The organism is Daejeonella lutea (genome assembly GCF_900168015.1).
GTDB lineage: Bacteria > Bacteroidota > Bacteroidia > Sphingobacteriales > Sphingobacteriaceae > Daejeonella > Daejeonella lutea.
Genome location: NZ_FUYR01000005.1, coordinates 1 through 57,671 on the forward strand (window position 1 = coordinate 1; position 57,671 = coordinate 57,671).

The 57,671-nt window shown below is 42.3% G+C and carries 52 protein-coding genes and 1 tRNA gene (1 of these 53 running past the window's edge); 25 read left to right on the forward strand and 28 right to left on the reverse strand.

Translation table 11 applies throughout. From position 1 onward, the window contains the following. Nucleotides 1-217 precede the first annotated feature (217 nt). Together B5X60_RS16005 and B5X60_RS16010 are read left to right on the forward strand one after the other, a co-directional pair. A complete protein-coding gene (locus tag B5X60_RS16005) occupies nt 218-580 on the forward strand; it encodes a BlaI/MecI/CopY family transcriptional regulator (protein WP_079703745.1) in 363 nt (120 codons plus the stop codon). Nucleotides 581-584: 4 nt separating this feature from the next. Next, a complete protein-coding gene (locus B5X60_RS16010; protein ID WP_079703746.1) occupies nt 585-2,006 on the forward strand; it encodes a M56 family metallopeptidase in 1,422 nt (473 codons plus the stop codon). A gap of 122 nt (nt 2,007-2,128) precedes the next feature. On the opposite strand, the gene B5X60_RS16015 is transcribed toward B5X60_RS16010, so the two are convergent. The 14 genes from B5X60_RS16015 to B5X60_RS16085 form a co-directional block, all read right to left on the reverse strand. Beyond that, nucleotides 2,129-4,786 carry a TonB-dependent receptor gene (locus tag B5X60_RS16015; RefSeq protein WP_079703747.1) on the reverse strand — a complete coding sequence of 886 codons (2,658 nt, stop codon included), beginning with the start codon at nt 4,784-4,786 and terminating at the stop codon, nt 2,129-2,131. Next, nucleotides 4,783-5,736, reverse strand: a complete 954-nt coding sequence (locus B5X60_RS16020) for a GLPGLI family protein (protein ID WP_079703748.1) — start codon at nt 5,734-5,736, stop codon at nt 4,783-4,785. The genes B5X60_RS16015 and B5X60_RS16020 overlap by 4 nt, the downstream gene beginning before the upstream one ends. 451 nt (nt 5,737-6,187) lie before the next feature. Further along, on the reverse strand, nt 6,188-7,021 hold the full coding sequence (locus tag B5X60_RS16025) for an endonuclease/exonuclease/phosphatase family protein (RefSeq protein ID WP_079703749.1): 834 nt from the start codon (nt 7,019-7,021) through the stop codon (nt 6,188-6,190). A 24-nt stretch (nt 7,022-7,045) separates the two neighbouring features. Beyond that, nucleotides 7,046-8,815 carry a RagB/SusD family nutrient uptake outer membrane protein gene (locus B5X60_RS16030; protein WP_079703750.1) on the reverse strand — a complete coding sequence of 590 codons (1,770 nt, stop codon included), beginning with the start codon at nt 8,813-8,815 and terminating at the stop codon, nt 7,046-7,048. 21 nt (nt 8,816-8,836) lie between these two features. Beyond that, nucleotides 8,837-12,112, reverse strand: coding sequence for a SusC/RagA family TonB-linked outer membrane protein (locus B5X60_RS16035; RefSeq protein ID WP_079703751.1), 3,276 nt, complete (start codon nt 12,110-12,112; stop codon nt 8,837-8,839). A gap of 448 nt (nt 12,113-12,560) precedes the next feature. Then, nucleotides 12,561-13,430 carry a helix-turn-helix domain-containing protein gene (locus tag B5X60_RS16040; protein WP_139377513.1) on the reverse strand — a complete coding sequence of 290 codons (870 nt, stop codon included), beginning with the start codon at nt 13,428-13,430 and terminating at the stop codon, nt 12,561-12,563. 330 nt (nt 13,431-13,760) lie between these two features. After that, nucleotides 13,761-13,840: transfer RNA gene (locus B5X60_RS16045), tRNA-Leu, on the reverse strand. A gap of 822 nt (nt 13,841-14,662) precedes the next feature. Further along, nucleotides 14,663-15,211 carry a Fe-S protein assembly co-chaperone HscB gene (gene hscB, locus B5X60_RS16055; RefSeq protein ID WP_079703754.1) on the reverse strand — a complete coding sequence of 183 codons (549 nt, stop codon included), beginning with the start codon at nt 15,209-15,211 and terminating at the stop codon, nt 14,663-14,665. A gap of 242 nt (nt 15,212-15,453) precedes the next feature. Continuing rightward, entirely contained in the window at nt 15,454-16,782 is a 1,329-nt protein-coding gene (gene rseP, locus B5X60_RS16060) for an RIP metalloprotease RseP (protein ID WP_079703755.1), read from the reverse strand. A gap of 29 nt (nt 16,783-16,811) precedes the next feature. After that, complete coding sequence (locus B5X60_RS16065) at nt 16,812-17,990, reverse strand: 1-deoxy-D-xylulose-5-phosphate reductoisomerase (RefSeq protein ID WP_407641470.1); 1,179 nt, start codon at nt 17,988-17,990, stop codon at nt 16,812-16,814. After that, nucleotides 17,990-19,498, reverse strand: a complete 1,509-nt coding sequence (locus B5X60_RS16070) for a GH3 auxin-responsive promoter family protein (RefSeq protein ID WP_079703756.1) — start codon at nt 19,496-19,498, stop codon at nt 17,990-17,992. The genes B5X60_RS16065 and B5X60_RS16070 overlap by 1 nt, the downstream gene beginning before the upstream one ends. Then, nucleotides 19,488-20,228 (reverse strand): glycerophosphoryl diester phosphodiesterase membrane domain-containing protein, encoded by a 741-nt coding sequence (locus B5X60_RS16075; protein WP_079703757.1) that lies wholly within the window; start codon nt 20,226-20,228, stop codon nt 19,488-19,490. Before B5X60_RS16075 ends, B5X60_RS16070 begins: the two co-directional genes overlap by 11 nt. A gap of 3 nt (nt 20,229-20,231) precedes the next feature. Then, entirely contained in the window at nt 20,232-21,197 is a 966-nt protein-coding gene (locus B5X60_RS16080) for a glycosyltransferase (protein ID WP_079703758.1), read from the reverse strand. Between the two features lie 33 nt (nt 21,198-21,230). Beyond that, a complete protein-coding gene (locus B5X60_RS16085) occupies nt 21,231-22,181 on the reverse strand; it encodes a glycosyltransferase family 2 protein (RefSeq protein WP_079703759.1) in 951 nt (316 codons plus the stop codon). Nucleotides 22,182-22,621: 440 nt separating this feature from the next. Here B5X60_RS16085 and B5X60_RS16090 point away from each other — a divergent pair, with 440 nt between their 5' ends. Together B5X60_RS16090 and B5X60_RS16095 are read left to right on the forward strand one after the other, a co-directional pair. Continuing rightward, nucleotides 22,622-24,235, forward strand: a complete 1,614-nt coding sequence (locus B5X60_RS16090; protein ID WP_079703760.1) for a S41 family peptidase — start codon at nt 22,622-22,624, stop codon at nt 24,233-24,235. 42 nt (nt 24,236-24,277) lie between these two features. Next, nucleotides 24,278-24,688, forward strand: a complete 411-nt coding sequence (locus tag B5X60_RS16095; RefSeq protein WP_079703761.1) for a response regulator — start codon at nt 24,278-24,280, stop codon at nt 24,686-24,688. Between the two features lie 47 nt (nt 24,689-24,735). On the opposite strand, the gene B5X60_RS16100 is transcribed toward B5X60_RS16095, so the two are convergent. The 5 genes from B5X60_RS16100 to B5X60_RS16120 all read right to left on the reverse strand — a co-directional run bounded on the left by B5X60_RS16100 (nt 24,736) and on the right by B5X60_RS16120 (nt 29,663). Further along, nucleotides 24,736-24,966, reverse strand: a complete 231-nt coding sequence (locus B5X60_RS16100) for an ATP-binding protein (protein WP_079703762.1) — start codon at nt 24,964-24,966, stop codon at nt 24,736-24,738. Between the two features lie 96 nt (nt 24,967-25,062). Continuing rightward, entirely contained in the window at nt 25,063-25,635 is a 573-nt protein-coding gene (locus tag B5X60_RS16105; RefSeq protein WP_079703763.1) for a DUF4199 domain-containing protein, read from the reverse strand. A 30-nt stretch (nt 25,636-25,665) separates the two neighbouring features. Continuing rightward, complete coding sequence (locus B5X60_RS16110; protein WP_079703764.1) at nt 25,666-26,337, reverse strand: hypothetical protein; 672 nt, start codon at nt 26,335-26,337, stop codon at nt 25,666-25,668. Between the two features lie 9 nt (nt 26,338-26,346). Continuing rightward, nucleotides 26,347-27,612 carry a dihydroorotase gene (locus B5X60_RS16115; RefSeq protein ID WP_079703765.1) on the reverse strand — a complete coding sequence of 422 codons (1,266 nt, stop codon included), beginning with the start codon at nt 27,610-27,612 and terminating at the stop codon, nt 26,347-26,349. After that, nucleotides 27,609-29,663, reverse strand: a complete 2,055-nt coding sequence (locus B5X60_RS16120) for a vWA domain-containing protein (protein ID WP_079703766.1) — start codon at nt 29,661-29,663, stop codon at nt 27,609-27,611. Before B5X60_RS16120 ends, B5X60_RS16115 begins: the two co-directional genes overlap by 4 nt. Before the next feature lie 189 nt (nt 29,664-29,852). Here B5X60_RS16120 and B5X60_RS16125 point away from each other — a divergent pair, with 189 nt between their 5' ends. The 10 genes from B5X60_RS16125 (at nt 29,853) to B5X60_RS16170 (ending at nt 38,943) form a co-directional block, all read left to right on the forward strand. Then, nucleotides 29,853-30,203 (forward strand): four helix bundle protein, encoded by a 351-nt coding sequence (locus B5X60_RS16125; protein WP_079703767.1) that lies wholly within the window; start codon nt 29,853-29,855, stop codon nt 30,201-30,203. Nucleotides 30,204-30,451: 248 nt separating this feature from the next. After that, nucleotides 30,452-31,303 (forward strand): ATP phosphoribosyltransferase, encoded by an 852-nt coding sequence (gene hisG, locus B5X60_RS16130; protein ID WP_079703768.1) that lies wholly within the window; start codon nt 30,452-30,454, stop codon nt 31,301-31,303. Nucleotides 31,304-31,320: 17 nt separating this feature from the next. Continuing rightward, the gene (gene hisD, locus B5X60_RS16135; protein WP_079703769.1) at nt 31,321-32,610 is read left to right on the forward strand and encodes a histidinol dehydrogenase; all 1,290 of its coding nucleotides are present in this window, start codon (nt 31,321-31,323) and stop codon (nt 32,608-32,610) included. Between the two features lie 315 nt (nt 32,611-32,925). Then, the gene (gene hisC / locus B5X60_RS16140; protein WP_079703770.1) at nt 32,926-33,981 is read left to right on the forward strand and encodes a histidinol-phosphate transaminase; all 1,056 of its coding nucleotides are present in this window, start codon (nt 32,926-32,928) and stop codon (nt 33,979-33,981) included. Further along, a complete protein-coding gene (gene hisB, locus B5X60_RS16145) occupies nt 33,978-35,069 on the forward strand; it encodes a bifunctional histidinol-phosphatase/imidazoleglycerol-phosphate dehydratase HisB (protein ID WP_079703771.1) in 1,092 nt (363 codons plus the stop codon). The genes hisC and hisB overlap by 4 nt, the downstream gene beginning before the upstream one ends. After that, on the forward strand, nt 35,066-35,659 hold the full coding sequence (hisH, locus tag B5X60_RS16150) for an imidazole glycerol phosphate synthase subunit HisH (protein WP_079703772.1): 594 nt from the start codon (nt 35,066-35,068) through the stop codon (nt 35,657-35,659). Before hisB ends, hisH begins: the two co-directional genes overlap by 4 nt. 4 nt (nt 35,660-35,663) lie before the next feature. Next, the gene (gene hisA, locus B5X60_RS16155; RefSeq protein WP_079703773.1) at nt 35,664-36,413 is read left to right on the forward strand and encodes a 1-(5-phosphoribosyl)-5-[(5-phosphoribosylamino)methylideneamino]imidazole-4-carboxamide isomerase; all 750 of its coding nucleotides are present in this window, start codon (nt 35,664-35,666) and stop codon (nt 36,411-36,413) included. Nucleotides 36,414-36,424: 11 nt separating this feature from the next. Then, complete coding sequence (hisF, locus tag B5X60_RS16160) at nt 36,425-37,231, forward strand: imidazole glycerol phosphate synthase subunit HisF (RefSeq protein WP_317043762.1); 807 nt, start codon at nt 36,425-36,427, stop codon at nt 37,229-37,231. Nucleotides 37,232-37,319: 88 nt separating this feature from the next. Beyond that, nucleotides 37,320-37,922 carry a bifunctional phosphoribosyl-AMP cyclohydrolase/phosphoribosyl-ATP diphosphatase HisIE gene (gene hisIE / locus B5X60_RS16165; protein WP_079703774.1) on the forward strand — a complete coding sequence of 201 codons (603 nt, stop codon included), beginning with the start codon at nt 37,320-37,322 and terminating at the stop codon, nt 37,920-37,922. A 109-nt stretch (nt 37,923-38,031) separates the two neighbouring features. Beyond that, nucleotides 38,032-38,943, forward strand: coding sequence for a WD40 repeat domain-containing protein (locus tag B5X60_RS16170; protein WP_079703775.1), 912 nt, complete (start codon nt 38,032-38,034; stop codon nt 38,941-38,943). A gap of 104 nt (nt 38,944-39,047) precedes the next feature. Here the strand turns inward: B5X60_RS16170 and B5X60_RS16175 are convergent, their stop codons facing one another. Next, nucleotides 39,048-39,830, reverse strand: coding sequence for a C40 family peptidase (locus tag B5X60_RS16175; protein WP_079703776.1), 783 nt, complete (start codon nt 39,828-39,830; stop codon nt 39,048-39,050). A 163-nt stretch (nt 39,831-39,993) separates the two neighbouring features. Here B5X60_RS16175 and B5X60_RS16180 point away from each other — a divergent pair, with 163 nt between their 5' ends. After that, complete coding sequence (locus B5X60_RS16180; RefSeq protein ID WP_079703777.1) at nt 39,994-40,461, forward strand: universal stress protein; 468 nt, start codon at nt 39,994-39,996, stop codon at nt 40,459-40,461. A gap of 165 nt (nt 40,462-40,626) precedes the next feature. Here B5X60_RS16180 and B5X60_RS16185 read toward each other — a convergent pair whose 3' ends face one another. Continuing rightward, nucleotides 40,627-40,977 (reverse strand): 4Fe-4S dicluster domain-containing protein, encoded by a 351-nt coding sequence (locus B5X60_RS16185; protein ID WP_079703778.1) that lies wholly within the window; start codon nt 40,975-40,977, stop codon nt 40,627-40,629. Between the two features lie 99 nt (nt 40,978-41,076). Between B5X60_RS16185 and B5X60_RS16190 the strand changes: the two genes are divergently transcribed. The 5 genes from B5X60_RS16190 (at nt 41,077) to dnaJ (ending at nt 45,179) form a co-directional block, all read left to right on the forward strand. After that, the gene (locus B5X60_RS16190; RefSeq protein WP_170878481.1) at nt 41,077-42,102 is read left to right on the forward strand and encodes an acyl-CoA reductase; all 1,026 of its coding nucleotides are present in this window, start codon (nt 41,077-41,079) and stop codon (nt 42,100-42,102) included. A gap of 128 nt (nt 42,103-42,230) precedes the next feature. Then, nucleotides 42,231-42,434, forward strand: coding sequence for a fructose-6-phosphate aldolase (locus tag B5X60_RS16195; protein WP_079703779.1), 204 nt, complete (start codon nt 42,231-42,233; stop codon nt 42,432-42,434). Between the two features lie 2 nt (nt 42,435-42,436). Continuing rightward, nucleotides 42,437-43,117, forward strand: a complete 681-nt coding sequence (locus B5X60_RS16200) for a cell division ATP-binding protein FtsE (protein WP_079703780.1) — start codon at nt 42,437-42,439, stop codon at nt 43,115-43,117. Between the two features lie 242 nt (nt 43,118-43,359). Further along, complete coding sequence (locus B5X60_RS16205; RefSeq protein ID WP_245803549.1) at nt 43,360-43,947, forward strand: nucleotide exchange factor GrpE; 588 nt, start codon at nt 43,360-43,362, stop codon at nt 43,945-43,947. Between the two features lie 65 nt (nt 43,948-44,012). Continuing rightward, on the forward strand, nt 44,013-45,179 hold the full coding sequence (gene dnaJ / locus B5X60_RS16210) for a molecular chaperone DnaJ (RefSeq protein ID WP_079703781.1): 1,167 nt from the start codon (nt 44,013-44,015) through the stop codon (nt 45,177-45,179). An 81-nt stretch (nt 45,180-45,260) separates the two neighbouring features. Here the strand turns inward: dnaJ and B5X60_RS16215 are convergent, their stop codons facing one another. Then, nucleotides 45,261-47,696: a TonB-dependent receptor plug domain-containing protein gene (locus B5X60_RS16215; protein ID WP_079703782.1), complete on the reverse strand. Its 2,436-nt coding sequence runs from the start codon at nt 47,694-47,696 to the stop codon at nt 45,261-45,263. A 235-nt stretch (nt 47,697-47,931) separates the two neighbouring features. Between B5X60_RS16215 and B5X60_RS16220 the strand changes: the two genes are divergently transcribed. The 5 genes from B5X60_RS16220 to B5X60_RS16240 all read left to right on the forward strand — a co-directional run bounded on the left by B5X60_RS16220 (nt 47,932) and on the right by B5X60_RS16240 (nt 54,645). After that, nucleotides 47,932-50,019 carry a TonB-dependent receptor gene (locus B5X60_RS16220; RefSeq protein WP_079703783.1) on the forward strand — a complete coding sequence of 696 codons (2,088 nt, stop codon included), beginning with the start codon at nt 47,932-47,934 and terminating at the stop codon, nt 50,017-50,019. 191 nt (nt 50,020-50,210) lie between these two features. After that, nucleotides 50,211-51,326 (forward strand): AI-2E family transporter, encoded by a 1,116-nt coding sequence (locus B5X60_RS16225; RefSeq protein ID WP_079703784.1) that lies wholly within the window; start codon nt 50,211-50,213, stop codon nt 51,324-51,326. A 109-nt stretch (nt 51,327-51,435) separates the two neighbouring features. After that, nucleotides 51,436-52,332, forward strand: a complete 897-nt coding sequence (locus tag B5X60_RS16230) for an ABC transporter ATP-binding protein (RefSeq protein ID WP_079703785.1) — start codon at nt 51,436-51,438, stop codon at nt 52,330-52,332. Between the two features lie 4 nt (nt 52,333-52,336). Then, complete coding sequence (locus tag B5X60_RS16235; protein WP_079703786.1) at nt 52,337-53,638, forward strand: ABC transporter permease; 1,302 nt, start codon at nt 52,337-52,339, stop codon at nt 53,636-53,638. Nucleotides 53,639-53,691: 53 nt separating this feature from the next. After that, a complete protein-coding gene (locus B5X60_RS16240; protein WP_079703787.1) occupies nt 53,692-54,645 on the forward strand; it encodes a Ppx/GppA phosphatase family protein in 954 nt (317 codons plus the stop codon). Here the strand turns inward: B5X60_RS16240 and B5X60_RS16245 are convergent. The 6 genes from B5X60_RS16245 to B5X60_RS16270 form a co-directional block, all read right to left on the reverse strand. After that, complete coding sequence (locus tag B5X60_RS16245) at nt 54,603-55,322, reverse strand: hypothetical protein (RefSeq protein WP_079703788.1); 720 nt, start codon at nt 55,320-55,322, stop codon at nt 54,603-54,605. The genes B5X60_RS16240 and B5X60_RS16245 overlap by 43 nt on opposite strands. Before the next feature lie 79 nt (nt 55,323-55,401). Further along, nucleotides 55,402-55,974 (reverse strand): Maf family protein, encoded by a 573-nt coding sequence (locus B5X60_RS16250; protein ID WP_079703896.1) that lies wholly within the window; start codon nt 55,972-55,974, stop codon nt 55,402-55,404. 70 nt (nt 55,975-56,044) lie between these two features. Then, nucleotides 56,045-56,407 (reverse strand): hypothetical protein, encoded by a 363-nt coding sequence (locus B5X60_RS16255; protein WP_139377514.1) that lies wholly within the window; start codon nt 56,405-56,407, stop codon nt 56,045-56,047. A 62-nt stretch (nt 56,408-56,469) separates the two neighbouring features. Beyond that, nucleotides 56,470-57,000: a KdsC family phosphatase gene (locus tag B5X60_RS16260; RefSeq protein ID WP_079703790.1), complete on the reverse strand. Its 531-nt coding sequence runs from the start codon at nt 56,998-57,000 to the stop codon at nt 56,470-56,472. An 89-nt stretch (nt 57,001-57,089) separates the two neighbouring features. Next, nucleotides 57,090-57,335, reverse strand: coding sequence for a Fe-S cluster assembly protein IscX (gene iscX / locus B5X60_RS16265; RefSeq protein WP_079703791.1), 246 nt, complete (start codon nt 57,333-57,335; stop codon nt 57,090-57,092). Between the two features lie 20 nt (nt 57,336-57,355). Continuing rightward, nucleotides 57,356-57,671: the 3' portion of a 2Fe-2S iron-sulfur cluster-binding protein gene (locus B5X60_RS16270; protein ID WP_079703792.1), read on the reverse strand. It continues 17 nt past the right edge of the window; 316 of the gene's 333 nt are visible here — the last part of the coding sequence; its start codon lies off the right edge, out of view; its stop codon occupies nt 57,356-57,358.

Sequence of the window (57,671 nt, forward strand, 5' to 3'; positions counted from 1 at the left end):
ATGATCTAATTTCAGGAAAAGTGCCTTTTTAGAAAAACATGAATTATCAACCGATGTTAGTTGTGCAACGGTCACCTAAAGCAAAAAGTATGTGCACTGCCGGCATAAGGCGGAAAAGGACCAATTACTTTTAACATTTAATAACACTCTCCTACTTAAAACTTTTCGTATTTTTACGAAACCCTCGTAGATAATCCTGGGTGTATAATTGATATTAATGAAGAAGTTAACCTTACAGGAAGAAGAAGTGATGCTTGCGATCTGGCAGGCGGGAAAAGGCTTTATAAAAGATTTTGTTGATCAGATGCCGGATCCTAAACCGCCTTACACAACCGTAGCTTCAACAGTCAGGAAGCTGGAACAAAAAGGCTTTGTAAGCAGCGAAAAATTTGCAAACGCTTTACGCTACAGCCCTAAGGTAAAGGAAGTGGATTACAAGAAACGATTCCTCAGCGGCTTTGTAGACGACTATTTCAAAAGTTCGTATAAGGAGCTGGTCACATTTTTTGCGAAAGACAAAAAGATCAGCCCTGACGAATTGAAAGAGATCATTAATCTTATCGAAGAATCCGAAAAATAGTGCTATGCCAGCTCTCTTTATACTCCTGTTCAAAATAAATGTAGTACTTATTCTGTTCGCGGCAGCTTATTATTTCGTACTTAGAAAACTCACTTTCTACGGACTAAACCGGGCATTTTTGATATTCGGAATCTTATTTTCGTCTGCATATCCGTTCATTAATATAAACACCGTATCGAGTCGCTACGATAAAATTGCCTCGATCGCACCGGCCATTGGTCAGCAGGTGTCCGGATACATTCAACCCGGCAGTATATCTGTTTACTGGCAATCCGCAAATTTTGTTTTCTGGACTATTGTAGTGCTGATGGCCTTCCGATTGGCTATGCAGTTTTTCTCGCTGTATCGGATCCACAAAAATTCCAGTCCCGGGCATGCTTCAGATTATAGGATGAGAATCTTATCGGATGACCTGGGACCGTTCTCCTTTTGGCAAACGATCTACATTAACCCCAAACTTCACAGCAAAACTGACCTGGAAAATATCCTGAAACATGAAAAGGTGCATGTTGATGACTGGCACACTCTCGATATAATTCTGGCTGAGCTTTCCATTGTGTTTTACTGGTTTAATCCCGGGGTCTGGTTGATGAAGCGTGCGGTACGTGAAAATATCGAGTTTATAACTGATGCGAAGATTCTGAGAAAGGGTATTGACAAAAAAACATATCAATATAGCCTGCTTCACGCGGGCAATCTGGTGCCGGCTATGGCGATCGTAAATAATTTCAGTCTCTCGGATCTCAAAAAAAGGATCAAAATGATGAACGCCAGACGGTCGTCGCCCCTGGCTTTGTCGCGGTATCTTTTTTTACTGCCCATTTTATTATTAACCACCCTCGCTTTTACCATCAGTAAGAAAGCCGAAATAAAAAAGATCATTTTTTCAAAGCCAATGCTGGCTATTAGTAGCCCAGAGCGCCGGGAGTCACAACCAAACCCGAAAATGAGCATGAGAAGTGCTGAGCTAAAAAGGACGCCCTCTCTAGCGCCCGCTGTCGAAAAGGATACACTGAAACGCTTTCTAATTATCGAAGCCTATGATACCGACAGCGGTTCAGTCCACTCCGAATTTGATGAGCTCCCGATGCCAAAGCCTGGCGATCGCATAAAAATGATCACAGTTAGACGAACCGGCGAGGAAAGCCCAAGCACAATATTTTCAGACACCGACAGCTTGCGCATCCGTCCAAAGAATGTTTTTATCGTCCACCGGGAGAGCGGAGAAAACCCTCCAACTGGTATAATGAATTTTCGACATATAGCTGGGCCTGGACAATCGCCTGATACCGGCAGCAAACTTTCTGCAAAGTTCTTTCTGAATGGCGAAGAAATCTCACAGGAAGAATTCAGAAAGCTTGAATTAGCAGGTCCTGACGGTGCTGGTAGTGGTAAGAAATTGATGATTAGGGTGGAGAAACAGTAGTGTTAATAATTTGAGCCAAGAACCAAGAGCCAGGAATCAAGATCGGCCATATAAAACGTTTAAAAGTACCTGAATAAGCGCTTGTGTCTTGGTTCTTGGTTCCTAATTCTTGATACTTGATACTAAAAATTAAATCTCGCCCTCAACATCGCAATCCTTCCTGGAATCCTGTATGATCCGGTAGTAAATGAGTTAGCGGAAAGGATCAAAGCATCAAAGGTTTTTATATTAGCCAGATTAGTTACCCCAAACTCAAGATCAGTTTTCATTTTGACCAGCTTGTATCTTAAATTTAAGTCTGCGAAAAGATATTCCAGATCCGGCTGCGTCGATTGGTGCGTATATAGGTGTTCGCCGGAAACATTGACGTATACATTTTTAAGTGTAGTAAACGACAAGGTTGATTGCTGCCGTAACTGCTGATAATTGTTCTCCAGGCCATTGCTTACCTTCGCCTTATTATCGGTTACAGAATAATTCAGGTTATAGGATGCAGTCATGAACCGGGTTAATTTGGATTCTATACCGCCCTTATAGCTTAGGGTCCTTGAGCCGAAAGGCGTTAAAAGGCCGTTTTGAAGTTGGGCAAATGTGCTATAGTTAAAGCTCACCCCGGCATTGACCGTGCTGCTAAGCCCGAAAAGGTACTTGCTTGAACTTGCACTAAGTCCGTAGTTACGGATGTGATTTGACAACGGCAATGCTACGCTCTGCTGTATATTATCAGTGAGCGACATTGAGGAAATGGTGTTTAAAGCTGCATCGCTGTAGTTGCCGGTAATATTGAAGAACAACATTTGCATAGCCTTCCTGAAGTTAAAGCTTGCACCAACATTGTGTGTCCGTACTTCAGATAGGGGCGAGTTATTAGCAAAAAAAGAGCGGTAGTTTCTGAGGATTGTCCCCCGGTAGATATCATTGATCCCGCCAAGCTCGTTGCGGAACGAATAATTCATCGTAAGGTAGGTTTCGATACCGGTCAGGTACTTAACGTTGAGAGAGGGCGTCAGGAACAGGCGCCGCATAGATTTATCCAGCCTGGTTACGCCGTCCTGATACTTAATTAAATTATAGCCAAGCGGCAGACTCAGCCCCCCCTGAATTTTATCCTTTTTCAATTCATATGTACCCTCGGCATAAACCCTTGTCCTTGACCAGTTCAGATCATTAACAGCATTTGACGATAGCAATTCTGTTATCCCCGAGTTTTGGATTCGGTAAAGCTGCGAATTGATCTCCTGTTCCTGCAAACTAAACCCGGCTTTATAGGTCTGCGAAAATTGATTCTTCACGAAGGCCATCGAGGCGTAATTATTAGTAAAAAATGCTGGTTGCTTCAGCAATTGATCCAGGCCTGCATATGGCATGCCGCTATTGTTGATGTCCGCATTTAAGCCTGGCGTTATCGATAATATTTCAGGCTGGCTGATCTTATTAAGGAATGAATACAGGTTAAGGATATTCTCCGATTTTAATTTCTTCCGGTAGTTAAACTCGTTCGAAATGTCAAAGGTCTTTTGATTAAGAGATTGATTTGCACCTGTTCCGTTAAGGACAATGCGAGATGTGGCCTGAGAAGGCAGATAATCTGCCTTAAATGTATTGTTAAGATAGTGCAGGTCGGAATTTTCATTGAGGTTAAGCTGAGTTTGCAGTTTCTGCGGCTTAAGCAAATTATCCTGCAGTTCTGTATACCTCACCGTTTGTCCGGGAAGATATATTTCGGAAAGCTTGTCGTATTGCTGAACGCGCTCATCATATAAATAAGACACATTTGCCCGCATCTGCAGGTCTGTATTGAACTTATATAAGTTGTTTAGATTTACTAAGCCGGCAGTGTTTAAAAGTGAGCGGTTCTGAGGGAGACCAGGCACTCCGGCGGCGCCGGTCGAAAGTAAATTCGCAGGCTTGCTATTTTCCTGGCGGCGCATGAGATCAGCCATATTATGCCCCACCACATCCATACCTGGATCAACACCAATATTATTTCCTTTTATATTATTCACAAACTTGAGCTCCTTATTGAATAGCATCGCCGAAACATTCCCATCGAACTTATCCGGCGCCCCTGCTCCTGCCAAAGCGTCGCCCATCACTTTCATTTTCGCGTCGTCCTTGATAACGAGGTTTAGTGCCACATCTTCACTCATATTGTTCTTCCGCATCATTTTGATCGGCTGATCGTTCTGGATTACCTGAACCTTATCAACAGCGCCTTGAGGAATACTTTTTGTCGCAATGTTGTATTTGTCGTCAAGCAAATTATCGCCATCGACGTATAAGTTGGATATGGCCTTTCCGTTATAACTGATCTTCCCGCTTTCCGCGACTTCAACGCCAGGCATACGCTTAATTACATCTCCGATCGTCCGGTCCTGCTTATCCGCAAAATCGGAAGTTTTGTAACTCAAGGTATCACCATTGACCGTCAGAGCAGCACGGTTTTTCACCGTGACGGGTGCCAGATCAATAGCGTTATCCTGCAGAATTAGGTTATAGGGTTTGGTGGGATCGGTGACATTGACGCCAGCCTTTTTATATCCCAGGCTTGATGCCTCCACCCTCAGACCTTTAGCCTGATCTTTAAGACTGAACTTGTAGACCCCGGCTGCATTGGTCCTGGTAAAGCTCAGGATGTTACCCTCCGCATCCTTTAGATTAATGCTAACAGCTTCAATAGCTTTGCCCTGGGCGTCTGTTACTTTACCATTAATAGTTTGCTGCCCAAATGCAAAACATGCGAATAGGGAAAAGCATGTCAAAATAAGGAGCTGTTTCATTTCGCTTCAGGCAGTTCTATCGGATTGTTGATTACAATGGTCGGACGTGTTACGCCAGCTGCTCCCGTAGGTCCGGAGGGCGAGCCTTGCCGTATAGTTATGTTTGCACCGCTTATACCCCTTGCTGCCATTTGCGCCTTCATAAATCCCTGCGGGTCCTTATCGCGGGTTTCTTTTAACTTATCAAAATCCTTTTGTGTGGTTTTTATACCATCAGCCGGCAGCTTCACCTCCGCACCGGCGTAAAGATTATTATCCATTCCACCTATCATAACAGTTGCGCCAGAGGGTCCGGTAATATGTCCCCCTGCCGCGGAAGCTTCTGCACTAACTTGTGGCTTTTCTGTGCCAGCGAACAGAAACTGAACTTCCTTCTTGTCATCATAGGCTTCAATGATCAATCCCGGCAAACCGTTCAGCTTCCACGGACCGCTTTGAAAAGGCATATCCGGAGCATACCAGGCGATCCAATTTCTGCCTTTAAACCGCGCTGTGGCTTTTTGGGTTTGAATGCCGGAAATGGTCATGGTATCTTTGGATATCTTCCAGTCAATCACCGGGGCCTTTTCTTCAATCAGGTAATTGTTAAACAAATTCTCAACGGTGATAAATTTATTCTCCCTGGCAAAAAAATAATTGTCGGTCCGGGTGATCGGCCGGCTGGATGTCTGCTCGACCCTGATCTGAGTTGGCCCCCCGGCACTATTTTTTATTTGTTCCTGTATTTGCTTTAAGCGGTTTGCATTTTGGCTTATCTTGTCATTGCTGGTATATACAGAAGCATTTCTACCTGCAATGAGCAACATATTCTCCGTGCGCGGTTTATCACGATTTAATGTATCATGTATATGGTTAAAAGTGTAGAGCACCCGGATAAGCGCCTTGTCCGGTTCCTGTGAGTAAGCTGTAAAGCTAAATAAGATCGCACAGCAAAGTAAAAGTCGTTTCATATCAGTTTTTAATTAATTTTCTATTTAACTATCGTAAATCTACGAAAGTTTAGTAGCTCTGTGAGGAGTTTAACAAATTTTAACAGTTGGGGACGAAGGAGGAGGCAGGAAGTATGAGGTATGATGGATTTCCGTGAACTGAAGTCGGATGACAAGGCGAGATTGCTTCACTGCGTTCTCAATGACAAGAGCACTTTTTAAAAAAAGGCAGGGGTGGAAGGGCCGCGCCCTTCCACCCCTGCCCAATCCTCGCTATTAACGCCTGTCATTGCGAGGAGGTACGGCCAAGCAATCTGTTGACCGTTGGTCTGCAACAGCACATGTCATTGCCCTGAGGCACGAGGAAAGAATCGCCCATCATATATTGACGGCGTTATCTATCAAACAAGAAAAGGCCGACCGCTAACTGTCGACCTTTTGAATATTGATTGGTTTTAGTCTGCCAAGTCTCTCACAACGTCACCGTAGCAGCCACAGGAAAGTGATCTGAAGGAAACTTACCAAAGTAAGTATCAGTCAGGATACCCCACCTGTTTGCTTTAAAGTGCTTCGATATAAAGATATGGTCGATCACTCCCTTACCGCGCGGCACCCTGAATCCGTTAGAGGATGAGTTATTCTCATATGGATATTTTACGTCTTTATAAGAATCCCTTAATATCCCGGAATTTGCGATAGTCTGATACCATTCGCTTTCACGGCCACCGTTAAAATCTCCTGTTAACAAGACAGGGTCGTTGCCCGCGATTTCTTTGATCTTTTGGACCATTAACTTGCCGCTTTCCTTACGAGCGATTACTCCCTGATGATCAAAATGCACATTAAAGAGATAGAACTTCTTTTTGCTTTTGACCTCCTGAAGCTGCACCCATGAGGCAATGCGGTTACAGCAGGTAGCATCCCAACCCTTACCAGGTACATCCGGTGTTGCTGAAAGCCAGAAATCACCACTCTTCAGCAACTTGAACATCTCTTTCTTATAGTAAATAGAGGAATGTTCTCCACCGTCCTTTCCGTCATCACGCCCTTTACCGTAAACGGCATATTCAGGAAGTGCAGCACTAATGTCATTCAGCTGGTTCTTTAACGCCTCCTGCACTCCGAATACATCGAAGTCGTGGTAACGAATCAGATTCGCAACCACCGGTGCCCGGGCAACCCAAAGGTTGCCCGAATCACGTGGATTATCATACCTGACATTGAAAGTGCCAACTTTTAACGATTGGGAATTGGCCAAAGCGACAGTGAAAACGAAAATTGCTGTTAAAATTGATTTTATTTTCATATTTCTGATTTTAAAACCATCGAACTACCAGCCAGGATTTTGCCCCAGTTTAGGATTTTTCAACACATCCACTTGAGGAATTGGATAGAAATACTGTTTGTCATTCCATTTCCGGGATATTTCATTCATCCAGGTTAATTCACCGGATGTGCCGTTTTTCAGTCGTTGTGAATTTACCGCAGTACCTATTGTCGGAGATACATCCACAAAGGTTACACCGGCAATATTTGCTGGTTTTGTACCAGAATAAAATAGTACATCCATAACACCGTCTTCATTCAGGTCCATTGGTGTATTAAGAGCAGGAACGTAAAATCCATTCCATTCCATCTGCATGAGCGGACCACGTTTCCATCTTAAGAGATCAGGGAAACGGTGACCTTCTAGACTCAGTTCAATACCCCGTTCACGTCTTACTTCAAGAATGGTAGCATCAGATATACCCGGGAAATAATTAGTCATCAGATAGGGATCCGCTATTGTTGGTTTTGTTGTCAATCCCCCTGTAATACCTCCTCTGGCACGAAGAACACCAACAGTACTAGCCCATTCAGCATCTGTAAGTGTCCCAAGCTCGGCTTTCGCCTCGGCATAATTCAACAGAACTTCCGCAAAGCGAAACAAAGGAATTGAATTATTATTCAATGCACCAGCGTCATAATACATGTCATCCAAAGAGAATTTGATCGGGTGATAGCCGGTAAAGGTATAAGTGAATACCGGTGGCGCTGCAACCTGTACTCCTCCATTAACTCTCTTATAACTCCCCATTCGAATCGTCTGCTGTAACCTAAGATCTCTGTTCTTCACTTCGTCCTTGAACACCATTGTTGGATATGCAGGATTGTTTGTAAAAGGAGTACCATCCCGGTTGAGGTAAGTATTAACAAACGTGCGGATTAGACTTGCTTTGGCACCATAAGTACCACTTGTCCACCACCAATTGGCATCGTTCAAAACATTAAGCGTAATATCCGTAACAGCCGCCATCATAACCTCGTTAGCTACCGGTGCGGGGTTAGTAAATACCAGCCGGTAGGAAGCACCTGGCCCTCCTGTTGAATTGATCGTATAAGTTCCCTTATCCATCACAACTTTCGAAGCTGCTGCAGCATTGGTCAGCCATGCATTGGCCGTGCTCTGAAGATTCAGCTGAGTATGGTATTTCCTGAAAGTTCCTTCGAACAGACAGATCCTGGATTTCAGCGCAAAAGCGATGTCACGGGTAACAGTACTTCTCGAATTATCAGCTGTGGCTCTCAGATTTGCACACGCATAATCAATATCTGCCAGTACCGAATCCATTACAAGAGTGCGGGAATCCCGCCCGTTGTATAAAGCCGGATCATTTACGTCCAATGGCTTTCCAATCCATGGCACATCGCCAAAGCGCTTTACTTTCTCAAAATAAAAATAAGCGCGGAAAAATTTCGCCAGCCCCATATAATGTCTTCGGCTCTCAGCACTGACACCAGGACCCGTGTTATTTTCGATAAAGTAATTTATATTCCGGAGGTCACCCCAACTCCAGCCTGAGCTCAGGGATGGAGCAAATGCATTCTCCTGTATAAATGTTGGAACAGCTTTTACTGCGAGGTAATCCGACATAGCATCAAGACTGGTAGAAGTACCCGGCAAAATTCCGTAAAATGAATTTGCATATAGCTGCAAGCCGTTATCACTTCCAAACACCGCTGATTTCGATGTGGTCGACTCAGGTTCCTGCTCCAGTTTTTCGCAAGCAGCCACAAAAAGCATGAGTGGCAGCAGCAATAAATAATAGTTTATTTTCATAATTCTAGTTTCTAGATATTATTAATAAGATAAATTCAAACCTAAGGAGATACTTTTCAGCATAGGATAATTATATCCATCACCTGAATTGCCCCCCGGATTAAACACCTGATCGGATGCCACGGTGTTCTCTACGTCAATACCACTTGCGATCTTATAGAGCGGTGAGTAAGTCCATAGATTTTCCCCTGAGAAATATACCCTTGCAGAAGTGGCTTTAACTTTAGAGATCCATTTCTGCGGAAGATTATATCCAACCTGAATATTTTTCATCCTTATGTAGGCAACATTTTGCAAATATCTCGTTTGAGCCACTCCGAGGGTTCTGTTCGTTGCATTTGAAGCTGCACGTGACATCGTTCTCGGAAAATAAGCGTTCGTATTTTCTGGCGTCCACATATTGCCTAAATGGAAGTTTGGAATATTGTTATATGGCCTGTTGTACTGGCCCCAGAAAAATTCCGCTTCTGTACTTGGATACCAGTCCTGCTTGCCAACGCCCTGGAAGAATGAAGTAAAATAGAGGTTATTCCAGTCCGCGCCGAGGTTTATTCCATAGGTATATCTTGGTGACCTGTTTCCAATAATCTTTCGGTCTCCAGGATTAGAAACCCTGTCAGTACCAACATTAATGAACCCGTCATTGTTCAGATCTTTTAACTTGATATCGCCCGGATACCATAAGTTTGTTGGCGAGGCTCTCATCTGCGGGCCTTGTTTGGCATGGGAATCAATATCTTTCTGATCGATAAAAAACCCTTCAGTTTCATAACCCCAGATTTCCCCTACTGTCTGCCCTTCATAATAGTCATTGAGTAACTTATCCGGGTTATTGTACTTTAAGATTTTAGTTGTATTGTCAGCCAACGACAGGCGAATATTGTATCCTAATGGCTTAGACATGCCTTTTATCCGATCCTGCCATGCCATTGATAATTCCCAGCCCTTGGTGCGCAGATCCGCATAATTACCCTTTGGAACAGTCGCACCGAATACGGCCGGTGCAGTTAAACCTACCGTGAACATGTCTGTGGTATTCCTTATATAAGCATCTCCAGAGAAAGTCAGGCGGTCCGATAAAAGCGCCATGTCCAGACCAAGATTGGATGTTGTCGAAGTTTCCCAGGTAAGACCGTTTGGAAGTACACTCGGGCGGCTTGTTTGCTGAGGTCTTGTCCCATTTAAAATAATACCGGACTGAGAAATTCCAAAGTTCTCCTGGAAAACGTAGGAATCAATATTACCATTTCCTAAAGAACCATATGATGCCCTGATCTTCAGATCGGAGATGAATTTGGGTGAAACTTTCCAGAATGGTTCCTGGCTAACCCTCCATCCAGCCGATAATGACGGGAAAAATCCAAATCGTTGATCCGATGGAAATTTGGAGGATCCATCGTAGCGGCCATTTACTTCAAGCAGGTAGCGATCTTTAAAGGCATAATTCAGCCTTGAGAAACCCCCAAGAATTGCCCAGCGGTCATAACCTCCCCCGGTCACGATTTGCTGACCCAATGCAAGGTTAAGGTCAGATGCCCCATCATAGATTATACCATTGCGCTGTGCAGCAAGCCGGTTATATGTCGATTGCTCGAAGTTATAACCTGCCATGATTTTAAACGAGTGAGCATCCCGGAATTTATTTTCGTATTCCGCATATAAGTTATTAGCTATATACTCGGTGTTGCGGTTATCATATGCAAGATCATTGGTCGTCGTTCCAACATAACTTGTGATTCCCTGAATTGCACTGTAAGGAACTTGCACACGCTTCTGCTCGCGGTTGAAATCGTTATTTCTAAAAGTGAAATCTCCATTAACCCTAAACTTATTCCCGAAAAAACTCGTGGTAAAACCTGTCGTATTTCGAAAAAGCTGCTTTTTAGAATCGATACCATTTTTACCATACCAAAAATCACCGACAGTATAAACTGCGGAAAATGCCAGGGTTCCATCGGGATTAAACATTACTGAGGTTGGATGCCCCTCATCAGCAATATTCCGCCAGATTCCGCCTCCTTCACCCACATTCAAAGGGTTAAAATAAGATACCACCGAGAAATCCGCATTATTATCTATTTTCAACCACGGAAATACTTGAATTGATCCGCGTGCTCTAAAGTTCTTCGCGTCATAGTCATCAGAATTGTAACGGAATAAGCCTCCTTGTTTCTGATATCTTCCAGAAACCAGGAAATTTAGTTTGTCGGTTGCACCGGTAATGGACAAGTTGTGTTCATTTGCTCCATTATGATCGTTGTATAACTCTTTGTAAAAGTCTGTACTTCCATAATAAACATATTCTTTTGTCACGGGATCTACCTCTACTGTATTATACGGCTGACCGGATTCTGCTCGCTTTTTAAATTCAGCCAGGTAAGCTGGCGACCATTTTTGCGTTTTATTAGCATTTTGAGGGAATGAACCATCTCCATTTAGAAACGCTTCTGTAAACATCCTCGCCCAGGTATATCCGTCGGTTACGAAATCGGGACGCTCAACGGGACTTTTCGAAGCGTAATTGTTAGAATAGTTTACAGAAGTTCTACCTCCCAATGCTTTCTTCGTCATTATCATTACCACCCCAAACACTGCCCTTGCCCCATAAATGGATGAAGATGCTGCATCTTTTAGCACGGTAACACTCTCTACATCGTTTGGATTTAACAAGCTAGGGTCGCCTTCAACACCATCTATAAGCACTAAAGCGTTACCTCCCTGTCCGATTGAGGTTGCTCCACGAACATTGAATGAAGGTGCCTGATTGGGTTTACCATCCCCAAGCCTGATATTCAAATTTGGCAGAACACCCTGTAGTCCCTGACTAAGATTTGGAATAGGTCTGTTCTGCAGGGTTTTTCCTGAAACCTGATCCACTGATCCTGTTAAATTCTCTTTTTTCTGTGTTCCATAACCAACGACAACTACCTCATTCAGAACACCTGATTCTGGTAAAAGGGTAATATTATTGATTGCAGTCTGCCCTGAACTCACCACAATTCCTGTGATACGCTTTTGCTGGTAAGAAATGAAAGTCGCGATCAGGGTGTAAGTACCTGGCTGCGCGGTCAAAGAGTAGGTACCATCAGCGCCAGTCTGCGCTCCATTAGTAGTTCCTTCTATTTTAACGCTTGTTCCGGGGAGCGGGGCTCCCGTTTCATCGGTTACCTTGCCGCTTATCCGGCCGGTTCCGGTTTGTGAGTAGACTGATTGTGTTTGGAAAATTAGTAAAGCGTGTACCAATAGGAACATACCTAGAAGCACACCCTTCTGCTGGTGCAGTAAGAATATTTTCATATTTTCGAATACTTAGGTGATTAATAGTTTAGTTGCTTAGACAGCGGCGCGGGGCTCAATCCAAATTGCTGCTGGTAAACCGGCTCTGCTTCAGGGCCGGTTTTATTGTGTGAGGGTCTTCTATTGCGTCATAGTTGCCATTTACTCGTCAATATATTCTATTTTAAGATGCAGCAAAACTAACTGCCTCCTGTTAACTGAACATTAAAATAACAATACCCCAACTCACAAAATCCGCCATTAAAAGATAGATGGATCTTACCGTTGACAGTGGAATAGTAACGATCCTGTAACTAAATGTAACATTTTGTTAACATTAAAAAAACAATAAAAAGCAAAATGAAAGCAAATTGTAACAAACAATTGATAATCAGAAGAATATCTTTTCAAGAATATTCAAATTTGATATAAATACCTGCTAATAGATAAAGCTAAAGCGTTTTAGCGATCAGGATTTTGTACTTAAAAGGTAGCCTTTGCCGTGAACGTTTGTGATCTTGACTGAAGCGTCATTCACCAATTTCTTTCTTAGCCTGGACACGTACATATCCAGGCTTCGTTGGGTAATGACACCTTCGTCTTCCCAGCCTTTTTTTAATAACTGATTTCTATCAATTATCTTGTTAATATCTCCTGCAAAAATTCGCAGCAGTTTATTCTCCTTGGGTGTCAGGACGAAAGGTGTGTGGTGGTGCATTAATAGCAAACTATCAGGATAGAAAGAGTATTCGCCTATAAGAATTGGCCTCGACTGCAAAACGGAAGCGCCGGCTATACGATCAGTATTTTTACGACGGCTGAAAAATGTCGCTCCGCTGATACTAATAAGTAGAAAAAAGGCAAAAAGAGGGAATTTATTCCGGGCAACGATTGACGTTGGTTTTGCTTCAGGTATGATGTTTATTTTATACTTTTTTTCGGGCAATACGCGACCCATACAGGGCACAATGTTGTCGCTAGTCCTTGAGATGGCAAAACCGTAGACGAGCTTGTTACTTTTTGAGTCCAACACATTAACCACATAATCAGTTGAAATCTTATTTTTCTGCATCACCCTGTTAACTGACTTGACCAGCGAGTCTGGCACAATCGCGAAAGCATGCTCAAATTCAAGCTGGTATTGATTTGACGACGAAATACTCACAGGAAGCACTCTTGAACTGGAGTCGTTTGCAGATAGCAGAATCTGATGTCCCACTTGCCTGAACGCTATTAGCTCCCTTGAACGCTCATACTCGTCAGACTTTCCAACATACAATATCGCCGTAGAGAAAACGGAGAGCGCAATAAGAGCGGCATACAAATAACGTAAGTTCATATCCAAAAAAACTTTACAATGCGTTTTACAGTAATTTACATTTCCTTTTTCACGGAAGTCCAAACAGTCAGATCACTTTGTCCAAGTTATTCAATTCAAATCATAAAGCCATAAGGCAAATCATTAATCTACCGGAGGGTAATTTATTTACCTGTATATAAAGGATGTTATAATAGGTGCTAATGGATCGGTAGTATCCAAAGAGATATGCTGCGGCATCAAAAAGGCTTGAATTTCTCTAAGGTTTCCTACCGGGCCAATAAAGGATAGCTATCGGTAGAAACCGTCTGTGCCCAATAAAAAAAGCCTTAGATTTAATCTAAGGCTTCGTACCCAGCGCCGGAATCGAACCGGCACAGTTTCCTATCGGTGTTTGAGACCGACGCGTCTACCAGTTCCGCCAGCTGGGCATTTTGAAAGTTTAACGTACAACCTGTAAGCCTGCCTGCCGGTAGGCAGGTTTTACGTCTGGGCGGCGTGCCCACCGTTAAGTCGTTAACGGGTTGCAAACTTAGAAATTTTTTTGAAATTATCGAAGACGCGAAAAATAATAGTAAAATCGGTGACCATTATATTTATTATGATCGATACTTAGTGTGTATGGCTAAGTGTATTTCTGGCGGTTTTTCTGCTTGACCAACTCATCGATACTATTGGGCTGATAAAGCTTCACCTTCTTGGACAAAAACTCCGAGCCTCTCCTTTGTCCAGGAATTAGATTTTTGGAGGCTGACATGTGGACCAAAAGCTTGTCGTTTAAGGGGCAAATAAAACCGCCTGTTGAAAGCAATTGCTCGCAGGGGCAAAATGTATGTCTGACGCCGCGCTTACCACCAAAACGCTTATTTTGAGCTAAATTTTCTAAAATGTCGTTTTTTGCATTTAGAACGGACATTTTGGAAGCCTTTTCAAAGAATGATGGCAGACAGATACGGGAAAAAGGGTGAAGTTGTTCGACCGCGCTTCGAGTGTTGTTCGACTGAGCTTCGACAAAACACCCCTCCAGTCGAACAACACTCGAACAACACTCGAAGAAAAGCCGAACACTTCCCGAACGCTTCCCGAACCTGTCTCGAACCTGTCTCGAAGAACTGTCGAACAAAGCACTACCAGGGTAAATTTAAAGACTTAGTGTATAATACTTGAATTTTCCACAAGTGTTATGGGCCGAATCGAAGGATGAACGGACCCTCATCTTCGAGTATAATAATCAAAAGTCTTTCCCGTAAGGACTAGCCTTTCGCGCGAAGTTTATCGATGCTCGTGCGTATCCGCATCAGATACTTTTCTCGATACCAGATATCCCTAACCTTTTCGAGAATTTCTTTACGATCTGAACCGCCATTAGCGTCGAATTTGTCAGTTAACTGTTTCAATTCATCGAATAGAGCTGCTTCAAGCTGATCAACTTCAGAAGTAATCGTCATTAACCTGCTCGGATCAGGATCAAATTCCATATCCATCAAAGCCTCGTTCACATCCATCATATCCATCAGGAAATCCTGGGGAAGGGTGTATTTATCGCCTTCGGCAATAAGATCATGAAGTTCAAGGATGTACTCGATCCGCTTGAGTGGATCCGATAACACCTTATACGCTTTGTTATTAATTGTTGACAACTCTAATATCTCATCCTGCTTCTCCTGTGATTCATTCGCGTGAAAATCAGGGTGGTATTCCTTACTTAAAGCGTAGAATTTCTTCTTCAGCTGGGCCTCATCGATCTGGAAAGATAGAGGGAGATCGTAAAACTCGAAATAGGATTGGGAACTTTTTGTCATGAGTAGGATTCGTAGGATAATAGGATGGCTGGATTTGGACTAAGATTCATAGGATTATAGGATTCATAAGATCCAGGCGGAGACTTCTTTTTCGCAACGACTCGCATATCATCCAGACACTCAACTCATAAAACCGGTCTGCCGCTTTCAACTTTCACCTTTCAACTCTCAACCGTCAACTCTCAACAGTCAACTGTCAACCGTCAACCGTCAACTGTCAACTGTCAACCGTCAACTGTCCACTAATTAATTACGTGCTTAATAATATCATTCCCAAACACAAACACCATTAAGGTAATAAGGATCACGAATCCCACCATTTGTGCGCGTTCCATAAACTTGTCACCAAGCGGCTTGCCTTTAACCATTTCGATAAGGAGGAAAATTGCATGCCCGCCATCAAGCGCCGGGATAGGTAAAAGATTCATCAGCGCAAGTGCCATAGAAAGTAATCCTACAAGGCTCCAGAACTTAACCCAGTTAACGGTAGACCCGAACATGGTTGCGATACCTATAGGTCCTGTAAAGGCCTTATTAGCCTTAACCTGACCGGATGCTACTTTACCAAGACCTTTTGCATTATCCATAAAGGAACCCCATGCGCGAGACGCACCTACAGGCAGGGATTCCAAGAATCCGTATTCTACAGTTTCCAGGGGGATGTCATGATACAGCGGGATATAAACTCCAACAGTACCTTCAGGGGTAACTTTGGTTGGAATCTGAACAGTTTTATTGTCTCTTGCTACTGTAATGGCGACCTGCTTACCTTTGTTCGCAACAACTATCTGCTTGAATTCGTCATAAAACGTAACTGGAGTATTATTGATCGCCAGGATACTGTCCCCTAATTTGACCCCTGCTTTCTCTGCATTTCCACCGGGCTCAACCATCGAAATTCCGGAAATTTTTACACGCGGTTCTACAAACTGCCCGATGCCCAGATCTGATACTTTCTCAAGAACATCTCCCGGAACGTGAATATTTTTAGTCTCTTCGCCACGCTTAACAGTAAGTTCAGTATTACCCAGCAATACTTTTGAGCTCGTCAGTTCTTCAAAGCGCTTTACAGGCTTGCCGTTCACCTCGGTGATACGGTCGCCATTCTGCAAGCCAATTTCACGGCCAATTATCCCTGGTGCTATGCCATAAGGAATTTTATCATTCGGTACGAATGTCTCGCCATTGCTTAAAGTAAGCATCCAGAATATGAAAATACCAAGGACAATATTCACAGTTACACCGCCAAGCATGACAATTAGTCGCTGCCATGCCGGTTTGGAACGGAACTCCCAGGGCTGCGGGGGACCCGATAATTGTTCAGTGTCCATCGATTCGTCGATCATACCGGATATCTTCACGTAGCCTCCAAGAGGAAGCCATCCAATACCGTATTCACAACCTTTATAATTGAAGCTGACTAATTTAAATCCCCAGGCATCAAAGAAGAGATAGAATTTCTCTACCCGAATGCCAAAAGCACGGGCGGCTAAAAAGTGCCCTGCTTCGTGTAATATGATTAAAATTGATAACCCAAGTAACAGCTGACCTGTCATTACTAATCCATCCATGCCTTATTCTCTATTTTATTTTTTAGATATTAATACTTCTTATTTGTTACCAGGTCCTGCGCATAAGCCCTGGTTTGCCTGTCGGTTTCCAGATAATCTTCCAGCGTTGGTTCACCAATGAAAGATATTTCAGACATGCAATTTTGAATGACATCGCTCATCTGCAGGAATCCAAGACGGTCGTTCAAAAACTCAGCCACAACAACTTCATTAGCTGCATTGATAACGCATGGCATGTTTCCTCCGGTATTGAGTGCTTCGAACGCCAGCGCCAGATTTCTGAACGTCTTTTTGTCAGCCTGTTCAAAGCTAAGATTTGGAAAGTCTATGAAATTAAATCTCGGGAAATTATTCTGAATCCTTTCCGGATACGCTAAAGCGTACTGAATCGGCAGCTTCATATCAGGTAAACCCATCTGAGCTTTCATTGATCCATCCTCAAACTGAACGATAGAATGAACAATTGACTGAGGGTGCACGATCACGTCAATTTGAGAAACCTCGAGGTTGAAAAGCCATTTTGCTTCTATAACCTCAAGGCCCTTATTCATGAGCGAGGCTGAATCAATCGTGATCTTTTCACCCATTACCCAATTCGGGTGCTTCAGCGCTTCCTTCTTGCTTATGGATGCCAGGAATGCTAAATCCCTTCCCCTGAAAGGTCCGCCGGATGCTGTGAGATAGATCTTTTCAATCGGATTTAAATCCTCTCCGGCAAGGCATTGGAATATCGCTGAATGTTCAGAATCTACTGGAAGGATCCTGACCTTATGCTTTTTGGCAAGGCTCGTTACTAAGTCTCCGGCTACCACCAGTGTTTCCTTATTCGCTAATGCAATGTCTTTGCCCGCTTTAATCGCCGCAAGCGTGGGCTTTAGTCCGGCAAAGCCAACCATTGCGGTCAGTACAATAGCAATATCCGAGTGAGTGACCACCTCGCACATATCGTCAATACCACATAGCACTTTTATGCCGTATGGATGAAGGGTAAACTGAAGGTCTTCATATTTCTCACGACTTCCGATAACTACATAGGCCGGTTTGAATTCGATTGCCTGGGCAATGAGCAGATCGGCGTTATTTTGGGCGGTAAGCACAAAGGCCCTGAAGCGACCCGGATTTTGACGGATAACTTCCAAAGCCTGGGTTCCAATGCTGCCGGTGGAGCCCAGGATGGCTATATTTTTAATCTGTTGATCTTCGTTCACTATTCTTTGTCGTTAAGCATTCTGTGCAGCTCATCCGCAATGATCCTGTCGTTCGACAGTCTGGGAACTTTATTTTGCCCGCCCAATTTACCCTGCGACTTCATATATTCCCTGAATGCGTCCTTTTGAAGGGCGTGCATAATAAGCGGCTGTAAAACTTTCCCTTCCACCAGATCAAAGTAATACGAATTCAAAGCTTGCAAAGATTTGTCCACTTTAGCACTAAATGCCTTTAAGTCATCGGGCGGCTTAGCAAACTCCACATACCACTCATGATAAGGAAGACTTCCTTCCTGAGGGTTTACCTGCGGCGCCACCGTGAATTCTGTTATCTCCAGGTTCTCATCCTTCGCAACCGATAGTATTGCCGATTCAACTTCCTCCCCTATCACATGTTCACCAAAAGCCGAAATATAATGTTTAATTCTGCCGGTAACAATTATCCGGTATGGATCTTTTGAGACAAACTTAACGGTGTCGCCGATGCTGTATCCCCAAAGGCCGGCATTTGTATTCATTATTAAGGCATAATTTCTATCGAGCTCTACATCTTTGAGCGAAATTCGGGTAGGATTCTCGTTGAAATATTCTTCAGAGGGAATAAATTCATAGAATATCCCTGAATTCAGAATCAATAGCAATCCTTTCTCCGTCTGGGAATCCTGGAAAGCAATAAAGCCTTCAGAAGCAGGGTAGGTCTCAATTGAAGGGATACTCTTCCCAATGCTTTCCTCCAGCCTGGCACGATAGGGCTCAAAATTCACACCGCCATAAACAAAAAGAGAAAAATTCTTAAAAATGTCTTTGATCTTCTTACCGTCAGCATGTGCCGACAGGCGGTCGAAATACATCTGCACCCATGGTGGAATGCCCGATATAAGGCGCATATCTTCGTTAATTGTTTCCGCAACGATTGCCTCTACCTTTTCTTCCCAATCTTCAATGCTGTTCGTCGCAAATGAAGGAAGCCGGTTCCTCTGCAGATAAGCAGGAACATGATTGGCAACTATCCCCGAAAGACGGCCGAAGGCTATACCGTTCTTATGTTCCATTACTGGACTGCCCTGCAGGAAAATGATCCTCCCATCCAGGAATTCTGCTTTGCCTGTTTCATGAATATAGCAGAACATAGCATTCTGTGCGCCCCTGACATGTTCGGGCATCGAATCATCTGAAATGGGAATGTATTTTGTGCCCGAGGTTGTACCTGAGGTTTTCGCCAGATATTTAGGTTTGCCGGGCCAAAGTACATCACGTTCCCCTTTGACAACACGTTCGATGTAGGGTTTCAGGCCTTCGTAGTCGCGGACAGGCACATTTTTTTTGAAATCTTCGTAGGTCCGTATGGCTGAAAAAGAATGGTCTTGACCAAAGGCGGTATCTTTGCCTTTTTTCAGAAGCTTCGCAAAAACCTTTTCCTGGGCTGCAAGCGGATTGTTTTTCCACTTATTGATCCGCATAACAACCAAGGCAGCCAGCGGCTTAGCTAAGGCAGACTTAATTCCCATTATTCTCTTCTACATCATCGAGCAATATCTCCTCTTCGTCGGCATAGCTGTTCACCATGTGGCGGTAAGCTATGATCAGGATGATACTTGAAAAGGGGACACTGAACAGGGTGCCTATACCAAAGGCCATGGCCCCTAAAATATTAACAGCCAGCATGAGTAGGAACAACCTGAAAATAAACCAGAAATGGCCTTTTGTTAATGTCCAGCTCTGACTGATCGATTCAGATGATCCTGATTCCTGATCAACAATAAATGCCACCACGAAACAAAGGCGTATTGTTAAGTAGGTTATCGGGATCGAGATCAGAACAAAAATAGGCAGCATCTCCCAGCTAAAGGGGTTTTCTTTGTCTATCTCAATCTGAGGGGTATCATAGAAATATATCGTGCTTATAATCGCGATAACAAAAACCAGTGCCAGGCTGATGATGAGCTTAACAATGAGGAAATTGAATGCCTTAACCAAATTCGGTATAACATCGGGGAACGACGCATCTTTAGGATCATCAATCAACTTGAAAAATATCTGGTAGAAAGCCACCGTGTAGAATGCGTCAAATAAAGAAAGAATCAATGGACTGGCGCTGCCTAATACCAGGGAAAGCATTGAAATGATGAAAATTATGGCAAACTGAAACACAGTCAGCCCGAGCAATACCCATATATTATCCTTCGCTAATGCCCACGAATCCCAAAAAACCTGCTTGACCGTTACCGCCCTATCCATAAATTATTTCCTTAAAATTATCCGCTTCCAAAAATCCTGTATAAAACCCAGCCCATACCCGGCAAGCTGAATGAATGAAGCAAAGATGCTCAAAAATGCAACTTTTACTGATCTGTTCACTGCCAGTGAGTGGAAAAATATTAACAATACCCATAAACCCAGCATAGTATTACAAAATGCTGCCAGCGGATGTTTTAAAAGGTTTAAAATCAAGCCTAAAAACAGAAAAATTGTAAAGCATGCCGGAAAAAAATGCACAAGCTTTAGCTCCGAAGGAAAGTGTTTGTATATATTGATCCTGGCACGGCCAAAGAAATGTACCTGCTTATAAAACTGTTTGAAACTAGTACGCCTTTTGTGATATACAATAGCGCCCGGGATTAGGCCAATTTTAAAGCCAAGTGATTGTATGCGGATACTGAATTCAATGTCTTCCCCTAGCCTGGTAAGAATATAGCCGCCAGTTCTTTCCCAAACTTCCCGGGAGATCCCCATGTTAAAGCTCCGCGGATGGAATTGGCCGATGTGTTTTTTATTTCCTCTGATCCCGCCAGTGGTAAACGGCGAAGTCATAGAGTAACTTATTGCTTTTTGAATCGGTGTAAAAGAGCTATGTGCACCATCTGGCCCCCCATAGGCGTCTAACTGGTGTTCCAGCAAAAAGTCCTTAACTGTTTCCAGATAGTCTTCAGGAATGAGGCAATCGGAATCAAAAACAACAAAATAATCGCCTTTTGCGCGGGCGAAACCATAATTCCTTGTAAAGCCCTGCCCTTCATTATCCTTAAAATAATAGCTGATATCGAGCTTCTCCGAATAGGATTTCACAATATCTTTCGCACCATTTACCGAACCGTCTTCAATAACTAAAACTTCAAATTGCAGGTACGTCTGTTTTGTCAGCGTATACAGTAATTCGTCTATTTCTTGCGGACGGTTATAAAGCGGTATTATGATAGAGAAAAACATGGTGACAGTGGACAGTTGACGGTTGACAGTTGACTAAACAGTTTTCTCAATGTGGTACGAGTTCCGTTCCGGGGAATTTCTTGAAACCAGTTCAGCTACAAATCCGGTAAGGAAAAGCTGGAAGCCAACAATTATTGCGACCAGGGCAATATAGAATAAAGGTTGATCGGTAGCATTTCGGTATTTTAGGTTATGAGAAATGTCGATAAGCTTTTCAGCGATTAACCAAACTGCTATAAAAAGTCCGGCAAGGAAGCTCAATGCTCCCATTGTGCCAAAAAAGTGCATAGGACGCTTTGCAAATTTACCCACAAAAAATATCGAAAGCAGATCCAGGAAACCATTCACAAAGCGGCTTAACCCAAATTTTGTAGTTCCATATTTCCTTGCACGATGTTCTACGACCTGCTCACCTATTTTAGTAAATCCTGCCCATTTTGCAATCACAGGGATATATCTGTGCATTTCGCCATACACCTCGATATTTTTCACAACGTCCTTCCGATAGGCTTTCAGTCCGCAATTGAAATCGTGCAGGTTATGTATTCCCGACATCTTGCGGGTGAAAAAATTGAAAACTTTGGTTGGAATAGTTTTGCTCAGGGGATCATGCCTCTTCTGCTTCCAGCCCGACACAAGGTCAAACTTATCTTCCGTGATTTTTCTGTATAGCTCTGGTATTTCATCCGGACTATCCTGTAGGTCGGCGTCCATCGTTATCACTACGGTACCCTTACTTGCTTCAAAGCCAACATTTAACGCAGCCGACTTGCCATAATTTCTACGGAATTTAATGCCTACGATATTCGGCAGGTTTTGCTTCAGGGACTCAATTACTTCCCACGAACCGTCGTTACTTCCATCATCAACCAGGATAATTTCATAAGTAAAACCATTAGCATCCATAACGCGGCTGATCCAGCTCGTCAATTCAGGCAATGATTCAGCCTCGTTTAATAAAGGGACGACTACAGAAATGTTCATTTTTCAGTTGACGGTTGACGGTTGACGGTTGACAGGGGACGTTGACAGTAGAAAGTTAACAGCGACATATTGTATAAACAGGATTTCTAAGGAGCAAATTTCATCAAAAAAGGTCGGAATATATAGTTTTCTTTCGGAATGCTTAAAATTACAAGTTATCGGGTGCCGTCTAACTGGATGGATGGTCGACTCACCCCTGGCGCAAGTTCGCCTGCTTAAAGCGCCGATTGTTGCCCAATTGTAAAATTGCTCTTAAATATTATGCTCTCAGAACAGACTGAACACTCAGAACCGTTATTCTAATTACGTATCACGGACCCAGAAATGACTCTTAAATCCAAACACTAACAACATCCGTATATGGATGAGAATTGGAACTTCATTTTATCTTCATAATCCACTTTTATTTTAGTATCAGAACATTAGCAATACCATTATACATGAAAAATTTCTTCGGTCTGTTTACCCTCCTGATACTATTTGCAGCCTGTAAAAAAGAACCTGCAATAACAACACAACCAACAACACCGACTTCTACCGGTACAACGACTGCACCGGCAAATGGCACCCGACGACAACTTACCCTTGATTCGTTATTTCTATACGCAAAAGAAGTTTACTATTGGAACGACGCAATTCCAGGTTATGACGTTTTTAACCCAAGGAGTTACACAAGCGGTTCAAATATTTCATCCTACCAGATGGCTTTGTTCAATCTGAGTCAATACAGCATAAACCCTGCAACGGGAAAGCCCTATGAATTTGTTGGAAACAGCAATGGGGGAAACGCAGGATATGCGAAATATTCTTACATAAAGGATCAGGGTGCTGCCAACCCGGTTGCATACCTTCCTGATTTGCAGGGTTCAGTCGACATCGAAGGAAACGGCTTTGATACGGGGATCTCTTTTTCAGCGATTGGGACGTCCTCTTCTTATGAAGTACGGGTTAAGTCTGTTAGCGAAGGTTCACCCGCAGATCGTGCCGGACTCTCACGCGGTGATATCATCACCAGAATTAATAATACTGCCGTGGGAAATAATTACAATAGTGAGGCAACACTGATCAACAATGCGGTAAGTGGCAGTTCAGTCAGGCTTACAGGCAAAAAGAACAGCGGTACCACATTTGACGTAACGCTAAGTAGAACTTCGTATAAAAGCAGTCCGGTTTTCAAAGACACAATAATATCCACTAATGGCAAAAAGGTTGGTTATGTGGCTTATGCCAGGTTTTCAAGCGCGAGCAATTCAAACAGCGTTCTCAATTCCATTTTTTCAGAGTTTGCCGGGACGGGTGTTACCGATCTGGTTATCGACTTGAGATACAATGGCGGAGGTTATGTTTCTACGGCTGAACACTTTACGAACTTAATAGCTCCTTCAAGTCTGAACGGTAAGGTTATGTTTCGGGAAAAATTCAACACATTAATGCAAAGCGGCGGTGCCAACATATTAAAAAATCAGCCTGCGCTTGACGTGAATGACAAGGTCCAGTATTCTAATGGCAGGCTTCTGACTTATGCCGATTACAGCTACAGGGAACAGGATAATAGCTATAATTTCAAAAAGGCTGGCAGTCTGAACTCGATTCAGAAAGTTGTCTTTATCATCAGCGGAAATACGGCCTCTGCCAGTGAAATGCTGATCAACAATCTGCGTCCTTATATGGATGTAAAACTCGTAGGCAAGACATCCTATGGAAAACCGGTAGGATTTTTTCCAATAACCCTGGAAAACAATTACGATGTGTATTATTCGATGTTCACCAGTATAAATTCTGCCGGACAAACAGACTACTTCTCAGGATTTGCTCCAGATTGGGATTCCGCGGATGACGTGACGCATGATTTTGGTGACCCTAAGGAAGCTTGTTTTGCCGCTGCCCTAAACTACATCTCGCGGGGAAGCTTTATTTCGACAAGCAGTCTGGCAACTTTACTTAGCATCAAGGGTGAGAAGATCAGTAGTACGTCCAGCTCACTTGAGGTGCGCGACCTGAACGAAGATCATTCTTTCAGGGGAATGGTGGAGCATAGATTTAAAACAAAATGAGAAAACTAAGTGATAATTCGTTAAGTTTGTATTACACCTACTATGATACCTGTACTTTGCATTAACGATAACAGCATTAATCTGTTTGTTCAGAAAAGACTGTTATTACAATCAGGAATAACTGATTCTGTAATAACCGCCGCTGACGGACAGGAAGCGCTGGATTATTACGCCAAACTTAAGAAAACACCCGGAACAAACTACCCGCGGCTTGTCTTGCTTGACATCCATATGCCTAAAGTAGACGGATGGGAATTCCTTGATAAATTTTCAGAGCTATATTTGCCTTCATTCGACGAAACCAGCGTCATTATCAACTCATTCACCGTTGATGAAAATGAGATCAATAAAGCTAAAAGTTATCCTGTGATAGTTGATTTTGTCACATCACAACTTACTGCTGATTATTTCCGAAAACTGGCACTGCCGGGAATGCAGGATAAAGTGGTTTAAAATCGGATTAGATAATTTTAGGAGTCCTCCAGAGATTCTCAGTTTTCTCATAATACGGATTTGTCTTTGACCATGTCAAGAGTAAAACAGATATAAAGTCCGGGGCCCAGACATGAACATTGACTTCCGCTGCTATAAACCCGGTAATACCGATCGAATAAGTCCGGAAGCATGTCTTTGCGAATACCTGGCCCTTTATCATTTACAGAGATTTTCACCATCCCCTGATGCTTCAGAATATCTATAATGATTTCTTTTGCCGAAGGTGCAAACTTCACAGATAAATTTGCCTGAAATCACTGAATTCCGGAATGCAAAAAAAAGCAGATACCCTCAATTGAAAGAGTATCCGCTTATTATATTCTGTATGAATTTTAGTCTATGTCGTCTTCAACCGGAGCAAAGATCGGCGGTTCCTTTTTGAAAATTGCAGCGAAAATCAGTGACATAACAAATGCTACTCCAATCCCAATGGCGAGATTTTGCACCATCTGAAGTGGTGTAGGATCAAACTGGGCTTGCATTCTTTCAACTGCCTTTGCAACTTCTGCATCGGCTGCATCTGCATCCATTCCCATATTTTCGAAAGTTTTAGTCATCCCCTCTTCAATGTAACCGGAGATTTTTGAAAACGCGTCTGGCTCAACAAACTTATAAAACACATAGTTGACAACGGCTCCAACTATAACAGCGACAAAAGCCATAAGGAATATTCCTTTTAATGCTTGTCTGAAATTCCAGTATCCTCCAACTTTTTTCCGCAGGTCTATAGTAAAGAAAATATACACCACGAGAAAAAAGATCATGTTAGCGATACCGAACCACATCGATCCAAAAAGAGCGGGTGCTACGTAAAAGATAATAATACCGAATACGGCAGACAGAATGCCAATTATAAGGCCGTTGTTTGCGGCAGCCTTATTTAAATTTTCAAGTGATAATTCCATTCTTGCAAAGTTTAGTTTAGGTTTAGTTTATTAACGTTGATTATAAGATATTAAAAGTGCATATACCGCTGAATCAAATTCAGCATTTTTGCTGTATTTCACAAATTCATCGAAGTCTTCGTTGTCCGGATGCTGGTCGCGGAAAAACCCCATCATCGGATAAAATAATTCTCTCAGTTCTGAATCTTCGGGGAGTGTATTGGCAACCCGTGCTACTTCTTTCAGATCGCTGTCAATTAGTATCTGGTTCGCGATAATATCTTCATAGATCCTGTGTTCGTCCTGAAACTCATCTTCATCCACCAGCAAAAACTCCTTCAAAAAATCCTCAAGTTCAGGCTCAATATCTTCGTCTTCGCATTCTTTCAGATATAACATCAGGTTTAAAAGCTCGGTGCCGCGGTCCAGAGTCTTCTCCTCAATTGCTTCCCATTCTGGTGAATCCAGGTAATCCTCCTCCAGCTTGCGTACATCCTCGTTAAAGAAGTTGATAAGCAACAGATCGAAAAATAATTCACGCAGCGATTCAAATTCCGGATTATCATCGAATTTACTGTCCATAGCAGCCACCTTTTTCAGGTAGTCATCGGAATCATCAAAGACCTTGACCAGGCTATCGTAAAATTCACCGCTGTCTTTTTTGCTTATCGCAGCATACTGCCGCAATGCAGCGAGCATTGCCTTTTTTACACTTGCATCCATAAATCCTGTTTAGTAAGTGAAGTATTGGGCATTATTATACGCTAACTTAATCTTTCCTGTTAACTTTTTGCCCATAAAAGGTGAATTTTCTGAGCGGGAATAATTTGTCTTTTCATCGAATGTCCATTCTTCGGAAGGGTCAAACAAGATAAAATTAGCGGGAAGCCCCACTTCCAAGTCAGGGTATTGCAAGCCTAAAATTTTTCGCGGGTTGACGGCCATCTTCTCGACAATCTGCTCCGGTGATAATCCGGCTTTCAATGCCAAAGGCAGAGCAGTCTGCAGTCCGGTAATTCCGTATGAGGCTATTTCAAATTCGACATTCTTGAATTCGATCTCATGGGGGGTGTGTTGTGAAACAATAGCATCAATGGTTCCGTCTTTGAGACCTGAAATCAAAGCTTTCTGATCTGCTCTCGTCCTTAACGGTGGTTTAACCTTATAATTACTATCAAATCCTTCCAGAAGGTCTTCTGTTAATACCAAAGCATGTGCCGCAACATCACAGCTAACCTTTACTCCAGCCTTTTTGGCCTTCCGTATCAGATCCACGCTGCCGGCGGCACTAATTGTGCTGAAATGAATAGGGGCATCATTATACTCAGCAAGATAGATATCACGTGATATCATAAGTTCCTCAGCAAGGGAAGGATTTCCCTTCATACCGAGGTAAGTACTCATTACACCTTCGTTCATCTTTGCCTTTCCGGCGATGTCCTGATCTTCCGCGTGAGAAAATATAAGTCCCTTAAATGATTTTGTGTATAATAAGGCTCTGCTCATTAAGCCAGCATTTGATACTGGCTTTTTTCCATCTGTAAAGGCCACAGCTCCTGTTTGTTGCATATCGTACATTTCGGCAAGCTCCTTGCCTTCGCAATTATGGCTGATGCAACCCAGCGGATAAATATCAACCAGATAATTTTTTGAGCGGTTTACGAGGTAAGCAACTTCAGCTTTGGAATGAATTGGGGGCTGAGTATTAGGCATTAGGGCCAGCCCGGTAAATCCTCCTGCAGCTGCCGCGGACGTACCTGTGATGAGATCTTCTTTGCTTTCAAGTCCGGGATCTCCAAAATTCACGTTTAGATCAAAAAAACCTGCTGAAAAATACTGGTTTTTAGCATCTATAATAGTTGTATTCTTTGCCGAAGTCTTAATTCCCTTTCCGATTTCAGAGATCTTTCCGTCAAGGACAAGTATATCAGCAACTTTCCCGTGCATTTTATTTCCAGGATGGAGAATTGTGGCCGACTGAATTAATAAATTATTCAAGTTGTTACAGCTTTAGTTTGTGACTTTTTATAGAACCGGATAAGCATTATTTCTGCTGCCAAAAATAATAGTGCCAGAATAATACAAAGTTTCCATAAGGAGGTACCCTGATTAATAGATTTAACCTTTGCCTGCATTGATCCGCGTTCCGGTGTGATAACATCAATTTTCTGATTCGGAAATTTCCCTTTTATCACCCGGTCGGTTGCATAGCTAAGGTTAGATTCCGGGCCTGCATCATTAAATGATAAAATAGCAAGCAGACTGTCATTTTTGAGAAGCTGGTAATTGCCAATCTGCCTGATTTGATCCGCGATATATAATTGAGAGGCATTTTCATTTTGACGCAAATCAGGAATTGCTTCAAATTTATCCTTTTTAAGTTTTAATGTCTGGTTTGCATTCAACGTGAGCTTAGGCAGTTCAATAACCTGATCCCTGTTCAGCTTATGGAACAGGTTCTGATCTTGCAACGACAAAAGAGCAGTTTGATACATAACAGGTACAAATACTGAATGTCGGGCAAAATTACTGTTTTCCGCATTCAAAGGCACTGCCGAGAGGTAAATCTTACCACGTCCCAGTCGGTACTCCCCAAAAAATGTCCCCCGGCCGGGAAAGTCGAGTACACTTTGCTTTGTGGTATTATTCTGACTACTGTAGCGGAGGTACTTTTTGGCGATCGGAAGATCCAGCTTTTGCGGAATGTTTTCAAAAACCCCTTTAAAGATCGGATGCTGAAGGTTGATGGCAGAGACTTTTGTTTCGGCTGTGACTATTTCAGCGGGAACGTCGGTACCTAAGGTTTGCAATAATTTTCTCAATCCTTCCTGATTAGTCAGAAGCTCCGGAAATACCATCAGGCTGCCGCCTTTATTTACATACGCCCTTAATTGCTGAATGAGCCCATCGCTGATCTGGGCAACTTCGTTAAGTACAATCAGCGGGAAATTATTCAAGCCTGAGTAGTTTATATTTCCTGAACTTACATTGCTTACATTAAAGAAAACATCGGAGCGGTATACCGAATTCAGGTACTCATTCTCAGACCCCCCATTGATAATTAGAAGTGGAATTGATTGCTGTACATTGAAGCTAAAATAGAACCGATCGTCAAAAACCACCGGGAAATCCGTGATCTCTATTTCGCCTTCCTGCCAACCTGATTTGAGGCCGCTGAAAGAAAGGGTATCAGTTGATGTTGCACGAGGCGCGATGCTTAGGCTCCCGATAGCCTTCTGCTGCTTATTGATCATTATCCGGACAGGAATATTTTCAGCTTCCTCATCCGAATTGTTCCTAAGTTTCACAACCATTTGCTCAGGGTCGCCAGGTTTGTGGATCGCAGAGGCGAACCAGACGGAATCAATTGAAATATTAGGCTGGGCATTCGCCTTTACCCGAACCAGCCTGACAGTTACTGCCGTATCACTTTGAATGGGTGCTGAAGGAAGGATGTTGTCCTGAAAATCAGAAACCACATATACAGTTTTTTTGGAATTGGGTTCTTTAGTAAAGACATCCTCCTGCCTGCGGATAATCTGACTAAGATCCCTATTGGCTGAACTTATTTTTACTTCATCGACTGCACTTTGAAATTCGTCATAGTTTAACAGGCGTTGAAAGCGGCCCTCGAAATCATTGGTGAGCAGTTGAAATTTATCGTTAAAGCTGTAAGCTGAAGCAATTTCCTTTGCCCGCCGCTTTGCCTCATCAAGTAAGGTACCCTCTTTATTCAGAGCTTCCATGCTAAACGAGTTGTCAATAAATATACTGACTACCTGCTCCTCATAAGTATTTTTCTGCTCAGGATTTGGGATGTAGGGTCTGGCAAAAGCGAATACAAGAAATGCTATTGCGAGAATCCTGGAAGCGAGAATCAGCCGGTCCTTCAGGTGCTGCCGGGAAGAAGTTTGAATCTGCACAAACTTCAAAAAACGAACATTGCTGAAATAGACTTTCTTGAACTTCCGGAAATTAAAAAGGTGTATAATAATTGGAATGGCAATAGCCAGAAGGGCAAATAAAAATCCGGGGGACAGGAATCTCATTAAGAATCAAAAATACAAATTAAGTTGAACTATCAACTTTTATACTGTCAGATATTTGAAACGGTTTGTTAGTTGACAGGTGACTGTTGACGGTTGACAGCGGTGAGGCCGTTAAATAAATACTTGTTGACTTAATAATTAAGACCGCGTGGCCCAACTTAGCTTTGATTTTCAAACTAAATAAGTCGTATGGGTGTAGTAGCTACAAAATCATATTCATTTGCCCTCGAGGTAATTGAAATTCACAGGCATTTGTTAGAAACGAAGAAAGAATATGTCTTATCTAAACAATTACTTAGAAGTGGAACTGCTATTGGAGCTTTAATAAAGGAGGCGGAGCACGCGCAGTCGAGGGCTGATTTCCTTCACAAAATGAATATAGCCTTAAAAGAGGCGAATGAGACGGAGTATTGGCTTATGTTACTCAAAGACAGCAACAACATCGACAAGGAAAGATATAACAAAATAATTGCACCTTGTAAATCAATCCTACGCCTGCTTATATCTATTGTAAAGAGCACAAAATCCAATCTTAAATAATTATTAATCGATAATAATTGTCAACTGTCAACAGTCAACTGTCAACTTATTAAAATTCATTTTCAATTTTAACACGGTATCCGTATATTTGTGAGCCTCCCAAGCATATTTGGGCCAAATATTATGAATAAAGTTTTCACACATCACGTACATTTTCATCATCGCTTTGCGGCGATGGTAAAATAATATACGTTTCTACGTGAAACTACTTCATAATAATTTTTTTTGGTCTGATTAAAACTTAAAATTTGAAAACTCTTAAAATAGCTATCCAGAAATCTGGTAGATTAAACGAAAAATCGGTTGAACTTCTTAAAAATTGCGGATTAAGTTTCGAAAACTATAAAAGCTCTTTAATTTCTACCGTTTCTAACTTCCCTCTAGAAATTTTATTCCTTCGCGACGATGATATTCCCGAATATGTTCAGGACGGCATTGCAGACCTGGGGATCGTCGGGGAAAACGTGATCAGCGAAACGGAAGTGGACGTTAGTTACCTCCAAAAACTTGGATTTGGGAAATGTACTTTAAAGCTGGCAGTTCAAAACAACAGCGATATTCAAAATATTAATGATTTGAACGGAAAAGCGATAGCTACCTCCTACCCGGTCATCCTCAAGAAATTTCTTGACAAAAACAATATCCAGGCCGATATACGGACCATCTCCGGATCGGTGGAAATTTCTCCGGGCCTTGGGCTGAGCGATGCGATATTTGATATTGTTTCAACAGGCGGCACATTAAAAAGTAATGGTCTAAAGCCATTCGCCGACGTACTTTCTTCTGAAGCGGTGCTTATTGGCAGAAAAGGTGAAGAATCCAATCCGCTGATAATCGAATTGATCCAGAGGATTCAATCGGTTTTACGTGCAAAAGAAACCAAATACGTGGTTTTGAATGCCGAGTCAAAAAACCTGGATAAGATCGTGAAGCTATTACCTGGTGTAAAAAGCCCAACGGTCGTACCTCTTGCAGAAGAAGGTTGGGTTGCTGTTCACACGGTAATTCCTGAGCGGGATTTCTGGGAAAAAATAAGCCTGCTGAAAAGCGCTGGTGCCCAGGGCATAGTGGTAATGCCGATCGAAAAGATCATATTATAAAACCGGAAGTGAAAACCATGCTGAACGTTTTTAAACTAAGTGATCTGGACCAAAAGAAGATCTCTGAGCTGTGCCTTCGAAATGTTGACGGGAACAATGATATAAAAAATACTGTTGCCGATATTATTGAAGAAGTTAAGCTCAACGGTGATCGTGCACTGCGGGGATTTGCTGAGAAGTTTGATGGGATACAACTGCAGCAGCTGTACATTGGCAAAGAAGAAATCGACAGACTCGCTTTACATGTCGGAAATGCCGAAAAACAAGCGCTACAATTGGCCTATTCCAATATCCGGAAGTTTCATGAGCCACAATTAATTAGCGAAAGCAAAATTGAAACAAGCAATGGTGTAGTTTGCTGGAGAGAAACCCGGGCTATTGAGAAAGTAGGGTTATATATTCCTGGCGGAACTGCGGTTCTTCCTAGTACCTTTCTAATGCTCGGCATACCGGCAAGAATTGCAGGATGCGCCGAAATAGTTGTTTGTTCTCCTCCCCAAAAGGATGGAAAAGTAAATCCTTACCTGGCGTATTGTGCCCAGCTTTTGAACATCGGGAAAATCTATCTGGTTGGCGGCGCTCAGGCCGTGGCTGCTATGGCTTACGGCACAGAAAGCATTCCGAAAGTTAACAAAATATTCGGCCCGGGAAACCAGTACGTCACTAAGGCTAAGACTATTATACAGTCTGAAAGCCAGACGGCCATTGACATGCCTGCTGGACCATCAGAAGTGCTGATCATTGCTGATCAAACAGCTAATGCCGCATTTGTCGCCGCTGATATGCTGGCTCAGGCGGAACATGGGGTCGATAGCCAGGCTGTGCTGGTTTCAGACTCAATGGATTTGATAGACCAGACCCAGAAAGAGATCCTCAAACAAATAAAGGACCTTCCGAGACAGGAAATTGCGGCAAAAGCGATCGAAAATTCTTTCGCAATTTTAGCTGAGGATTTGAATCTGGCTATGGGGTTTAGCAATGAGTATGCACCAGAGCATCTCATTCTTGCTACAGACACCTGGGAATCACTCACCAGCAAAATTATTAATGCGGGATCAGTCTTCCTTGGTCATCTAACACCTGAAAGTGCTGGTGATTATGCGTCAGGAACCAACCATACCTTGCCAACCAGTTCATTTGCTAAAGCTCATTCGGGCGTCTCGGTAGATTCGTTCGTAAAAAAGATCACCTTTCAGCATATAACCAGGATTGGGATTGAGAACCTGGGCCCAACAGTGGAGGTTTTAGCAGAGTTGGAAGGGCTGGATGCTCACAAAAATGCGATAACGGTTAGATTAAAAGACTAGGATTGTCAGGACTAGGATTAGTAGGATGATGGGATTATAGGATTATAAAGCGGAATCGGAATAGGATGCATAGGATTATAGGATTCATAGGATGGCAAAGCGGAATAGGAATAGGATTAGTAGGATTATAGGATTCATAGGATGGCAAAGCGGAATAGGAATAGGATGCGTAGGATATCGGACAGGATTTATCGGATTATAGGATTTGTGTGGTTAAGAATCTAAAGAGTAATTCGAATGTTAGCACCCTCAGATCTTGATACTTGATACCTGATACCTGATACTTGATACCTGATACTTGATACATAAAAAGACATGTTCGATCTTCAACACATACTTAGAGAAAATATTAAAAACCTGGTCCCTTACTCGTCGGCAAGGGATGAGTTTAAGGGAGACGCGTCGGTTTACCTGGACGCAAATGAAAATAGCTTTGGTTCCCCTCTGAATACAAATTACAATCGTTACCCGGATCCGATGCAGTTTAAGGTAAAACAGAGGCTGAGCGAGATTAAGGGCGTACCTCCCCGTAATATATTCGTAGGAAACGGCAGCGACGAGGCTATAGATATTTTGTTCAGGGCATTTTGCCGCCCCGGATTGGATAATGTGATAACAGTCCCTCCTACATACGGAATGTACGAGGTATCAGCAAACATCAATGATATCGAAGTTCGTAAGGTTAGGTTAACCGCAGACTACCAACTGAATATCGAGGGCATAGCTGAAGCTATCGATGATAACACAAAGATCATCTTCATTTGCTCGCCCAACAATCCAACGGGCAACTCGATAAATCGGACAGATATAGAAACCATTCTGGCTAATTTCAACGGACTTGTAGTCATCGATGAGGCCTATATAAATTATTCCCGCCAGAAAACATTTATACAGGAGTTGACAGAATATTCAAACCTTGTAGTATTACACACCCTTTCAAAAGCGTGGGGACTTGCAGGATTGAGACTTGGGATGGCGTTTGCAAGCGAAGAGATCATCGAGGTGTTTAATAAAGTTAAACCTCCATATAACGTAAACGAGGCATCACAACAGCTTGCCCTGGAAGCACTACAGAATATTGAACAAATCAATGACTGGATCCGGCTTACCGTTTCGGAAAGAGAAAAACTTTCGAGCGATCTGAGAAATCTTGAAATAGTTCAGAAGATCTACCCATCCGATGCAAACTTTATCCTGGTTAAGACATTCGATGCAAAAGGTATCTACGATCATCTTGTAAGTAAAGGCATTATCGTTCGCGATCGTTCCAAAGTGGAACTTTGTGAAGGTTCATTGCGCATAACAATTGGCACCCCTGAAGAGAATCAAAGCCTAATTAATAATCTGAAAACTTTTTCTGTGCAGAAATGAAGAAAGTACTATTTATCGACCGCGACGGCACAATGATCGTGGAGCCACCAGTTGATATGCAGGTTGACAGTCTCGAGAAACTGGAGTTTTTGCCGTATGCCATATCATCGTTAAAAAAACTGCAGGATTTTGGTTATGAGCTCGTAATGGTTACAAACCAGGACGGGCGGGGAACAAACAGTTTTCCTGAGGAGGATTTTCAGAAGCCGCATCAAAAAATGCTTGACATCCTCAAAAATGAAGGTGTTAGCTTTTCTGAAATTTTTATTGACGATTCTTTTGCAGAAGATAATAGTCCCAACAGAAAGCCGAACACAGGCCTGCTTACAAGCTATCTCATTTCAAACCTTATCGACTTGCACAATTCTTACACCATTGGGGACAGGGCGACAGATGTGCAGCTTGCAAAAAATCTGGGCTGCAAAGCTATATTTTATGGTGAGCAAAACCCGGATGCTGTTCTGAACAGCAGAAACTGGCTTGATATCACCGCATTTCTTACAACAAAAGCAGTTCGTAAAGTCGACCTTGAAAGAAATACAAAGGAAACAAAAATTAAACTTTCACTTAACCTCGACGGAAACGGAGAACCTAATATAAACACTGGTTTGAAGTTTTATGATCATATGCTCGACCAACTGGCCAAGCATTCTGGAGTAGACTTGAGCCTGACCGTTGAAGGAGATCTTGAGATTGACGAACATCATACAATTGAAGACAGTGCAATCGCTCTCGGTAAAGCTTTTAAACAGGCTCTTGGGGATAAGCGTGGAATTGAACGTTATGGATTTCTGTTGCCAATGGACGAAGCTCTTGTACAATGTGCGATAGATTTTTCAGACAGGGCATATTTTATTTATGAAGGGAAGTTCAGCCGGGAATACGTAGGAGATTTCCCTACGGAAATGTTTGAACACTGGATGAAATCTTTTTCAGAGCATGCCGGGATGAATCTTAACTTAAAGATAATTGATGGTGATAATACCCATCACATGATTGAGGCAAGCTTCAAAGCTCTCGCCAAAAGCATCAAACAGGCAATAAAAGTAACAGGTACAGAACTGCCGACTACCAAAGGAGTGATATGATCGGTATCGTATACTACGGAGCAGGTAACATTTTTTCACTCACAGCGGCGCTCGACCGGCTTGGGCTGGAATACGGCATGATCCATACAGCCGAGGATTTTGATAAATTTGATCGTTTTATCATTCCGGGCGTCGGTCATGCGGGCTCGGCAATGAAAAAGCTTGAACAAACCGGGCTTGTGCCGGCTATTTTGAACCTCAGGAAACCCGTGCTCGGAATATGCGTCGGAATGCAATTGCTCACGGAGTTCTCGGAAGAGGGGAATTCAACGTTAACGGGTATCATACCGTTGAAAACCAGATTGTTTGATGAACATTTGAAGATCAAAATTCCCCATACCGGTTGGAACCGTGTCAGTGCACTTCCGGGCAACGTCCTTTTTGACGGAATATCACCGGGAGCTCATTTTTATTTTGTGCACTCTTATTTTATAGAATTTAATTCTAATTTTACGATTGCTTTGGCAGAATACGGAATAAAATTTTCTGCAGTTATTCAAAAAAATAACTTTTTTGGTGTACAGTTTCACCCCGAAAAATCCGGTCTGGCCGGTGAACAATTATTAAAAAATTTCTCACAATTAGCATAATCACATGTATATAATCCCAGCCATTGATATTTTAAACGGAAAGGTTGTTCGTCTTCGCGAAGGAGATTATGAGCAGGCTACTTTTTATGATGTTACCCTCGAGGAAATGATTGAGAAATATCAGTCAAACGGCACAGAGTTCATTCATATCATCGATTTAAATGGGGCAAAAGGTGACTTTAGCAACCAGAAATTTTTGTTTGACATCATCAATAAAACCGAAATAAAAGTTCAATATGGAGGTGGCGTCCGGAGTATCGATAAGGTGAAAGAGTTAATTGATTCGGGCATTCACAGAATTATTGTGGGAACACAGGCTCTGACTAACACAGACTTTTTGCCAGAACTCAGTAAAGAGATCTGTGGGAAATACAAGTCACAGGATCAAATTGTCGTGGCTATTGATGTACTTGATGAAGTCATAAAATATTCCGGATGGATGGAAAGCTCCCCAATAAAATTAATGGATTACGTCGATAAATGTCTCCATTTAGGGTTCTTCCGGTTTCTTTGTACCGATATCGATAAAGATGGAAAATTAGGAGGTGCGGGAGTTGAGTTATACAAAAAGCTTTTGGAACACTCACCATTTATCAAATTAATTGCTTCCGGCGGAATTAGCTCAATGGATGACATTGAGAAACTTCAGGAAATAAAAGTGGAGTCTTGTGTTGTAGGGAAAGCCATTTATGAAGGTCGTATCACGATCGAAGAAATCAAAGACTGGAACCTGAAAGCTTTGATCAGCTTTTAATTGATCAAGCATTGACTGCCCAAAAATCCCATATTTTAACAGGAAGTCTGGCATTGGATACCTGCCTGGCTAAACGAATTGTTCCCTGCCTCGACGTTAAAGATGGCCGCACCGTAAAAGGTGTAAATTTTGTTGCTTTACGCGATGCAGGAGATCCCGTGGAACTGGCATATCAGTATTCACAGCAGGGGGCAGATGAATTGGTATTCCTGGATATTACTGCTACCCATGAACGACGTAAAACTCTAGTGGACCTCGTAAAATCAGTAGCTACGCAAATTAATATCCCTTTCACAATTGGTGGTGGTATCAATGAGATTGCTGATGCTGATATCCTGTTAAACTCGGGAGCTGATAAAATTTCCATTAATTCAGCTGCAGTACGAAGTCCGGCTTTCATAGATGAGCTGGCACGGGCATTTGGAAAACAATTTGTTGTTGTGGCCATAGACACTAAGTTTATTGACGGCAAAAACTTTGTTCATTTAAACGGCGGCAGGATTAAAACGGACATTGAAACTGAACACTGGATCAGAGAAGCGGAAAACCGGGGTGCGGGAGAAATATTGCTTACCTCCATGGATCACGACGGCACTAAAGGAGGTTTCGATAACGGCCTGCTGAAGAAAGTGAACGACACCCTGGGAATTCCTTTGATTGCATCCGGAGGCGCTGGAAATGTGGAGCATTTTGTTGACCTTTTTCATAAGACCAATGTCGATGCTGCATTAGCCGCTTCTGTTTTTCATTACGGCGAAATTTTAATTCCGGATTTAAAGCAATTACTGAAGGAGAATAATATTGAAGTAAGAATTTAAAAATTGTTGCCGGTTGTCTGTTAGCAGTTACCAGGCAAATCGAATAGCCTTCCAGACTGACAACTGGCAACTCACAACTGATTAGAACATGAAGATTGATTTTGATAAAAGCAACGGACTCGTTCCGGTGATCATCCAGGACGAAAAAACCCTTGAGGTGTTGATGCTTGGCTATATGAATGAAGCTGCATATCAAAAAACTTCGTCGGAGAACAAAGTCACTTTCTTTTCGAGAACAAAAAACCGCCTATGGACCAAGGGTGAAGAGAGCGGCAATTTTTTGCACGTAATTTCAATCAAAGAAGATTGTGATAATGACACGCTTCTCATCAAAGTAAAACCGGAAGGGCCAACTTGCCATACCGGTTCCAGAAGCTGCTTTAATACGGAATACAATCAAAACTTCATTTTTGAACTTGAGAATATCATCCATGACCGATACACTAATCCAGTCGAAGGCTCCTATATAAACAAGCTTCGTGGAAAAGGTATCAACAAGATCGCTCAAAAGGTTGGGGAAGAAGGTGTAGAAACCGTTATAGCTGCCCTCAACGAAACAGAGCATGACTTCGTCAACGAGGTTTCCGATTTGGTTTTCCACCTGTTCGTACTTATGAAAGAAAAAAATGTTAACCTGGACACAATCGCAAAAAATCTTGCTGCGAGACACTCCGCAAAAGTTGACAGTTGAGAGTTGACAGTTGACAATTGAGAGTTGAGAATGGCGAGTGGCCTGCCTGCCTCCAGGGGTACAGCTTGTTCAGCTATTAAGATCGTGAACGTAATATCTAATTCATCCGATGATTGAAGTAAAGCTTTTAGCGACCTTTTCGGGCCATCAGAATCCAATATTCACCGCTGAAAATTCACAAAAACCCGAAATTTTATTTACGGCCGGAAATGATAAAGGTGTGGTGGAATGGAGTCTGAAAACCATGAGCTTTATAAAAGTCATGTTCCCTGTCAGTTCATCCGTGTACACCCTGCATTGCCCCTCTGGCCAGCCCTATTTGATAGCAGGCGAAAGAAACGGCCAGGTTAGTGTATTTGATTTTACAGAACAACGGGTAACGCAGGTCCTGCGTCATCACAAGCTTCCTGTATTTGACATTAAAACAGTGAGCGGTAAGGATGAGATGCTGGTAGCGTCCGAAGACGGGACCGTGTCCGTCTGGGATGTGCAAAGCTTGAAAATGCTTTACAACTTTAAAGTTTCATCAGATACAGTGCGTGTTATCAGTATAAGTCCCGACCAAAAGTCAGTCGCATTTGGGTGTAAAGACAACAAAGTCAGGATATATAAGCTTGAAGACTATAGCCTGGTAGCTGAGCTCAGTGAACATACACTTCCAGTTACATCCCTCCAATTCTCCCCTGATGGCAGGTTCCTGTTGTCGGGAAGCAGGGATGCTCAGCTCAAGATATGGGATACCACAGACTACAGGCTCACTCAAAATGTCGCCGCACATTTGTTTTCCATATATAGCATAGCATTTCATCCGGAGTTGCCCTTCGTTGCCACCGCAAGCAGAGACAAAAGCATAAAGATTTGGGATGCTGACAATTTTAACCTTAAAAAAACTATCAGTTTTGAGAAGGGCTACGAGATGCATCGACTTTCTGTCAATAAGATTATTTGGGATATGGAGAACAGGCTGATATCTGTCGGAGACGATAAATTAGTAAAGGTTTGGGACGTTTTGTGTGAGTGATACGTTATACGTATTACGTTATACGTTATACGTTATGGCTTCCGACTAATCACTATTTACCTATCCGATATGCAACGTAATACGTACAACGTAATACGTACAACTCAAATCCTTTTTATAATCCTCAATTTGTGCGTATATCTGCCTGATTCCTTGCTAAATATACCCTGATTATCGATCGAGTCAATCCTCACCCTGCCTGAAGCATGGATTATTTGTTCATTATCAAGCATAATTCCAACGTGAACGATCCTTCCCTCGTCGTTATCGAAGAAGGCCAGATCTCCAGCCTTACATTCCTGTAGGAACCCAACAAGCTCACCCTGCTCGGCCTGCTGATATGCATCTCGTTTAAGCTTTAAACCAAACTGCCTGAATACCATCTGTGTTAACCCGGAACAGTCTATACCAAACACAGACTTTCCTCCCCATAAATAAGGGGCATTCAGATAGAACATGGCAGCATCAGCCACGCCATTTCTGAACTTGTCCTTTGCCGGTTTAATGGTATCCCCTTCCAGCTTATATTTAGTGTCTCGCAAATAAAAAAACCTATCCAGGGCATTTGGGATATTAGACCCCGCAATTAAGTTCAGCTTTTCATTGCTTGCTGTCTTAGTTATCGTATGGCTAAGTGAAAGACCGAGAATTGTATGGAGATCATGGAGCGCGACAAATGCGGCATGCTCGATTTCTTCAAACTGTTTGCGATCAATCCATCCTTCGTAATCATCATGGGCAATTAATATGTGCAACCATTTGTCGGTTGTTTCCAAAATGGTGAAGTGGTCCCCAAATAATAATTGCGATGACATCTCACTTCTATCTGATGGTTCTGTCCGCACGGGCACCAAAGAGAGATTACATACACCAAATTGTTGATTCATAATTGCAAATAAACTGAATTTCAATTAATTTGAGACTTAAATTTAGAAATGTTAAGAATATAAAAAATTGCAGGATTAAATCATCTTCCGAAGTTATGGGATGATGGATATCGCTTGCATTAGTCACTAGAAACAGAAACCATTTACACTTGTTGTTAAATCTATGAAGAGCTCAGAGAATATAGAAAGAATTTTAATAGCTGTTGAAGACAGTCCTTATTCAGATCAGGCGATTCAGTATGGCATGATGCTGGCTAAGAAAATGGGTTCAAAAATTGCATTTGTTCATGCCGACGAGATTCCGGTAAATACCCCCTTTATTGCTGATCCCATGCTAAGCGAAACCCCGTTAATGATCCCTGAAATGATGGAAGTACAAGAGGAAGCCAGCAAAAGCCTTTTCAAAAGAATACAGGAGCAGTATGGAGACGATATAGAAATTTCGAAATACATCCGGGTAGGTCGCGCCCAGGATGAGATCCTTGCAGTTGCCGACGAGTATAAAGCCGACCTGATAATTTTAGGAACCCACGGCAGAACTGGCCTCGATCATTTTATCTCAGGGAGCGTTTCGGCAAGTGTTGCAAAAAGAGCGAAATGTCCGGTGCTGATTATTCCGAAGCGGGAGTAGCAAGTATCAGGTATCAAGAATCGAGATTCGAGGAAGATTAACTTACACATGAAATTTAGCTATGCAAGATACACCAGCCTTGATACTTGATTCTTGATACTTGATACATAAAAAAAAAGCGGCTACCTATAAAAAGTACCCGCTTTTCCGTTAAAAAAATATCGTCTACTCCGCGTGCAGCCATGCTTTTTTAGCAAGCAGTTCTTCACGGCTTTCGCGAATGTCTTCGTCATCGACACAACAATCAACCGGACACACAGCAGCACATTGAGGCTCGTCATGGAAGCCTACACACTCCGTACATTTATCCGGAACGATGTAATAAACCTCGTCTGAAATTGCAGCTTGAGTTTCGCCAGCGTCAAGAGTTGTTCCATCTCCAAAATCAATCACTCCACTCAGACCTGTGCCGTCTGAAAATCTCCAGGCAGCTCCGGCATCGTAAATTGCATTGTTCGGGCATTCTGGTTCACATGCCCCGCAGTTAATACACTCATCGGTGATTTTAATTGCCATCTCTATCTAAAATTCTATTTGTTAAACTATTTTTACACCCAAACCGGGTAATTGTTTTAAAACGACACAAATATAACATTATTTGAAGTATTTTTTTTGATGACTGAGATTTTGACAACCAAACAACGATTGGAGGCATTTGCGAAATTGGGCACGATTTTGAGCACGCCGGATCAGGAGTTAACGCTCCTGATAAATTCCGCACATCAATTTAATGCGTGGTTTACATCTGACAGTACTGCGAATGCTGTTAAAGCAATTGCAGCAATGCTGGACCGGGCAGACCTGGAGAAATGGATAGCTGACCCCGATAAATTCGACACGGTTGAACCCTATTCAGTAGGGTTAATTCTTGCTGGAAATATTCCGCTTGTTGGGTTTCATGACATCTTGTGTGTCCTCGTTACCGGGAATATAGCCTTGATTAAGCTGTCATCACAGGATACGAAAATGATACCCTATATTCTCACTAAATTAACTGAGATTGAGCCCGGGTTTAAGGATCAGATAAAGTACATTGATCGGCTGGTGGACTTTGATGCTGTCATAGCTACGGGAAGTAATAATACTTCCCGGTATTTTGAATATTACTTCAGCAAGGTGCCTCACGTTATCCGCAAAAACCGGAACAGCGTTGCTATTTTAAATGGGAATGAAAGTCCTGCTGAACTAAGCCAGCTCGGGCACGACATTTTTGACTACTTCGGCCTAGGTTGCAGAAACGTATCTAAGCTTTATGTTCCGAGGGGATATGATTTCAAACTTTTTTTTGAAGGAGTTGAAAGCTTTAAACCCATCATCGATCATCACAAGTATAATAACAATTACGACTATAATAAATCCATATTTCTTGTAAATCTGGATAAACATCTCGACAATGGCTTCCTCTTATTAAAAGAAGACGAGCGCATGGCTTCGCCGCTGGCAGTACTTTATTATCAGGAATATGACGACGTGCGTATGCTTGAAAAAGAACTCATAGACAAAGCCAATCATATTCAATGTGTGATATCATCTGATAATCTTAGCATCAAAACAATAGAACCAGGTGATAGTCAAACACCAAAGCTGTGGGATTATGCTGATGGTGTTGATACGATAGCTTTTTTGTGTAGTATTAAGTAACAGATATAAGGTATCAAGATTCGGAGCCGGTAAGCTTTTAATTTCATTGTGACCTTTTTATTCCTTTGATACACCTGTCTTGATACATAATACCTGATACTTGCTACTAATTCGTAACTTTGAACCTCATGTATGTAATAAAAGTTAAGGGTGTCGCCAAAATTCCTGATTACGTTCAGTTAAGGGATGAGAAATTTACTTTATTGGCGTATTTCAGACTGGACAGACCGGAAAAAGCCCTCGACAAGGCGGGTTTAGCTGAGCATGCATCATACATTTTGGATACGATAAAAGACCTCCCTTTCGGGCAAATAAAAAAATTAGACATCTGATTATGAGTGGTAATTCCGTAATTAAATTACAGGGCGTAGACGTGTACCAGCAGAAACACCTGGTGTTAAACAATGTTAATCTACACATTGATAAGGGAGAATTTGTATTCCTTATCGGTCAAACTGGTTCCGGGAAAAGCAGCTTGTTAAAAATAATTTATGGCGACCTGCATATTGGAAATGGTGAAGGACAGGTAGCGGGTTTTGACCTTAAAAAATTGGCGGAAAGAGATATTCCGTTCCTTAGAAGAAAGCTTGGTATTGTTTTCCAGGATTTTCAACTGCTAACCGACAGAACTATTGAACAGAATCTCGAGTTTGTGATGAAAGCAACCGGCTGGAAAGACAAAAAGCTTATCTCGGAGCGCATACGGGATGTTCTGGAAAAAGTAGGCTTGCGTTCTAAGATAAAAAAAATGCCGCATGAACTTTCAGGTGGCGAACAGCAGCGCGTCGTAATTGCCCGTGCTTTATTGAATGATCCGGAATTAATCCTTGCAGATGAACCAACCGGAAACCTCGACCCTGACACCTCAGAAGAAATTGTAACCTTATTGAAGCAGATCAGTCTTTCAGGTACGTCTGTACTGATGGCATCCCATGATTTTCACATCATTCGTAAGTTTCCGACAAGGATTATTAAATGTGAAGGCGGGCATGTGCATGAAGATGTGACGATATAGAACTAGTATCAGGTATCAGGTATCAGGTATCAAGTATCAGGTATCAAGTATCAGGTATCAAGTATCAGGTATCAGGTATCAAGACTAACGTACCCAGCGGTAAATCGTTTTTATTTACAAACTCCAAATCTTGCTACTTGATACTTGCTACGTGATACTCTATCTGACACTCTGACGCATTTCAGCTTTTGGCAAAAAAATTGTCATAGGCAGGTATGCGTCTTTCAGACATGTTGAATAAAATGAAGAAGAATAAAATGGAAGAGAATAAATTACCTGAGGATCAGGAGTTGAACGAATTAAATGAGGATAGTCTGGCTGAGGAAACTGTAGATCAGACAGATACAGAAAATACGGATGACACTAAAGAAGGCGCTTTATCTGAAGAAGAGAAACTAAAAGCCGAGGTTGCTGAATGGCAGAACAAACATCTGCGACTGTATGCGGAATTCGATAATTTCAAACGCCGGACTAGTAAAGAACGCCTGGAATTACTACAGATAGCAGGTAAGGACGTCATTGTAGACTTATTACCCGTTCTTGACGATTTTGAAAGAGCTCAGAAGTCGATGGAGACCGCTACTGATATCGATGCAGTGAAGGAGGGAGTTAAGCTTGTTCATCAGAAACTAAAAAGTACGCTTTCTAATAAAGGCTTGAAGGAAATGGATGCGAAAGGGAAAGAATTCGACGCTGATGTTCACGAAGGAATTACGAATATTCCAGCACCTTCTGACGATTTAAAGGGAAAAGTTATTGACGAGTTGGAGAAAGGTTATTATCTGAACGATAAAGTTATCCGCTTCGCGAAAGTTATAATTGGATCATAAAAACACAACTAGTTAAACCGGGGATTTAACAAGGTATGCCGGACTGGCATAACTGAAAAATAAAAATGGGGAAAAGAGATTACTACGATGTACTTGGCGTCACCCGCTCTTCTACGGCGGATGAGATTAAGAAGGCATATCGCAAAATGGCAATCAAATATCATCCGGATAAGAATCCTGGTGATAAGAAATCTGAAGATAACTTCAAGGAAGCCGCCGAAGCATACGAAGTTTTGAGCAACGCCGATAAAAAGAAGCGTTACGATCAGTTTGGTCATGCGGGAGGTGCTGCAAGTGCTAATGGCGGAGGCTATGGTGGCGGAAACATGAACATGGATGATATCTTCAGCCAGTTTGGAGATATCTTCGGTGGTGGCGGTGGAAGTCCTTTTGACAGTTTTTTTGGAGGGCAACAACAATCTCGGGGAGGCCGTCGTGTATCAAGAGGAAGTAATCTGAGGATCAAAGTCAAATTAACTCTGGAAGAGATCGCGAAAGGGGTTGAGAAGAAGGTTAAAGTTAATAAACAGATCATCTGTGAAACATGTGACGGTAGCGGCGCAAAAGACAAATCTTCATTCCATACCTGTCATACTTGTAACGGAAGCGGATCGGTACGCCGGGTTACCAACACCATTCTTGGCCAGATGCAGACTACCAGCACCTGCCCTACCTGTAATGGCGAAGGAAGTGAAATAACTGCAAAATGTACTGTTTGTCATGGCGACGGCCTGACAAGAGGAGAAGAAACGATTAATATTAATATTCCTGCTGGTGTGAGCGAGGGAATGCAGTTATCGATGAGCGGTAAAGGTAATTCAGCTCCACGGGGTGGTATTGCCGGAGACCTGATTATCCTGATCGAAGAATTGCCTCATGAATTGCTGAAACGAGAAGGTAATAATATTATCTATGATCTTCATGTCAGCTTTATTGACGCTGCCGTGGGATCAAGTGTTGAGGTTCCTACCATCGACGGTAAAGCAAAAATTAAGATAGAGCCTGGAACGCAAGGTGGAAAAATCCTTCGCTTGAAATCTAAGGGAGTACCGGAAGTTAATTCCTACCACCGCGGCGACCAGCTTATTTATGTTAATATCTGGACGCCAAAAGCATTGTCCAAAGACGAACGTGAAATGCTCGATAAACTAAAAGATTCTCCCAATTTCAAACCACAACCGGGTAAAAATGAAAAGAGCTTCTTTGATAAGATGAAGGAGTACTTTGAGTAACGAGAAGCGAGAGACGAGAAACGAGATGTGAGCTCTTTGGCAACGATTTAAAAGCCTGTCCTTAAAAAGGATGGGCTTTTTTTATTGAACGGTAAAGGTCTTTACACTTCTTCCTAATCTTCCTTTATAATCCAAACCTTCTACAACAACCCGATAAATACCAGGTCTATCAGCAGTGTAGAACTCAATAGGCTTGACCACTCCTTTGTCACTAAAGATGTCCGGATTCCAGTAAATTGTAGACCGGAAATCAGCTTTAGCTTTTTGTGTTTCAGGGGCAGCATAATCCGGCGAGTAAAAAGTACGTGAAACGGTATAGCCCTGGGGCAGGTATTTAATGATTCCTTGCGCGTCTGTCTGAACATTATTATTACTTATACCTGCATATCCCTTTGTTGTAACGATTAGTATCCCAGCTGCCGCTTTTCCACCATAAATAGCTGCACTTGCTCCGCCTTTTAACACTTCCACATAGGCAACATCCTGCATGTTCACCTGGCTAAGATCTGTGCCCATCGGCATACCGTCGACAAATAATTCCATTGCGGGTGGCCCTGATACCATTGTATTTCTGGCCAGGGATCCGGTGACAACACCTTTTTCACCGATGTGAAAATCGAAACCCAATACTTTTCCCTTTAGGGCAAATGCCAGATTCGGATCAGATAATTGCTCCGAGCGAAAGGTATAATCTGCCGGACTATTTCCCAGTTTACTGGAATTGGTAAGTGTTTTTGAATCTTTAACTCCTTTTACAACCACCTCATTAAGTACATTATTTCTTGTAATCAGGCCTTGCTTGAGAAGTTCAGCCAACTCCTCCTTGATATCTTTACCATAGGTCTGCACCAGGTCAGGTATTTCGTCTTTTCGGGAAGCAAAAAAAACATCATTTCCTACCGATTGACGGCTGACTTGATCTAGCTTGATCTGCACGTTTGCTTTTGATTTCTCTGTTCTTCCCTGCACTATAAATCTGGTACTGTCCGGGAACACCAGGTTATCAAAGTTGAACCATCCCTTTGAATTACTTACTGTATCCATTAACATCCCCCCATCCGGTGTGAAGGCGGTCACCTTCCCACCTGCTACCGGAGAACCACCACGGGATACTGTTCCCGAAATACTTATACCCTTCTCTGGAATTAATGACAGTTTTGGTTTATTTTTTGTCCAGTCAAGCCGGCGCCAACCCTGGGTCATGAGGAGGTTATCCAAATGCTTTTGTTTAAGTTTAACGGCTTCAGCGCCGCGAGTAAAATAATAGTTCGGCTGTTCAACGAAACCCTTCAGCTCTGATTTCACCAAAAGTTCGGAAAATATCGTGGTTTCATCATCCTCCTTAACACCTACTCTATCCATATCTGTAACTGCCACAGAAAAGCTCGCAATCGCCTGTGACTGATCCTCAAAAGTGGGTGCAATGTCCAATTTGACCTTTTCCCTTTTCGAATATGCATCTTTACCCGACTGCACTGAAATATTCAAATCACCATTCTTCCTTGTAAAAACCAGACGTTCGGCAACTGCCATGTCATTTTTGTCAAATAGCGTTAGCTGGGCGATACCAGTCTTTAATTCGCCCTTGGAGATAGCGACATCTGCGAACTGCCTTGTCATCTTAAACGATGATTGCAATATAGATCCATCATAAGTTTTAACGGCCACAGTTAGCTCCCTGTCGTCGATTGGAGCTGTTGGAGTAGCGGTTATTCTGATTAAGATTTTATCCTGAGGCTCCGTGTTTACGCTAATCACATATCCATCCTTCGCTGCCGATGGAATGGGGAAAGTCTTTTCCCCCTCGGGCAGAGACACGATAGCTTTGTACGATTGCCCCTCAAAAGGAGTTAGCAGAAATGACCCCATGCCAGCATGGTCGCTTTTAAATTCAGCTACTTTCGTTCCAAGGTTATCCATCACGTAGCCGGTCATATCTTTTCCAAGGCCGTTCGATGCCAGCGCTTTAAAAGCTACACGCGATCGCACCCCTTCTACCTGCTGGCCCCCTTCAGGAAAAAATTGAACTGTTACTGCCTGAGAACCAGACTGAGCTTTATTTTTAACTGTACCGCTTTTGAAGGAATTTACTATTACCAGGCTATGATCATAAAACGATTCCTCGCCGAAATTCCTCATCCACTGGGTATAGCCGCGTATACGATAGTTACCTTCACTGAGGGTATCCGGAAGTGCGATATCCCCCCATCCAAGGCCAGCTGACAAAGGGAGTTTAAGAGTTTTCTTGATCTGCTTTTCCTCGTTTATCAAATCAACATACAGGATTTTGCTTAACATCGACGGTTGGTTTGATCCGTCGACTACATAAGCCTTGAACCAAATATTCTGCCCCGCAGCGTAAAATGGCTTATCAAGATGGAGATAAACTTTCTCGGGTGGATAAAGGTCGTTAATGCTATCTGTTGATGCAATAAACTGCTCCAAACTTAGTTTTCGAGATTGCCCGAATCCGGCCAGAGAATAAAGAAGAAATAAAATTACCACAAAAGATTTCATAGGTGCTAAAGGGTTGAGCAATTGAATATACAAAATATTTTCAATCAGCCTTTTAGCAGCTTTTTACATTAATTTTATGTTGACATATTTTTCGCAAATCCGCAAGCCTTACTAATTTGGAAAATATTAACGCAGAAATTTTACACAAATCCCATATATCATAATTGAATACAGAAGCAAATGGCAGGAACTTTTGATAATTTAGCGTCGCCTATTTAAAGAGGCTCATCCCCAAATGAATATCCGTTCAAAATATTTCCGTTCAAGGGCAATTATCACAACAGTTTTTCTTGCTTCTGTTGGCTCCGTTTTTTCTCAAACTAAGGTTGATTCCATTCAGAAAATGGATGAAATAGTTGTTAGGGGTTATATTACCGAGCAGGCTATATTAAAAGTTCCATCTTCGGTCAGTGTAATAAGCAGTAAAGCTTTGAGAGACCAGCCCGGCATTTCTATGCTACCAGCTTTTAATACGATAGCAGGAATACGCATGGAAGAACGTTCGCCCGGCAGTTACCGATTATCGATTCGGGGAAGTCTTCTGCGTTCTCCTTTTGGGGTTAGAAATGTTAAAGTTTATATCGATGATTTTCCATTAACTGACGCGGGCGGAAATACTTACCTGAATTCCCTGGATGTAGGAAGTATTAACAACATCGAAATACTCAAAGGGCCGGATGGAAGTTTATTCGGAGCTAATTCTGGGGGCGTTGTGCTATTGAATCCTTTCGATAAACGTTCGGATAGCAGCTGGGCATCAGCCAATATTACCAGCGGATCGTATGGCTTGTTCCAGGAAAAAGTGGCTTTACAGAAAAAGTGGAATAACAATTACTTAAACGTTAATCACTCATACCAAACCTCAGATGGCTACCGCGAGCACAGCTCAATGCAGCGTCATTATGGCCAGGTGGGGTATCGCTGGAATTATTCAAATGCCAGCCAACTTCGTTTCCTTGCTTTATATTCAGATCTCGATTATCAGACTCCGGGGGGATTAACGACGGCCCAATACGCGGCAAATCCTAAACTTGCCCGTCCCTCAACACCTGCAGTGGCTGGGCCGGTTGCACAAAAAGCCAGAATTGACAATAAAACTTTTTTTGGAGGTGTTGTTAATGAAACTAAGCTGACAAGTAATTTTCGGCATGTCCTTGCCCTTTTTGGATCGCATACAGACTTTCTTAACCCGTTTATAACGAATTATGAAGTTCGGAGCGAGGGCACCCTGGGCCTTCGCACATACTTCGAACTTGCTGGAAATGGAAAAAAGGCTCTTACTTGGAAATGGAATGCTGGCCTGGAATTACAGGGTACCAACGCAGACATCGCGAACTATGACAACAACAGGGGCGTAAGAGGAAACAGCCAGGCTCAGGATGATATTATTTCACGACAGTTCTTTTATTTCACCCGCTTTTCAGCCAATATTGGCGAAAGGCTTACAGCTGAGGTTGCAGCAAGTTTTAACTATTATAAATATGAGTTTGACAAGGATGTTAAAACGGCAACATCACACTCCGTTAGAAAATTTGATCCTCAGCTAATGCCGCGGTTTGCACTATCTTACCAGGTAAGTGATGGTGTAGCATTTAGAACATCAGTAAGCCGGGGTTATTCAACCCCAACAATTGCTGAAGTACGGGCGTCAGACAATAAGATCAATACAAACCTAGAATCGGAAACAGGCTGGAATTATGAAGGAGGGATACGTCTTCGCGACCGAACTGACCGATTCTGGCTGGACGCCTCGCTTTTCAATTACCGCTTGGAAAGTGCGATTGTACGCAGAGTAAATGCTGATGACACCGAATTTTATCTGAATGCCGGGGGCACGAAACAAACAGGTTTTGAAACTCAGGCTTCTTACTGGCTAATTCATCCCGGGTCAAAAGGATTTATAAGTGGCTTACAACTTCAAAACAGTTATACATTAAGTAAATACTATTTTAGAAGTTATGTCAATGGAGCCGCCAATTACTCAGGTAACAGATTAACGGGAGTTCCCCGAGGGGTAGTCATCAGCGGTATTGACCTGCGTATGGATAAAAATTTCTACTTGTTCGCACAGCATAATTATACCTCGAAGATTCCTTTGAATGATGCAAATAGCCTGTACTCAGGAGAATATAACCTAATACATTTTAAAGCCGGCTGGAGAAGGTCTACGCCTGGAAAACCTGGTTTAGACTTTTTCGCAGGAGTCGACAATCTATTGGATGAAAATTACAGCCTTGGCAACGATCTAAATGCGTTTGGAGGACGTTATTTTAATGCGGCACCCAGACGAAACTTCTTTGGGGGACTAAGGATAATATTGTAGGTGCAAAGCAAGTGCGGTGTTGATTTTCGATTCTGATATCGAAGCCGCTTTGCTTCGATCCAATGTGGTAGAAATAATTGAAATAAGGGGAAACTTGTACCCACATTATTTGTTACGCTTCAGGTTGTAAGCTAGCTCCGCTGGAAACAATAGCGGAGACCGAATAGGTAGCATCTGAAAATTCTAGCAACATGTTTACAACCAGTCCCTCACTTTCTAAAAGTATTTCAATACTGTTCTTTGCCTTCCTGGTGATCAGCGGTTTATACTTTGGCAGAGAATTTCTTATCCCAATAGCCATTGCCACTTTATTGGCAATGTTGTTTCTGCCTCTATGCAGATGGTTTGAGAACAAGGGGATGAACCGCGCGGTTGCGAGTTTGTTGTGCATTCTCACCTTGTTGGTGGGTATCGCAGGCATAGTCGCGCTGCTTTCCTGGCAGGCATCAGACATTACTAATGACCTTTCACAAATTGGCGAACGAATAAGCAAAATCTCTAGTGAGATCAAACAGTATATTGCAAAGAACATGGGGATCTCTCCAGAGAGGCAAAAAGCCTGGTTAGATAAACAATCGTCATCCGGCGGAGCCTCAATGGGTACTGCAACTACGGTGTTAAGCTCAATTATGGGAATCCTGGTAGATACTGTGCTGGTATTAGTCTATTTGTTCCTTTTCATTTCCTCGAGAGCCCATCTGAAAAAATTCGTTCTGATGATCGTTCCCAACTCCGAAGCTAAAGAGGCAAATCAAATTATGGATGATGCCGGGAAAATGGCTCAGAAGTATCTTTCGGGGATGAGCCTGATGATCGTTTCTCTATGGGTCCTTTATGGCATAGGTTTCACTGTGGCTGGTGTTGAAAATGCATTGTTTTTTGCCGTCTTGTGTGGGATTCTGGAAATAATACCCTTTGTGGGCAATTTGGCTGGAACAAGTTTGACATTATTGATGGTGGTTTCCCAGGGTGGAGATGACAAAATGATTTTTTCTGTTTTAGCGACATATCTGATCGTCCAATTTTTGCAAACTTATATCCTTGAACCGCTGGTCGTCGGATCTGAGGTAAATATCAATCCTATGTTTACAATTTTTGCATTGGTTCTTTTTGAACTAATATGGGGTATTCCCGGAATGATCCTCGCAATTCCGATGATTGGTATTTTAAAGATAATTTGCGATCATGTAAAACCCCTTAAACCCTATGGTTACCTGATCGGAAAGGAAAAAAATAGCGACCCTAAAATATTTCTTACCATTAAAAACTGGTTTGGACACTCTAAGAGCAAAAAAGCCAAATCCTGAGCTATCTTCCGCTAATATTTTATAATTTACGCATCTAATCATAACGAAAGGGCCGTGTAACTAAAGTCACACGTGCTCATCTAAATTTCGTTTAACCATAAAAAATAAGATGCTGAGTATCAGAAATATTGTCAAGCAATATGCTAATCACCGCGCGTTGGATAATGTATCTATCGAGGTCGAAAAAGGGAGCGTATTTGGTCTGCTCGGCCCTAACGGCGCAGGAAAAACGTCCTTAATCCGCATTATTAATCAAATTACTGGCCCTGATAGCGGCGAAGTATTTTTTAATGGTGAAAAATTAAATCCTTCGCACATTTCTAAAATTGGTTACCTCCCCGAAGAGAGAGGCCTGTACAAAAAAATGGAGATCGGTGAGCAAATGCTTTACCTCGCTCAATTAAAAGGCATGAGTAAGCAGGATGCTACCAAACGAATCAAATATTGGTTTGAAAAAATGGAAATCGAAAGCTGGTGGAAGAAAAAGGTGGAAGATCTTAGTAAGGGCATGCAACAAAAAGTGCAGTTTGTAGCAACGGTAGTGCACGACCCAGAGCTTATAATTCTGGATGAGCCTTTTTCTGGTTTTGATCCGGTCAATGCACAGGTTATTACCAATGAAATATTAGAACTCAACAGAAAGGGTGCTACAATCATTTTCTCAACCCACCGGATGGAATCTGTTGAACAACTATGTGATAGTATTGCTCTTATCCACAAATCCAAAAAGATACTTGACGGGAAAGTCAAGGATATCAAAAACCTCTACCGCAGCAATACGTACAGAATAGGCTTTGAAGGTCAGTTAACGTCAACAGAAAATACAATGTTTGAAATTTTAGACCAAACCGCCGACAATGACCTTAACTATTTGACCGTGAAAGTTCAAGAGAAATATTCTGCGAATGACGTGCTAAAATTTTTAATTCAGGAGGTACAGGTGAACGAATTCATGGAAGTAATTCCGAGTATGAACGACATATTTATTCAGAACGTAAAGAATTAGCATCATGAACAAAACCTTACTCATAATACAACGAGAATATTTAAGCCGTGTTAAGAAAAAGTCATTCCTGTTAATGACGTTCCTGGTCCCCATGCTGATTATCGGGATGTATGCTTTAGTTATCGCCTTATCTATCAACGGAGGTGATAACGTTCCGACAGTAGAGGTGATTGACGACAGCGGCATTTTTAATAAAGGGCTCAAAGACAAGAAGTCTGTAAAGTTCCATTTGTCGACAGAACCTCTCGACCAGGCTAAGCAAAAAGTTATTGCAGATGATGGAGCATTTCTTTTACATATCCCAAAAGACATAGCAAGCGGAGGGAACCTGGAATTATTTTCGCAAAAAAAGGCAGGGCTATCAGTTATGAGCACAATCGAAGACCAGCTGAATGATGGACTGAGAAATAAAATGCTTCAGGATGCTGGAATCGACGCCGCGACACTTGATAACATAAAGCCTGATGTAAACATAGTTTCTAAGCAGCTAACTCTGGAGGGCGAAAAAGACAGCAGCTCGGGCGCGGCGATGGCTGTTGGATTTGCTGCAGCGATCCTCATTTATATGTCACTTTTCATATACGGAATCCAGGTTATGCGTGGTATAATTGAGGAAAAGACAAGTCGTATCGTTGAAGTGGTGATCTCATCAGTAAGGCCCTTCCAGCTTATGATGGGTAAAATAATCGGAATTGGTTTAGTGGGTTTGACTCAATTTCTTCTTTGGATTATTTTATCCGGAACCTTGATGACAGTTGCAACCAATGTACTGTTTAAAGATAAAATGGAGGCTGTTAAATCGGAAATGCCTGCCGCACAACAGCAAATTGCAGCGCAGTCTGGACCAGGAACAGATATAGTTAAAGCGATACAGACCGTTGAGTGGAGTTATATCCTTCCGGCATTCATCATCTTCTTTTTCGGAGGATATATGCTTTACAGTGCCTTATTCGCGGCAGTAGGATCCGCCGTGGACAGTGATACAGAGACGCAGCAGTTTATGCTGCCAATAACTCTGCCGCTGTTATTTACCTACATCATGTCCTTCAGCTTCATTGTTAATAACCCGGATAGCTCATTATCATTCTGGCTAAGTATCATTCCATTTACGTCACCTATTGCTATGATGGTTCGTTTACCATTCGGGGTGCCCATGTGGGAACTGGCTTTATCCATCGTGCTGCTTATCGGAGGATTCATTTTCACGACCTGGGTTGCATCGAGAATCTATCGCATAGGAATTCTTATGTACGGTAAGAAAGTTAGCTTTAAGGAGCTCGGCAAATGGTTTATGTATAAAGGATAATGGTTGGGCATTAGTGTTTGGTTGTTGGACAGTGTTGAATTAAATTAAGATTCATGACCTCAGAAATGCCCAAGCAACTAACAACTAATAACCAGCCAACCAGAACCGCGATATTAGATCTGGGGACAAATACGTTCCACCTCCTTATCGCAGACATAGAAAAGCAACACCCGTTTATTGTATATCAGGACACTATAGACGTTAAACTTGGCGAAGGTGGTATATCCAGGGGCATTATTTCAAGCCAGGCTTTTGAACGTGGGATAAATGCCATAAAGGAATTCAAAGACCGCATTGTCCATTATGATGTTAGTAAAGTAAAAAGTGCGGCAACGTCAGCCGTAAGAACTGCCTCAAATGGTCCGGAATTTATTACGGCGATAAAAAATCAGACCGGACTAAATCTGGAAATCATTGACGGCGAGCGGGAAGCAGAACTTATTTACTTTGGGGTGAGGGCTGCTGTCAATTTAACGAGTAAAGCTCTGATAGTGGACATTGGAGGTGGAAGTGTCGAATTCATCATCTGCGACAACTCCACCATATTTTGGAAACACAGCTATCCAATTGGGGCTGCCCGCATGATGGAAAAATTTCATCAAAATGATCCTATCACTAAGCACGAACGAGATCAGCTTAAACAATTTCTGGATGAAACACTTTCGGGTCTGCAAGATCAACTTTACTTACATGCTCCTGACGTATTAGTGGGCTCTGCAGGATCTTTTGAAACCTTTGCTGCATTACAGGATCCCGAATTCAAACCTGCGTTTAGCAGACCTGAATTCAACTTGGACCTGAACAGGTTCAGAAAAATATCAGAGTGGATTGAAGAAAGCACCCATCATGAACGGAGCCAAATGCATGCAATCCCCACAGTGCGTGTGGATATGATTGTCGTAGCAACGATGCTCACGAAATATATACTGACTATGAGGGAGTTTAAATCTTTTAAACTTTCGACCTATTCGCTTAAAGAAGGAGTTCTTTTTGAGATGCTTATGTAACTATCGGGACGAAAATAACCGCGTTTAAACAGTGTCAGATTCCACAACATCATGATAAAGAAACATATGCTGAAAAAGAATTCCCCGATTTCCTCCTCATGTCCGGTTTGAAAATCCAGCATTAGAATAGCTCCAATAGTGAACCCGCCCCGAAGGAACATTGGTGGAACAATGAATTGCCGGACGACGAAATTTTCATTTTGCCAATTTCTGTCGCGCATGAGCCCTGGAAGTATACTTCCATATAGGAATAACACTAATAGTGCAATATGCTTAGTCTTTATGTGAAAGATCCCCTGAAAGGTATTGTGCAGGTTGATTTCATTTTGATCGCTGTATTCATGAAACACGCCGGTAGTTTCTACGTGAAAAACGCGTTGCCCCCAGCTAATCTCCTCAAGACCGGCCAGTATATTGAAACCAAAGAATAAGATAAAAAACCAGTGCAAATACTGATGAGTGTGTTTAATTCTAATTGCAACTATTAAAGACAGAATGCCGGCAGCGAATAAGAACGCGAAAGTGAGCCATTCAACGATGCTGTCCTCCTTAATTATATAACGATATAAGCTTTCGTCAAGCAGGTAAAACCCAGCAAAAATAATTGTCAGAAATGGGAATACGAACAAGCCCCATTTAGGGATTCGACCTGTCTCGCTTTTATCAATAAGGACCATACTACGGTCGTAGCAAAATTCATACTAAAATTGAAAAAGAGCTTTAAAACTTACTTATAAGCAAATTGTTCAGAAAATATTAAATTAAACTGCATAATTCCTGATACAGTCTGTGTGTAGGAAGCCCAACAACATTTGTGTAAGAGCCATTTATTTTTTCGATGGCGACCAGTCCAATCCATTCCTGAATTCCATATGCCCCGGCCTTGTCCATTGGGTTTCCAGTCTTGATATAATAACGTATTTGCTCTTCTGTTATAGGTTTAAAAAACACTTCGGAGATTTCGTAAAAACTATGAATTTGCCCATTCTTCAACAAACTAACGGCTGTAATAACCTGATGCATATTTCCTGATAAAGTCGTAAGAATTTCGAAGGCATTTTCTTCACTTTCCGGTTTGCCAAGAATCTTTCCATCGATAACGACTATTGTGTCGGCGGTAATAACGATTTCATCAATAACCATCTCATCAAAAGCCTTTGCTTTCTTTTCGGAAATATATAGGGCTATCTCATGCGGCTCAAGTCCATCGGGAAAACTTTCATCAACTTCTTTCAGTACAACCCGAAAATCAATACCCATAAGCTTTAAGAGCTCCTGCCTGCGTGGAGATTTAGAGGCTAATATTATTGGAGGAAATTGATTGTTCATATTTTGTATTTCTCCAAAAATAAGAAAAGCGGCCATTAGCCGCTTTAATAATTTCAGAGTAGACCGACGATTAATTATTCATTCGTGCTCTTTGCTCAGCAAGCATAGCCTCGTAAGACTTTTTCTGCTCATCATTCAAAAGTGTCATTACTCTTTTAGTAGTAGCTGCCTGGATTGGAGCCATTTTTTCGCGCATGCCTTCAAAGCCGGCACCACCGTTTGCAGCTCTCAGGCTGTCAATTGATTTCCCCTGAGCCAAAAATACTTCTGTAAGCTTTGCTTTTTGATCTGCTGTCAGCTTTAGTGCCTCCATACGAGTGATAGATCTTTCAGCTCTTTCTTGTGGAGTACCTCCCCTTTGGCCACCACCTTGTGCTTTAGCAAATGTTACTACACATAACATGAAGCCTAATGCAATAATTAATTTTCTCATATCGTTCTTTAGTTTTTCAGTTTGATACCATTTTCCTCAAATGGTTTAACCACCTCACAAAATTAATTCAAGCTGCCATCATGTGCTGATGGACTTTCATCGTGCCAGTCGCCACGGATCTTCATTACTTTTTCAATAACATCACGTACGCAACCCTGGCCGCCATTTTTCGGTGATATGTAATGACAAGCAGCTTTTATTTCCTCCACGGCGTCAGCCGGACAGGTTGCCAATCCCACTAATTTTGTTACAGGAAGATCAGGTATATCATCACCCATGTACAGAACCTGATCGGACGATAGCCCGCTGCTTGCAAGAAAGTTGTTGTAAGTTTCGATCTTGGAATCAAGACCGAGAAATACTTCGGTAATACCAAGTCCTTTTAGGCGTAGCTCTATACCCTTAGACCGGCCCCCAGAAAGTGCTACAACATGATAACCGCGCTTCACTGCGAGTTGTAATGCATAGCCATCTTTGATATTGAATCTTCGGTACTGCTCACCAGTTTCCGTCACAAGAACAGTACCATCCGTAAGCACCCCATCAACGTCGAGTACGAAGGCTTTTATATGTTTGATTTTTTCGAGAAACATTAGAGAAGCTGACAGTTGACAGTTGACAGTTGACAGCGTGTTGGGCCAACTAACCTGGACAAAACTGTTTCCTCTATTCTCATATCTCGCTAGTCCTGATTATCCCGCCATTCATAAACCCAGGCAGACTGTATCTGTTCCAAATGACCCTCATTGCTTTCTTCACGGGTACCCGCAAAATTAGGCAAACTTAAAACCCATTCAAGCAGTTCAGTAAATCGAATACGATATATTTTTGATTCGCTGAAGTCATCGCCAAACTTTTCGTAAAGCCCCATTGCAATATCTTCGTAGTCATTCCAATGGATGGGTAGTTCAAATTTTTCGTTAGCCATATATTTGATTCAGCAATTTATTAATGTCCTAAAAACTGGTTTTGGTCCGGTAATGTCACTTCGATATCGCCATCAATAATTACGCACTGACATCCCAGGCGGGAGTTAATTCTAGGATTAACAGCTCGGTCTATAAAATCTTCTTCTTTATCAGAAATTTCTTCAATATTGTCCATTCCACGATTAACATATACCTGGCATGTACTGCAACCGCAAACACCCCCACAGTTATGTTGAAGTTCTATTCCGTTATCGAGACAGACGTCAAGAACAGATTCCCCCTCGGCAATAGGTAGTTCCACAGAGGGTTTTGATGCCTCTTCAAAGTTAATTTTA

Coding starts and splice junctions, on each gene's coding strand:
- B5X60_RS16005 (WP_079703745.1), top strand. CDS start 218: ATGAAGAAGTTAACCTTACAGGAAGAAGAAGTGATGCTTGCGATCTGG.
- B5X60_RS16010 (WP_079703746.1), top strand. CDS start 585: ATGCCAGCTCTCTTTATACTCCTGTTCAAAATAAATGTAGTACTTATT.
- B5X60_RS16015 (WP_079703747.1), bottom strand. CDS start 4,786: ATGAAACAGCTCCTTATTTTGACATGCTTTTCCCTATTCGCATGTTTT.
- B5X60_RS16020 (WP_079703748.1), bottom strand. CDS start 5,736: ATGAAACGACTTTTACTTTGCTGTGCGATCTTATTTAGCTTTACAGCT.
- B5X60_RS16025 (WP_079703749.1), bottom strand. CDS start 7,021: ATGAAAATAAAATCAATTTTAACAGCAATTTTCGTTTTCACTGTCGCT.
- B5X60_RS16030 (WP_079703750.1), bottom strand. CDS start 8,815: ATGAAAATAAACTATTATTTATTGCTGCTGCCACTCATGCTTTTTGTG.
- B5X60_RS16035 (WP_079703751.1), bottom strand. CDS start 12,112: ATGAAAATATTCTTACTGCACCAGCAGAAGGGTGTGCTTCTAGGTATG.
- B5X60_RS16040 (WP_139377513.1), bottom strand. CDS start 13,430: ATGAACTTACGTTATTTGTATGCCGCTCTTATTGCGCTCTCCGTTTTC.
- hscB (WP_079703754.1), bottom strand. CDS start 15,211: ATGACAAAAAGTTCCCAATCCTATTTCGAGTTTTACGATCTCCCTCTA.
- rseP (WP_079703755.1), bottom strand. CDS start 16,782: ATGGATGGATTAGTAATGACAGGTCAGCTGTTACTTGGGTTATCAATT.
- B5X60_RS16070 (WP_079703756.1), bottom strand. CDS start 19,498: ATGGGAATTAAGTCTGCCTTAGCTAAGCCGCTGGCTGCCTTGGTTGTT.
- B5X60_RS16075 (WP_079703757.1), bottom strand. CDS start 20,228: ATGGATAGGGCGGTAACGGTCAAGCAGGTTTTTTGGGATTCGTGGGCA.
- B5X60_RS16080 (WP_079703758.1), bottom strand. CDS start 21,197: ATGTTTTTCTCTATCATAATACCGCTTTATAACCGTCCGCAAGAAATA.
- B5X60_RS16085 (WP_079703759.1), bottom strand. CDS start 22,181: ATGAACATTTCTGTAGTCGTCCCTTTATTAAACGAGGCTGAATCATTG.
- B5X60_RS16090 (WP_079703760.1), top strand. CDS start 22,622: ATGAAAAATTTCTTCGGTCTGTTTACCCTCCTGATACTATTTGCAGCC.
- B5X60_RS16095 (WP_079703761.1), top strand. CDS start 24,278: ATGATACCTGTACTTTGCATTAACGATAACAGCATTAATCTGTTTGTT.
- B5X60_RS16105 (WP_079703763.1), bottom strand. CDS start 25,635: ATGGAATTATCACTTGAAAATTTAAATAAGGCTGCCGCAAACAACGGC.
- B5X60_RS16110 (WP_079703764.1), bottom strand. CDS start 26,337: ATGGATGCAAGTGTAAAAAAGGCAATGCTCGCTGCATTGCGGCAGTAT.
- B5X60_RS16120 (WP_079703766.1), bottom strand. CDS start 29,663: ATGAGATTCCTGTCCCCCGGATTTTTATTTGCCCTTCTGGCTATTGCC.
- B5X60_RS16125 (WP_079703767.1), top strand. CDS start 29,853: ATGGGTGTAGTAGCTACAAAATCATATTCATTTGCCCTCGAGGTAATT.
- hisD (WP_079703769.1), top strand. CDS start 31,321: ATGCTGAACGTTTTTAAACTAAGTGATCTGGACCAAAAGAAGATCTCT.
- hisC (WP_079703770.1), top strand. CDS start 32,926: ATGTTCGATCTTCAACACATACTTAGAGAAAATATTAAAAACCTGGTC.
- hisB (WP_079703771.1), top strand. CDS start 33,978: ATGAAGAAAGTACTATTTATCGACCGCGACGGCACAATGATCGTGGAG.
- hisH (WP_079703772.1), top strand. CDS start 35,066: ATGATCGGTATCGTATACTACGGAGCAGGTAACATTTTTTCACTCACA.
- hisA (WP_079703773.1), top strand. CDS start 35,664: ATGTATATAATCCCAGCCATTGATATTTTAAACGGAAAGGTTGTTCGT.
- hisIE (WP_079703774.1), top strand. CDS start 37,320: ATGAAGATTGATTTTGATAAAAGCAACGGACTCGTTCCGGTGATCATC.
- B5X60_RS16170 (WP_079703775.1), top strand. CDS start 38,032: ATGATTGAAGTAAAGCTTTTAGCGACCTTTTCGGGCCATCAGAATCCA.
- B5X60_RS16175 (WP_079703776.1), bottom strand. CDS start 39,830: ATGAATCAACAATTTGGTGTATGTAATCTCTCTTTGGTGCCCGTGCGG.
- B5X60_RS16180 (WP_079703777.1), top strand. CDS start 39,994: ATGAAGAGCTCAGAGAATATAGAAAGAATTTTAATAGCTGTTGAAGAC.
- B5X60_RS16185 (WP_079703778.1), bottom strand. CDS start 40,977: ATGGCAATTAAAATCACCGATGAGTGTATTAACTGCGGGGCATGTGAA.
- B5X60_RS16190 (WP_170878481.1), top strand. CDS start 41,077: ATGACTGAGATTTTGACAACCAAACAACGATTGGAGGCATTTGCGAAA.
- B5X60_RS16195 (WP_079703779.1), top strand. CDS start 42,231: ATGTATGTAATAAAAGTTAAGGGTGTCGCCAAAATTCCTGATTACGTT.
- B5X60_RS16200 (WP_079703780.1), top strand. CDS start 42,437: ATGAGTGGTAATTCCGTAATTAAATTACAGGGCGTAGACGTGTACCAG.
- B5X60_RS16205 (WP_245803549.1), top strand. CDS start 43,360: ATGAAGAAGAATAAAATGGAAGAGAATAAATTACCTGAGGATCAGGAG.
- dnaJ (WP_079703781.1), top strand. CDS start 44,013: ATGGGGAAAAGAGATTACTACGATGTACTTGGCGTCACCCGCTCTTCT.
- B5X60_RS16215 (WP_079703782.1), bottom strand. CDS start 47,696: ATGAAATCTTTTGTGGTAATTTTATTTCTTCTTTATTCTCTGGCCGGA.
- B5X60_RS16220 (WP_079703783.1), top strand. CDS start 47,932: ATGAATATCCGTTCAAAATATTTCCGTTCAAGGGCAATTATCACAACA.
- B5X60_RS16225 (WP_079703784.1), top strand. CDS start 50,211: ATGTTTACAACCAGTCCCTCACTTTCTAAAAGTATTTCAATACTGTTC.
- B5X60_RS16230 (WP_079703785.1), top strand. CDS start 51,436: ATGCTGAGTATCAGAAATATTGTCAAGCAATATGCTAATCACCGCGCG.
- B5X60_RS16235 (WP_079703786.1), top strand. CDS start 52,337: ATGAACAAAACCTTACTCATAATACAACGAGAATATTTAAGCCGTGTT.
- B5X60_RS16240 (WP_079703787.1), top strand. CDS start 53,692: ATGACCTCAGAAATGCCCAAGCAACTAACAACTAATAACCAGCCAACC.
- B5X60_RS16245 (WP_079703788.1), bottom strand. CDS start 55,322: ATGGTCCTTATTGATAAAAGCGAGACAGGTCGAATCCCTAAATGGGGC.
- B5X60_RS16250 (WP_079703896.1), bottom strand. CDS start 55,974: ATGAACAATCAATTTCCTCCAATAATATTAGCCTCTAAATCTCCACGC.
- B5X60_RS16255 (WP_139377514.1), bottom strand. CDS start 56,407: ATGAGAAAATTAATTATTGCATTAGGCTTCATGTTATGTGTAGTAACA.
- B5X60_RS16260 (WP_079703790.1), bottom strand. CDS start 57,000: ATGTTTCTCGAAAAAATCAAACATATAAAAGCCTTCGTACTCGACGTT.
- iscX (WP_079703791.1), bottom strand. CDS start 57,335: ATGGCTAACGAAAAATTTGAACTACCCATCCATTGGAATGACTACGAA.